56 protein-coding genes, 1 tRNA gene and 2 pseudogenes are annotated in these 54,234 nt (G+C 61.9%); 39 read left to right on the top strand and 20 right to left on the bottom strand.

The features are described from left to right. Positions 1-161 precede the first annotated feature (161 nt). Entirely contained in the window at positions 162-1,196 is a 1,035-nt protein-coding gene (locus AB7I51_RS08030; RefSeq protein WP_428403803.1) for a DNA adenine methylase, read from the top strand. Between the two features lie 487 nt (positions 1,197-1,683). On the opposite strand, the pseudogene AB7I51_RS08025 reads toward AB7I51_RS08030, so the two are convergent. Then, positions 1,684-2,141 (bottom strand): annotated as a pseudogene (locus tag AB7I51_RS08025) (transposase); the annotation flags it as partial. A 612-nt stretch (positions 2,142-2,753) separates the two neighbouring features. Between AB7I51_RS08025 and AB7I51_RS08020 the strand changes: the two are divergent. The 17 genes from AB7I51_RS08020 to AB7I51_RS07940 all read left to right on the top strand — a co-directional run bounded on the left by AB7I51_RS08020 (position 2,754) and on the right by AB7I51_RS07940 (position 17,378). Beyond that, the gene (locus tag AB7I51_RS08020; protein ID WP_428406175.1) at positions 2,754-4,160 is read left to right on the top strand and encodes a sigma-54-dependent transcriptional regulator; all 1,407 of its coding nucleotides are present in this window, start codon (positions 2,754-2,756) and stop codon (positions 4,158-4,160) included. After that, entirely contained in the window at positions 4,147-4,989 is an 843-nt protein-coding gene (locus AB7I51_RS08015; protein WP_428403801.1) for a GvpL/GvpF family gas vesicle protein, read from the top strand. The genes AB7I51_RS08020 and AB7I51_RS08015 overlap by 14 nt, the downstream gene beginning before the upstream one ends. 59 nt (positions 4,990-5,048) lie before the next feature. Further along, entirely contained in the window at positions 5,049-6,530 is a 1,482-nt protein-coding gene (locus AB7I51_RS08010; protein ID WP_428403800.1) for an ATP-binding protein, read from the top strand. 18 nt (positions 6,531-6,548) lie between these two features. After that, positions 6,549-6,947 (top strand): response regulator, encoded by a 399-nt coding sequence (locus tag AB7I51_RS08005; protein WP_428403799.1) that lies wholly within the window; start codon positions 6,549-6,551, stop codon positions 6,945-6,947. A 212-nt stretch (positions 6,948-7,159) separates the two neighbouring features. Further along, positions 7,160-7,378 carry a gas vesicle structural protein GvpA gene (gvpA, locus tag AB7I51_RS08000; protein ID WP_428403798.1) on the top strand — a complete coding sequence of 73 codons (219 nt, stop codon included), beginning with the start codon at positions 7,160-7,162 and terminating at the stop codon, positions 7,376-7,378. A 248-nt stretch (positions 7,379-7,626) separates the two neighbouring features. Then, positions 7,627-8,001 carry a hypothetical protein gene (locus AB7I51_RS07995; protein ID WP_428403797.1) on the top strand — a complete coding sequence of 125 codons (375 nt, stop codon included), beginning with the start codon at positions 7,627-7,629 and terminating at the stop codon, positions 7,999-8,001. Between the two features lie 74 nt (positions 8,002-8,075). Beyond that, positions 8,076-9,149, top strand: coding sequence for a gas vesicle protein GvpN (gene gvpN, locus AB7I51_RS07990; RefSeq protein ID WP_428403796.1), 1,074 nt, complete (start codon positions 8,076-8,078; stop codon positions 9,147-9,149). 699 nt (positions 9,150-9,848) lie between these two features. Then, on the top strand, positions 9,849-9,980 hold the full coding sequence (locus AB7I51_RS07985; RefSeq protein ID WP_428403795.1) for a hypothetical protein: 132 nt from the start codon (positions 9,849-9,851) through the stop codon (positions 9,978-9,980). Between the two features lie 140 nt (positions 9,981-10,120). Then, positions 10,121-10,858: a GvpL/GvpF family gas vesicle protein gene (locus AB7I51_RS07980; RefSeq protein ID WP_428403794.1), complete on the top strand. Its 738-nt coding sequence runs from the start codon at positions 10,121-10,123 to the stop codon at positions 10,856-10,858. Positions 10,859-11,068: 210 nt separating this feature from the next. Next, positions 11,069-11,296: a gas vesicle protein GvpG gene (locus AB7I51_RS07975; protein ID WP_428403793.1), complete on the top strand. Its 228-nt coding sequence runs from the start codon at positions 11,069-11,071 to the stop codon at positions 11,294-11,296. Beyond that, the gene (gene gvpJ, locus AB7I51_RS07970; RefSeq protein WP_428403792.1) at positions 11,283-11,894 is read left to right on the top strand and encodes a gas vesicle protein GvpJ; all 612 of its coding nucleotides are present in this window, start codon (positions 11,283-11,285) and stop codon (positions 11,892-11,894) included. Before AB7I51_RS07975 ends, gvpJ begins: the two co-directional genes overlap by 14 nt. 11 nt (positions 11,895-11,905) lie before the next feature. Then, entirely contained in the window at positions 11,906-12,253 is a 348-nt protein-coding gene (locus AB7I51_RS07965) for a gas vesicle protein (protein ID WP_428403791.1), read from the top strand. Next, the gene (locus AB7I51_RS07960; protein WP_428403790.1) at positions 12,246-12,776 is read left to right on the top strand and encodes an Hsp20/alpha crystallin family protein; all 531 of its coding nucleotides are present in this window, start codon (positions 12,246-12,248) and stop codon (positions 12,774-12,776) included. Before AB7I51_RS07965 ends, AB7I51_RS07960 begins: the two co-directional genes overlap by 8 nt. Positions 12,777-12,807: 31 nt before the next feature. Beyond that, positions 12,808-13,404, top strand: a complete 597-nt coding sequence (locus AB7I51_RS07955; RefSeq protein WP_428403789.1) for a hypothetical protein — start codon at positions 12,808-12,810, stop codon at positions 13,402-13,404. A 21-nt stretch (positions 13,405-13,425) separates the two neighbouring features. Further along, on the top strand, positions 13,426-15,621 hold the full coding sequence (locus AB7I51_RS07950) for a CDC48 family AAA ATPase (RefSeq protein WP_428403788.1): 2,196 nt from the start codon (positions 13,426-13,428) through the stop codon (positions 15,619-15,621). 336 nt (positions 15,622-15,957) lie between these two features. Beyond that, positions 15,958-16,905: a hypothetical protein gene (locus AB7I51_RS07945; RefSeq protein WP_428403787.1), complete on the top strand. Its 948-nt coding sequence runs from the start codon at positions 15,958-15,960 to the stop codon at positions 16,903-16,905. A 113-nt stretch (positions 16,906-17,018) separates the two neighbouring features. After that, positions 17,019-17,378, top strand: coding sequence for a Rieske (2Fe-2S) protein (locus AB7I51_RS07940; RefSeq protein WP_428403786.1), 360 nt, complete (start codon positions 17,019-17,021; stop codon positions 17,376-17,378). Between the two features lie 55 nt (positions 17,379-17,433). On the opposite strand, the gene AB7I51_RS07935 is transcribed toward AB7I51_RS07940, so the two are convergent. Further along, the gene (locus tag AB7I51_RS07935; protein ID WP_428403785.1) at positions 17,434-18,216 is read right to left on the bottom strand and encodes a hypothetical protein; all 783 of its coding nucleotides are present in this window, start codon (positions 18,214-18,216) and stop codon (positions 17,434-17,436) included. Between the two features lie 57 nt (positions 18,217-18,273). Then, positions 18,274-18,474 (bottom strand): DUF2905 domain-containing protein, encoded by a 201-nt coding sequence (locus tag AB7I51_RS07930; protein ID WP_428403784.1) that lies wholly within the window; start codon positions 18,472-18,474, stop codon positions 18,274-18,276. A 576-nt stretch (positions 18,475-19,050) separates the two neighbouring features. Between AB7I51_RS07930 and AB7I51_RS07925 the strand changes: the two genes are divergently transcribed. Further along, entirely contained in the window at positions 19,051-19,734 is a 684-nt protein-coding gene (locus tag AB7I51_RS07925) for an alpha/beta hydrolase (protein WP_428403783.1), read from the top strand. A gap of 27 nt (positions 19,735-19,761) precedes the next feature. On the opposite strand, the gene AB7I51_RS07920 is transcribed toward AB7I51_RS07925, so the two are convergent. Further along, positions 19,762-20,517: a class I SAM-dependent methyltransferase gene (locus tag AB7I51_RS07920; protein ID WP_428403782.1), complete on the bottom strand. Its 756-nt coding sequence runs from the start codon at positions 20,515-20,517 to the stop codon at positions 19,762-19,764. Positions 20,518-20,624: 107 nt separating this feature from the next. On the opposite strand from AB7I51_RS07920, the gene gloB reads away from it, so the two are divergent. From gloB to AB7I51_RS07905, 3 genes are all read left to right on the top strand, one after another. Beyond that, positions 20,625-21,401, top strand: a complete 777-nt coding sequence (gene gloB / locus AB7I51_RS07915; RefSeq protein WP_428403781.1) for a hydroxyacylglutathione hydrolase — start codon at positions 20,625-20,627, stop codon at positions 21,399-21,401. Continuing rightward, positions 21,398-21,853, top strand: a complete 456-nt coding sequence (locus AB7I51_RS07910) for a cupin domain-containing protein (RefSeq protein ID WP_428403780.1) — start codon at positions 21,398-21,400, stop codon at positions 21,851-21,853. The genes gloB and AB7I51_RS07910 overlap by 4 nt, the downstream gene beginning before the upstream one ends. Before the next feature lie 87 nt (positions 21,854-21,940). Next, positions 21,941-22,786 carry a DUF5765 domain-containing protein gene (locus tag AB7I51_RS07905; RefSeq protein WP_428403779.1) on the top strand — a complete coding sequence of 282 codons (846 nt, stop codon included), beginning with the start codon at positions 21,941-21,943 and terminating at the stop codon, positions 22,784-22,786. Here the strand turns inward: AB7I51_RS07905 and AB7I51_RS07900 are convergent, their stop codons facing one another. From AB7I51_RS07900 to AB7I51_RS07885, 4 genes are all read right to left on the bottom strand, one after another. Next, positions 22,787-23,785, bottom strand: a complete 999-nt coding sequence (locus AB7I51_RS07900; protein WP_428403778.1) for a biotin-dependent carboxyltransferase family protein — start codon at positions 23,783-23,785, stop codon at positions 22,787-22,789. Then, positions 23,782-24,519, bottom strand: coding sequence for a 5-oxoprolinase subunit B family protein (locus AB7I51_RS07895; protein WP_428403777.1), 738 nt, complete (start codon positions 24,517-24,519; stop codon positions 23,782-23,784). Before AB7I51_RS07895 ends, AB7I51_RS07900 begins: the two co-directional genes overlap by 4 nt. Before the next feature lie 5 nt (positions 24,520-24,524). Beyond that, the gene (locus tag AB7I51_RS07890) at positions 24,525-25,301 is read right to left on the bottom strand and encodes a LamB/YcsF family protein (RefSeq protein ID WP_428403776.1); all 777 of its coding nucleotides are present in this window, start codon (positions 25,299-25,301) and stop codon (positions 24,525-24,527) included. Positions 25,302-25,790: 489 nt separating this feature from the next. Further along, positions 25,791-28,034 (bottom strand): ATP-binding protein, encoded by a 2,244-nt coding sequence (locus tag AB7I51_RS07885; RefSeq protein WP_428403775.1) that lies wholly within the window; start codon positions 28,032-28,034, stop codon positions 25,791-25,793. 430 nt (positions 28,035-28,464) lie between these two features. Here AB7I51_RS07885 and AB7I51_RS07880 point away from each other — a divergent pair, with 430 nt between their 5' ends. Both AB7I51_RS07880 and AB7I51_RS07875 read left to right on the top strand, forming a co-directional pair. After that, a complete protein-coding gene (locus tag AB7I51_RS07880) occupies positions 28,465-28,821 on the top strand; it encodes a phasin family protein (RefSeq protein WP_428403774.1) in 357 nt (118 codons plus the stop codon). Between the two features lie 14 nt (positions 28,822-28,835). Continuing rightward, the gene (locus tag AB7I51_RS07875; protein ID WP_428403773.1) at positions 28,836-29,297 is read left to right on the top strand and encodes a phasin family protein; all 462 of its coding nucleotides are present in this window, start codon (positions 28,836-28,838) and stop codon (positions 29,295-29,297) included. A 57-nt stretch (positions 29,298-29,354) separates the two neighbouring features. Here AB7I51_RS07875 and AB7I51_RS07870 read toward each other — a convergent pair whose 3' ends face one another. From AB7I51_RS07870 to AB7I51_RS07855, 4 genes are read right to left on the bottom strand one after another with little or no spacing between them, the layout of a single operon-like run. Then, positions 29,355-30,197, bottom strand: coding sequence for a shikimate dehydrogenase (locus AB7I51_RS07870; RefSeq protein ID WP_428403772.1), 843 nt, complete (start codon positions 30,195-30,197; stop codon positions 29,355-29,357). 15 nt (positions 30,198-30,212) lie between these two features. Next, entirely contained in the window at positions 30,213-30,512 is a 300-nt protein-coding gene (locus AB7I51_RS07865; protein WP_428403771.1) for an acylphosphatase, read from the bottom strand. Continuing rightward, entirely contained in the window at positions 30,509-31,366 is an 858-nt protein-coding gene (panC, locus tag AB7I51_RS07860; protein WP_428403770.1) for a pantoate--beta-alanine ligase, read from the bottom strand. Before panC ends, AB7I51_RS07865 begins: the two co-directional genes overlap by 4 nt. Then, positions 31,363-31,815, bottom strand: a complete 453-nt coding sequence (locus tag AB7I51_RS07855; RefSeq protein ID WP_428403769.1) for a gamma-glutamylcyclotransferase family protein — start codon at positions 31,813-31,815, stop codon at positions 31,363-31,365. The genes panC and AB7I51_RS07855 overlap by 4 nt, the downstream gene beginning before the upstream one ends. A 46-nt stretch (positions 31,816-31,861) precedes the next feature. Here AB7I51_RS07855 and AB7I51_RS07850 point away from each other — a divergent pair. Beyond that, a tRNA-Ser gene (locus tag AB7I51_RS07850) sits at positions 31,862-31,951 on the top strand. A gap of 435 nt (positions 31,952-32,386) precedes the next feature. Here AB7I51_RS07850 and AB7I51_RS07845 read toward each other — a convergent pair. The 4 genes and pseudogenes from AB7I51_RS07845 to AB7I51_RS07830 form a co-directional block, all read right to left on the bottom strand. Further along, on the bottom strand, positions 32,387-32,605 hold the full coding sequence (locus AB7I51_RS07845; RefSeq protein WP_428403768.1) for a hypothetical protein: 219 nt from the start codon (positions 32,603-32,605) through the stop codon (positions 32,387-32,389). 307 nt (positions 32,606-32,912) lie between these two features. Next, positions 32,913-33,158 (bottom strand): annotated as a pseudogene (locus AB7I51_RS07840) (transposase); the annotation flags it as partial. A 1,017-nt stretch (positions 33,159-34,175) separates the two neighbouring features. After that, positions 34,176-34,397 carry a hypothetical protein gene (locus AB7I51_RS07835; RefSeq protein ID WP_428403767.1) on the bottom strand — a complete coding sequence of 74 codons (222 nt, stop codon included), beginning with the start codon at positions 34,395-34,397 and terminating at the stop codon, positions 34,176-34,178. A gap of 362 nt (positions 34,398-34,759) precedes the next feature. Further along, positions 34,760-35,050 (bottom strand): hypothetical protein, encoded by a 291-nt coding sequence (locus AB7I51_RS07830; RefSeq protein WP_428403766.1) that lies wholly within the window; start codon positions 35,048-35,050, stop codon positions 34,760-34,762. Positions 35,051-35,390: 340 nt separating this feature from the next. Here AB7I51_RS07830 and AB7I51_RS07825 point away from each other — a divergent pair, with 340 nt between their 5' ends. The 3 genes from AB7I51_RS07825 to AB7I51_RS07815 are packed head-to-tail and all read left to right on the top strand — an operon-like array spanning position 35,391 to position 38,388. Continuing rightward, positions 35,391-36,323, top strand: a complete 933-nt coding sequence (locus AB7I51_RS07825; protein ID WP_428403765.1) for a polyprenyl synthetase family protein — start codon at positions 35,391-35,393, stop codon at positions 36,321-36,323. A gap of 12 nt (positions 36,324-36,335) precedes the next feature. Further along, positions 36,336-37,052 carry a DUF1345 domain-containing protein gene (locus AB7I51_RS07820; protein ID WP_428403764.1) on the top strand — a complete coding sequence of 239 codons (717 nt, stop codon included), beginning with the start codon at positions 36,336-36,338 and terminating at the stop codon, positions 37,050-37,052. A 7-nt stretch (positions 37,053-37,059) separates the two neighbouring features. Continuing rightward, complete coding sequence (locus tag AB7I51_RS07815; protein WP_428403763.1) at positions 37,060-38,388, top strand: MFS transporter; 1,329 nt, start codon at positions 37,060-37,062, stop codon at positions 38,386-38,388. A gap of 40 nt (positions 38,389-38,428) precedes the next feature. On the opposite strand, the gene AB7I51_RS07810 is transcribed toward AB7I51_RS07815, so the two are convergent. Beyond that, positions 38,429-40,681, bottom strand: coding sequence for a transglycosylase SLT domain-containing protein (locus AB7I51_RS07810; protein WP_428403762.1), 2,253 nt, complete (start codon positions 40,679-40,681; stop codon positions 38,429-38,431). A 203-nt stretch (positions 40,682-40,884) separates the two neighbouring features. Between AB7I51_RS07810 and dapA the strand changes: the two genes are divergently transcribed. Genes dapA through AB7I51_RS07795 form a run of 3 tightly spaced genes read left to right on the top strand, consistent with a single transcriptional unit; the run spans position 40,885 to position 42,965 of the window. Next, on the top strand, positions 40,885-41,778 hold the full coding sequence (dapA, locus tag AB7I51_RS07805; protein ID WP_428406174.1) for a 4-hydroxy-tetrahydrodipicolinate synthase: 894 nt from the start codon (positions 40,885-40,887) through the stop codon (positions 41,776-41,778). 49 nt (positions 41,779-41,827) lie between these two features. Further along, positions 41,828-42,304 carry an SsrA-binding protein SmpB gene (gene smpB / locus AB7I51_RS07800; protein ID WP_428403760.1) on the top strand — a complete coding sequence of 159 codons (477 nt, stop codon included), beginning with the start codon at positions 41,828-41,830 and terminating at the stop codon, positions 42,302-42,304. Between the two features lie 7 nt (positions 42,305-42,311). Beyond that, positions 42,312-42,965 (top strand): pyridoxine/pyridoxamine 5'-phosphate oxidase, encoded by a 654-nt coding sequence (locus AB7I51_RS07795; protein WP_428403759.1) that lies wholly within the window; start codon positions 42,312-42,314, stop codon positions 42,963-42,965. A 13-nt stretch (positions 42,966-42,978) separates the two neighbouring features. Here the strand turns inward: AB7I51_RS07795 and AB7I51_RS07790 are convergent, their stop codons facing one another. Both AB7I51_RS07790 and AB7I51_RS07785 read right to left on the bottom strand, forming a co-directional pair. Further along, on the bottom strand, positions 42,979-43,740 hold the full coding sequence (locus tag AB7I51_RS07790; RefSeq protein WP_428403805.1) for a uracil-DNA glycosylase: 762 nt from the start codon (positions 43,738-43,740) through the stop codon (positions 42,979-42,981). Next, positions 43,682-44,290, bottom strand: a complete 609-nt coding sequence (locus tag AB7I51_RS07785; protein WP_428403758.1) for an NYN domain-containing protein — start codon at positions 44,288-44,290, stop codon at positions 43,682-43,684. Before AB7I51_RS07785 ends, AB7I51_RS07790 begins: the two co-directional genes overlap by 59 nt. Positions 44,291-44,680: 390 nt before the next feature. Here AB7I51_RS07785 and rpoZ point away from each other — a divergent pair, with 390 nt between their 5' ends. Both rpoZ and AB7I51_RS07775 read left to right on the top strand, forming a co-directional pair. After that, entirely contained in the window at positions 44,681-45,067 is a 387-nt protein-coding gene (gene rpoZ / locus AB7I51_RS07780) for a DNA-directed RNA polymerase subunit omega (RefSeq protein ID WP_428403757.1), read from the top strand. A 242-nt stretch (positions 45,068-45,309) separates the two neighbouring features. After that, the gene (locus tag AB7I51_RS07775) at positions 45,310-47,517 is read left to right on the top strand and encodes a RelA/SpoT family protein (protein WP_428403756.1); all 2,208 of its coding nucleotides are present in this window, start codon (positions 45,310-45,312) and stop codon (positions 47,515-47,517) included. 294 nt (positions 47,518-47,811) lie between these two features. Here AB7I51_RS07775 and AB7I51_RS07770 read toward each other — a convergent pair whose 3' ends face one another. Further along, positions 47,812-48,693, bottom strand: a complete 882-nt coding sequence (locus tag AB7I51_RS07770; RefSeq protein ID WP_428403755.1) for an AraC family transcriptional regulator — start codon at positions 48,691-48,693, stop codon at positions 47,812-47,814. A 900-nt stretch (positions 48,694-49,593) separates the two neighbouring features. Here AB7I51_RS07770 and AB7I51_RS07765 point away from each other — a divergent pair. The 6 genes from AB7I51_RS07765 (at position 49,594) to recO (ending at position 54,066) form a co-directional block, all read left to right on the top strand. Further along, positions 49,594-50,349 carry a pyridoxine 5'-phosphate synthase gene (locus AB7I51_RS07765; RefSeq protein ID WP_428403754.1) on the top strand — a complete coding sequence of 252 codons (756 nt, stop codon included), beginning with the start codon at positions 49,594-49,596 and terminating at the stop codon, positions 50,347-50,349. A 239-nt stretch (positions 50,350-50,588) separates the two neighbouring features. Then, a complete protein-coding gene (gene lepB, locus AB7I51_RS07760; RefSeq protein WP_428403804.1) occupies positions 50,589-51,359 on the top strand; it encodes a signal peptidase I in 771 nt (256 codons plus the stop codon). Positions 51,360-51,378: 19 nt separating this feature from the next. After that, on the top strand, positions 51,379-52,074 hold the full coding sequence (rnc, locus tag AB7I51_RS07755; protein WP_428403753.1) for a ribonuclease III: 696 nt from the start codon (positions 51,379-51,381) through the stop codon (positions 52,072-52,074). Further along, complete coding sequence (gene era / locus AB7I51_RS07750) at positions 52,071-52,997, top strand: GTPase Era (protein ID WP_428403752.1); 927 nt, start codon at positions 52,071-52,073, stop codon at positions 52,995-52,997. Before rnc ends, era begins: the two co-directional genes overlap by 4 nt. Positions 52,998-53,084: 87 nt before the next feature. Beyond that, a complete protein-coding gene (locus tag AB7I51_RS07745) occupies positions 53,085-53,312 on the top strand; it encodes a DUF1737 domain-containing protein (protein ID WP_428403751.1) in 228 nt (75 codons plus the stop codon). A 22-nt stretch (positions 53,313-53,334) separates the two neighbouring features. Further along, entirely contained in the window at positions 53,335-54,066 is a 732-nt protein-coding gene (gene recO, locus AB7I51_RS07740) for a DNA repair protein RecO (protein ID WP_428403750.1), read from the top strand. The last annotated feature ends 168 nt before the right edge of the window (positions 54,067-54,234 follow it).

Raw genomic sequence — 54,234 nt, 5'->3', positions numbered from 1 at the left:
AGAATGACGACGCGCCATCGGTCGGCCCCTCCGATTCAGCCGACCGCCTATGAATCACGCAAAACCAATCTTGGGAATCTGGAGGGTTATGTGAGGATCAATACCTCAATTGATGACAGGCCCTAGTGCGGGACTGAACTTTTTCACAACGGCGACGATCAATGGCGAGGAGGGCGTCGTCCCTTGCAAGCCCGTCGCAACAGCGCGTTTTTGAAATCGGCCGCCAGTGGAAAAGATCTGGCGGATTGAGACTGTGCGCAACCGCTTTTCGAAAAGATCTGGCCGTGAGCAACCGGACAAAAGCACCGCGCCGTTTGGTGTATTTTACGCCTCTTCGGTACCCCGGCGGCAAAGGAAAGCTCGCCGCCTACGTCAAGGAAATTATTCGCGCAAACAGGCTGTTCGACGGCAAGTACGTCGAACCTTATGCTGGAGGCGCGGCTATTGCGCTTGAGCTGCTCCTGCAAGAGTATGTGGCCTCAGTCCACATCAATGACCTGAGCCAACCAGTCTATTCATTTTGGAAGGCGGTTCTGAACGAAACGGAAGAACTTTGTCGTCTTGTCAAGAACACTCAGCTCACGGTGGCCTCATGGGATCGTCAAAAGAGGATATTCGCGAATCCCCACGAGCACAGCTATATCGAACTTGGCTTCGCAGCGTTCTTCCTGAATCGTACGAATCGCTCTGGAATCCTGAACGGAGGTATGATCGGCGGTCGCGATCAAAGCGGCCGGTGGAAAATCGACGCGCGCTATAACGCCGACGAATTGATTTTCCGAATTCAATCCATCGCGGAGATGCGCCGGCGCATTAAGCTCACACGAAGCGACGCCCTTGCGCTTTTGCGATTCGGCTTGCCCCGTTGGGACAGTAAGACTCTAATTTATCTTGACCCTCCCTACTTTAAGCAAGGCCGAGAGTTATATTACGACTTCTATCGGCCGAAGGATCACGCGGACCTTGCGACGTTTGTTCGCGACAATATGGATGATAGGGCCTGGATTGTGTCTTACGACGATGTCGATCCCATCTCCGACCTCTATTCCGGCCTTAGACATGTCGTTTACAACGTCCGCTACACCGCGCAGGAGAATCGTGTCGGCAAGGAAGTGATGTTCTTTTCTCCAAAGCTGGAGATCCCCGGCCTCGTTGGCCCCATCAAACAAGTTCGCAGTGTAACGGAGGCCGCTTAGCTATGCCCACAAAACGTCCGAAGCTAGATGCTGCAACAGAAGAGATCGCGAGGCGGCTACTCTCGACGCCGCCCAAACGTCATGGAGATATGAAGGCCGCGCGGCCGGCCCGAAATAAGCAACGCGCTCCCAATGACTGCGCCTCTTCCTCCAAACCGCGAACCGCCTAAGGAACTGGTTAGTCATAATTTTCTCCGGCTCATCGGCCGATAGGCGTGATGCTTCCTCGCGGGCCATTGACGATGAGCGTCGCGTCTTCTCCATCGTCCATGCGGAGCGCGCCCAACTGCGTGCGCTGGGCTCGTCGGCAATAGGAGCCGGCCCGCTCGCCTTCGTGCTCACAGGCGGCAAGGTCGCCGATTGCATTGCCGGCGCAGAGATTCCGGCTGCTGTTTGAAAGACTTCAGGCGCATCGCAATTTGTTGCGATCCATTCGCGCCGAATTCCTCGCCGTTATAGGCGTCGCAGAAACCGTCAACTACTGGCTACGAGTCCCGACGTAGGTTTCACCGGCTTCCACGGACTTGTTGCGGTCGCCCTCTCCCCGCAGGGGGGGAGCGTGTCGGAAGGCGCCATGGCTTCGCGGATGCGATGGTAAAGAAACCATGTAGACTTATAAGTCACCCCAAGCGCCCGCTGCAGCTGAAGCGCGCTCATGCTTCTATCGCTGGCGGCCATCAAATGCATGGCCAGCAGCCATTTCGACAAGGGAATTTTGCTGCGCTCCATCACCGTTCCAACCGTAACGGTGAATTGACCATTGCATGCCGCGCAATAATACAAGCCAGGACGATGCGCGCTACCCTTCCCTTTGACTATGCGCTCGCGATCCAAATTGCCGCAATGGGGACAAATGGGACCGTCGGGCCAGCGAATGCGTTCGAGAATTTCGCGAGCGGCCTTGTCATCGTGAAAAGCAGGGTTTTGAAGGGCGCGGCTGGACATCACAATCGTTAAGGGCCTGCCTCCGTTGTAAAGTATATAACCGCCGAAAGAATAGACGCCAGCCGTTGCGTCATTAACGACATGGACCCGGGGGGTGGAGAGTCAACCTGACAAGCCTGTCGCCCTAGCTCTATTGTCCTTGTTTTCCAGGGCGCGCCCCAATCTTCGAGGTCGCCAAGAACGCCAGTTTCGAACGCCATAACGAATTTGCATCTAGCATTGTGTCATTCTCTAGCCATTTTTCTGGCTTGGCCGGAGCAGTTCGGGTCCGTAAGCTGGGGCTGCCTGCGATCGGAGACGGGAAGAAACTCGAAGGGCGGATGCTCGCCAGCCGCGCAATGAGAAGTATCCGAATGCGATAGCGGTGCAACGGGGAAGCCTTACACAGCAATGGCGGCAGCGGCGAAGCGCTTTGCTGTATCGGTTGTTACGGGAAATTCTGCACTTTCACAAAACAGTCGTGAAAACGAAAGAAGATCGTGTCGCTGTATATAGTGTAGCTAGAGAAAAATATCACGGTGTCGGGTATTTCGCCGGAATATTCAGGCCATTACAAGTGGATGGCTTGAGTTTTCGTCAGAAGCGGTCCGCCTATACAGGGATTTTGCCACCATGTTTGCGCAAAATAGAAGCTTAGTCTTGCTCGTAGACGACGATCAGGACATGCTCTGGGCGATGCGAAATATTTTGGTGGGAGCGGGATTTGACATAGCAGAAGCGCAAGCTGGAGAGCCAGGCCTTGAATTAGCCGCGCGCCAGACGCCGGATGCAGTCGTGTTGGATATGCGCATGTCCGGCATCGGCGGCGAGGAGGTTCTTCACCGTCTTTTAAAACGCGACAGAGATCTGCCGGTCGTCATCGCCACTGCCTATGGCGACATCGCGGGCGCGATTAGCGCCATTAAGGGCGGGGCCTTTGAATACGTCACCAAGCCTTTCTGCAATGAGCGTTTGGTGGATGCGGTAAGGCGGGCGGTTTCGCGGCGGCGATCGCTCCGCGCTGCTCCTGCTGCGAATTTGCGCGCCGCCGTCACCGCAGTCATGGGGAAAAGCGCTGCTATTCAGAAGCTCGTCGACGAGATTGAAGCTGTCGTCTTCTCGGGATATTCGGTCGTCATCCAGGGTGAGACAGGCAGCGGCAAAGAAGTTGTGGCGCGTAGCATGCATCAGCATGGCCAACGTGCAGCGAAACCTTTTGTCGTTGTCGATTGCGGCGCCATCGCCGAATCCCTCGTTAGCAGCGAATTCTTTGGACATGAAAAGGGAGCGTTCACTGGCGCTGTCGGACGACAGCGTGGTTGGTTCGAGGCGGCGGCCAATCAAGGAACAATTTTCCTCGATGAGATCGGCAATCTGGTTCCGAGCGGGCAAACCGCGCTTTTGCGAACGCTCGAGGAGCGCGTAATTCATCGCGTCGGCAGCAGGGAACCAATCAAAATCGATGTGCGCGTCCTCGCCGCCACCAACGATGATCTCAAGTGGCGCGCCAAGTCAGGCGGCTTTCGCGAGGATCTATATTTCCGTTTAGCCGAATACGTGATCACGGTTCCCCCGTTGCGCTCGCGGCCAGAAGACATCGCCTTTCTGGCTGGGCGCTTTCTTGCTCAGGCGCGCGAGTGCTTGGGCCGGCCGCCATTGGACATTGCTCCAGATGCGCTCGATGTGCTGCGCGAATATCGTTGGCCCGGCAACGTAAGGGAATTGCGCAACGTCATACGACGCGTGGCTCTCGTTTCATCGGACATAATCACCGCCGCGCAAGTCGTAGATGGCATCGGCGGCGATATGACGCCGGCGAAGGAACCTGAACGGTTTGATCGCGCCGCGACCTCCTTACGCGACCAGATTCGCCGCCAAGTTGACGCCGTCGAGCGGGACGCGGTTTTCGACGCGCTCGATCGGGCAAAAGGCAACAAGGCCGAGGCGGCGCGCTTGCTTGGCGTCGACTACAAGACATACCGCATGAAATTGAAGAAACTCGAAGGGGGAGCGCGAATTTCCGCCGATGAACAAGTTTAGTTCCCTTCCGCCGCGCGCTGGCAAAGATTCCACTTCGCCGACATCCATGGACGAGGAGGCCATCAGTCTTTTCGCTTTCGTCGACCCCGCAGAAATCGCCAAGCAGCAATTGACCGATCATGCCAAGGAGCAGCATTTGGCGTTGCACTGCGTTGGATCGATCGCTGCGATTGTTGGCGCTGTCCCGCTCGCTGATTTTTGCGGCCTCGAAGCCGAACGCAATTTGGGCGACGTCGCTTGGCTTACGCCACGCGTGCGACGCCACGCCGAGCTTTTGGAATGGGCGATGCAGTCATCGCCTGTATTTCCGGTTCCCTTCGGCACGCTTTATACGAGCCTCGACAGCTTGACGGCGTTCATGAAGGCGCATGAGTCGACAATCGTGGGATTCCTTCAGGCCGCAACTAACAAACAAGAATGGGAACTGCGCGCAGCGGTCCGGTTGGATAGCCCCGAGATTTTGGATCAATTGGCGCGCAAGGCCTGGCCAGAATGGGGAGAGCTTCCGAAAGGCTCGCGGTACATGCGGCTTTGCCGGGATAAAAGGCCGCTGTTGGATTTTGGTTGCGCCGAAGCGGCGGTTATCGCCGATAACTTGGTCGGCAAACTCGAGCCGCTGACGTCGGGCGTTCGCAAACGTCACGCGGCAGGAACCGAATTCGTCGCTCGTTACGCTCTTCTTGTCGTAAAGACCAACGTCGCCGCTCTTCGCCAGAGCTTGAATGAGGCGGCCGGCGGCCAAGGGGCCGAGTTTGTCACCTTTTCCTTGTCGGGGCCTTTGCCGCCATTCAGTTTTCGCCCTGACCTCAACAAGCCTCCAGGTTCTTGAAATAGGGGAAGGTAATTGTTGATTTCCCATGCTCTCCACACGCGTGTGAACGATCCAAAATGGCGGCAATGTTTCTCAACACGCTCGATTACGAGAGTTTTTTTTATGCCGTCATGGGTACGATCCCTTCGTCGATATTGATCGTCGACGAGGGTCTGGTCGTGCTCACGGTCAACCGCAATTTCCTGGAAAAGTCCCGCGGGACTTTGAAGTTGACAGTTGGTCGACGGCTGCACGAAATTTTTCCGGCCGCATTCCAGGACACTGCGCTCGACCAGCAAGTCCGCGAAGTCATTACTTCGGGTCTGACGCTCCGTCGACGCCGCTTGACCTATCGCGCCCCGGGCGTCTCTCTGCGAACGTATTCCTACAGCGTCTGTCCCTTGCAACTGCATGGGGGATCCCGTGGCGCTATCCTCGTTATGGATGATGTGACGGATCTGCTACAGCTTGGGAAGGAAGTGCGCCGAATGCAGCTGCATCTCGCAAGCATCGTCGAAAGCGCGGGAGACCTCATCATTTCCACTGATCCGGGCGGCGCGATTATGACCTGGAATACGGCCGCCGAAAAATCCACTGGCTATACCGAATTTGAGGTTTGCGGCTCCAAGCTTGCGGATCATATTGAAGAGCCTCAAAAGCACGAGGTCGAGTCCTGCTTTCAAGGAATTACCGAGATCGATGATCGCGGTTCGGTTGAATGGCTGATGCGATGCAAAAACGGAGAAGCGATACCCGTCTCCTGGCGTTTGTCGCGGATGACCGATCATACTGGCGAGGTCATTGGCGTTGTTGTTGTTGGACGAAGCCTCGTCGAGCAGCGCGCCATGGAAGCTCAGATCCGACAAGGTGAAAAGCTCGCCGCGCTTGGCATGGTTATCGGCGGAATCGCGCATGAGATGCGCAATCCTCTCGGCGTAAGTTCGGCGGCCGCCCAGCTGATGAGGGACAGAATAACGTCGCCAGCTCTGCTCGAAGAGTGCATCGGGAAGGTTATCGGCGGCATTGATCGCGCCTCTTTGGTTGTTGAGAGTTTGCTGCGCTTCGCGCGCCCGCAGCCCATCACCGAAACAACCATGGTCAACGTCGTAAGCATGCTGAAGAACGCGCTTATGTTTGCTGCTGGCGAGGCTCCTCCCGGCACGCGCTATGGGTGGCGCCTGCCGTCCGAGACGGACGGCATATTTGCCGAGGGAGTTCAGAACCTTCTCGAACTCGTCTTTATCAACCTTATGCTCAACGCCTTCCAGGCAATGCCGAACGGCGGGGTCCTGACGATCGCCGTGCAACGTCACGGCGGGGAAGTTGTAATTGAACTTGGCGACACGGGACCAGGCATTCCCGAGGCTCACCTCACAAAAATTTTCGATCCATTTTTTACGACGCGTTATGACAGCCGGCGATCTGGACTCGGTCTTTGGGTGTCGCATTCAATTGTTCGGCAGCACGGCGGCGCCATCACCGTTCGCACCACTTTGGGCGTTGGAACAACTTTCATCGTACGAATTCCTGCTGCGAGGGACTCGGAGCAGGTTTCGTGAGTTTGGAGGCTTTCCGAATTGACCGAGTTTCAGAATCGCAGGCTGCCGGACATGGCCCTTGTCGTCGATGACGATCAGGACATGTGCTGGGTTCTTGAGACCGCCCTAGCCTGCGTCGGCTGCGCCGCAACGACAGTCAGCACCGCCCAAGACGCTCTCAATCTGATTGCCATCCGTCTTTTTCCGATAGCATTTGTCGATGCCCGTTTGCCCGATATGGACGGCCTGGGTTTAAGCGCAGAATTGCGCGACGCGCAGCCGGGCATGCGGATAATCATGATTTCGGGATATTTTCTGTCGGACGACAAAGAAATTTCGGACGCTATGCGCGCGTCCAAGATCGATGGATTTCTCGCCAAGCCTTTTCAAATCGAGTCGGTATTTGCGGCGGCGGCAAACGGTAAATGCCGCCCTTGAACCCGGGCGGACGCGCCCGTCTCCGATGGTCCGCTTACACCCGGCCGCCGCGCTTGGTTTCGTAAGTTCATGAAATTTAATAGAGAGATCCGCCCTTGCCACGAGACGCGCAACTGGCGCCGGCGTTGCAATTCTTATTTCGACCGAAGGGGCGTTCAGCCTGCTTCGGTATCTCCGCGAATTGGTCATAGCCATTATTCAGGAGGAACTTCATGGCACGCGTTCAAAAGTCTACCGACTCCTCGAGCCTTGGCGAGGTCGTCGATCGGATCCTCGACAAGGGAATCGTGATCGATGCATGGGTCAAAGTTTCGCTCGTCGGAATCGAACTCATCACCGTCGAAGCTCGCGTTGTGGTGGCCTCTGTCGAGACCTACTTGAAATACGCTGAAGCCGTCGGCCTTACGGCGTCTGCGGCCGCGCCTGCTTAAGTCAGTCCGTACTCGCCGGGTGAACGAATTCACGATGATTCGCTCACTCGGCGCTCGGCTTCGAAGGGAGATTGATCATGGCGAAAGTATCAGAAGGCATTGCGCGTGTGGCGTCGGGAATCGCAACGAGCCGGCGGCAGCGGGGAGAGCTCGCGACGCAGATCAAAAGCGCGACGAAATATCGCCGCAAGGAAATCCACTCGCTTCTTCAGAACTTGAAGGCGACTCGGGAAAGAACGGGCCGAGACATGATGGCCCAGCTGAGAAAGGCGACGATGACTCGGCGCAGCGAGGTTCGCTCGGTGCTGAACGGCTTAAGGTCGGCGCGCGGCAGGGAGAACCGCGCATACCATGACAAGGCCGAAGCATTCATGCGCGACCTGACAAATGGCGTTGCGGTCCTTCGCGCCAAATTCGCAAAGGACGACCGCGATCGCGCCGCCAATCTGCGCCAAATGTTCGCCGAACAAGCACAAGACCGGAGTGAGGCGGCAAACATCTGGCGCGGAAAAGTTAACCCACGCCATCCTAGCGGCGGAGCGAGCCGCAATAGCTCGGCATCGCCAGTTCGCGCCGCGCCGCCTGGCGAATCCAAGCATGAAGCCGCATCGTCGAAGTCGTAAGAGGCTTCTGGCCGCAATCCCCTTGGAGCGGTTGGGCGTCATGGATCGAGCGAGCGTTAAGGAAAGGGTTTGAAATGAGTGCTGTCGCATTTGCTGGTCGCGGACAATCTGCGGGCGATTTCTCGCACGGGGGCGGCTCGATCGCGCTCGGACCGAGCGACGCCTTTGTGAGCTCGCCGGCCGTTCAGGAAATTGCGGAACGGGCTCTGGCGTATCTTGAGGCCGGATATGCCATCCATTTCTCGGGGCCCCCAGGTACGGGGAAAACGACGCTGGCTTTTCACGTCGCCGCTCAACTGGGGAGCCCTACCATTCTCATCCACGGGGATCATGAGTTTGGCAGTTCCGACCTGATTGGCCGAGAGAGCGGTTACCGAAGGTCGCGAGTGGTCGATAATTACATCTCATCCGTCGTAAAGCTTGAGGAAGAAGGCCGCGCGCTCTGGATGGATAACCGCATAACCACCGCCTGCCGGCTTGGGCATTCCATCATTTATGACGAATTCAATCGAAGCAAGCCCGAGGCTAACAACCCATTTCTGAGCATCTTGTCTGAGGGCGTCCTGAATGTTCCCAGGCTGCACGGCCGCGGCGAGGGGTACATCAGAGTGCATCCAAACTTCCGCGCCATCTTTACCTCCAACCCAGCGGAATACGCAGGCGTCTATCGCGCCCAGGATGCGTTGCTCGATCGCATGATCACTCTTTATCTCGGCCATTACGACCGCGATACGGAGATCGCCATCGCGGCCAGCAAAGCGGGCATCGAACATGAACGCGCCGCCCGCGTGGTCGATTTCGTCAGGCTGTGCCGCCAAAAGGGCCCTGATCCGCATTACCCAACCTTGCGAGCCTCGATCGCGATTGCGCGCGTGCTGGCCGCGCGCGGCGGTGAAGCAAGTCTCCGCAATCCGGTTTTCCAGTGGGCCTGCAAGGACATCCTCGGCCGGGCGTCGCAAAGCGGTGCGAAGGAAGCAGAGTTATCATCTACGGCATCGACGATCTATTGCGCCGCTTCGAGTTCGGCGAACTTGAAGAAAGGGTGCAGACGCAGCCTGATCTGCGTTGTGGGAAATCAGCCGTCTCTCCAATTTGAAACAGGCGCTCAGCATGGCCACCCATCGACGACCTACCCGGGGTTTGAGTGATTTGCGGACTTTGACCGGACGCTCGGATAAGCGCATTCCCGCGCACAAGGCTTATCTGCGCATTAGCTTTCTCGAGCTTGAACGGGCTCGGCACTTGATGGAGATGCGCGCCGCTTGCGATCGCACCGACATCATGCGGGCGAGATTTCGCGAAATCGACGCTGAAATCGCGGATATTTTAGCGAAGCTGAGCGGCGCGGCGCCGCGGGCGCGGCCAGTCGAAGCGCCGCGTATGTCGCCTGTGGCGCATCGACAAACAAAAGAGCATTTTCGTATCGCCTACTGAAGCGCGGTTCGCGGTTCAGGCGGAAATCTAGGACGCCAAAGCGGCTGCGGAAACGAAATCGTCGCTTCGATTGGCTACAGTAATTTCTGTTCGCAATTGTGCCCGAAGGCGTGCAGCAGCCGATTCGCGAAAATGTGGGAGTAGAAATGTCGCCGAAGACCCAACAGGAAAGATCCGGTCAGCAGAGCCGGAGCGCGACGCCCAGTGACGCGCCGCCGCCAAAGAGGGAGCCTGCGCCATCCACGCCGGCTGTAAGCAAGCCAACCACGCCGGCGGTAAGCAAATTGTCGGCGGCTCGAGCCGCCGTGCGGGAGTTTCTCACTGCGGAACTTGGAGCGCACGAGGTTCGAATAACGAAGATTGCGCCTCTGGTTCATGGGAAGGGAGGATGGAGCGCGGAGGCGGAGATTCTCGTGCCGGACCTCGAGGTCAAGATGCTTGGCTTGCCGCTGACGCAGGAGATCTTCGAACGTGAGCGCTACAACATCGAACTCGACGTGGATTTCGCCGTGCATTCGTATGGGCCTGTCGAAGAAGAAGACTGAGCATTGCCCACCAGAGCGAAGAGTAATCGCACGTCCCTGTCTGTTACTTGTTCCGTAACCTGACTGAACCCTCAGATTGGCGGTTCGAGGGGTGGTCGCCTGGGGCGGTGAGACGCAGCGTCAGCGCGGGAGTTCCTTTCATGGGTCTTTATGTTTATGCAGTGGCGAGTTCCGATGCAGGCGAAGCGCCGCCGCTGCAAGGGATTCTCGATCGGCCCACTTTTCGGATTGACGCTGGTCCGGTAAGCGCATTCGTGAGCGAATGTCCGTTGAAGACGCTATGGGCCGAGCGCAAGCATCTCGCTGCGGCGCATCGTGTGCTGTCCACGCTCTCCGCGAAATTTGATCTTCTCCCGATGGCGTTTGGCACGATCACAAAATCGGAGAGCGACCTTCGACAATTTCTGGAAGGACGGCGCGATCTGTTGACCGAGCAGTTGCAACGCGTGTCCGGCGCAGTAGAAATGGCTGTGCGACTAAGCTTCGAGACAGACGATCCGCTCGCCTATCTGGTCGCCCGAACGCCTGAGCTGCAAGATGCCCGGAACCGCACGTTCTCCGGCCGCCGTCCCCCGTCTCATGAAGCGAAGATTCGACTCGGTCAGCTGGTGGACGAAACGCTTCGACGTTATCGCGAAACGCATGCCGCGCGGGTAATGTCGATGCTCGACGCTTCCTGCATCGAACTCATCTCCCTCCCTGTGAGAGGCGAGCGCGAAATCGCGAATATCGCGGCGCTGGTATTGCGGGCGAGCGTCGACGATTTTGAGGCGGCAGTGCACGCCTCGGCGAGGCAGCTCGACGAAGATGTCGCCTTTAACATTGGCGGTCCGTGGCCGCCGCACAATTTCGTACAGTTGGAGCCGCGCAAAGAGTAGGTCGGAGCATGCGTTGTTCCGTCTCGGAGAACAAAGCCATGTTCATCATCGACGATGTCGTGAAAATCGTGGCGAAAGGCGTCGCCGTTATCATCGACAAGATACTCGCTGTCAGATCATCCAGCAACGTGCGAAGGGCGCATATGGATAAGCCAACACGGACCCCTTCACCTCGAAGAGGACGAGACCATGTTTCTCATTGATGATCTATTGGCTGCGCCCGCGCGCGGTTTGCTGTTTGTGCTGCAAAAGATCGACGAGGTAGTGCAGCAGGAGATCGAGGCGGAGGAGCGCGCCATCATGACCGATCTGTCGGCGCTTCACCGCGCCCTCGAGGTCGGCGCAATCACGGAAGCGGAATTCGACCTGCGCGAGAAAAAACTGCTGACTCGGCTCGAGAGCTTGCGCGGGAAGGGAAAAGACGATGCCGGCGTCTGAGGTTCCGACAGCCGACAGGCCGCAGTTTATTCACGACCAATTGTCATTGGCTGACGCGCTCGATCGAATCTTGCACCGCGGCGTGACGGCGCAGGGCAACTTTACCATCGGGCTCGCGGATGTCGACCTGTTGTTCCTCGACGTGCGGCTGCTGTTGGGAGCAATCGACACAATCTGGCCAGAGGGCGCGCCCACGACGCCGCTTATTCGACCTCCCACGCCTTCGCAGTCTCCGGCGTCATCTCCATTTGCGGCGACGCCGAGCGCGCCACAAGAGCCGCGCGCGTCAGATTTGATTCGCATGGAGACGGAGGCGCGGCCGTCGTTAGCGTTGGACCATAATCCTCGCGGGTCCGGCTCGTCGACGGCGCAGGGCCTCATTCGGCTCGTGCTCACCCTCGTGAAGCTTCTTCACGACGTGCTCGAACGTCAGGCCGTGCGTCGGATGGAAGCCGGGCGCCTAACTGACGCTCAGATCGAGAATCTTGGAACGGCGCTTTTTGCACAAGCGGAAGAAATATCGCGCCTGCAGCTCCATTTCGGATTCTCGGACAAAGACATCTCATTAGAGCTTGGCGTCCCCGAAGGGGCGCTTTGAAAGGCGCCGTCATGCCCGCAATACAACAGCCTGTCACACATTCCATTCAGAGCACCAACCTCGCCGATCTGCTCGAACGCATTCTGGATAAAGGGGTGGTGGTCGCGGGCGACATATCGATCAAGCTCGTCGAAGTCGAGCTATTGACCATCCAATTGCGGCTCGTGGTCTGTTCCGTCGACAAGGCGCGCGAACTTGGTCTTGATTGGTGGAACCACGCCGGTGGCCGGCAGAGTCTGCCCATACCGGAGAGCGATCCCAAGCTTGGCGCGATGGAGCAGCGACTGGAGCGGCTTGAGGAAGCGCTCGGAGCTGTCGTGGCGGCGCCGAGGAAACGAAGGAGCGCGGCACATGACTAAGAGGGACTGGAGCGACAAAGAGAAAGAAGATGTCACGGGCGCCGCAGGATTGGCCAAGATCGCGCGAGGGCTTTCGGAACTGTTCAACACGCTGGCCGATTTCGACAAGCTTCCGCGCCGCGGCCGTCACGAAAAGGACGGCAGAGTGATGGAATATTCATTCGGCGTCCGCCCGCTTCGGGAAGCGGCCGGCGAGGAAGAAGAGGCCGCCGAAGAAGAGGCTCCGCGGCCCGAGGCGTCGCATCGACGCGCCGCGAAGCGAACGTCGATCGAGGTGCTCGAACCGGTCACGGATATGTTCGACGAGCCGAGCGAACTCGTCTTTCTTTTTGAACTGCCAGGTGTGGAACGTGAGGATATCCGCTGTATTCTCGACGGCGATATCCTTCTTCTCGAAGCAAAGACCGGCGACAGGCTTTATCGCAAGGAGATGCTCGTCGAAGAGAAGCTCGCTCCCGGCGCGCCTCAACTGAATTTGCGAAATGGCGTTCTTGAGGCGCGGCTAAGTAAGCAGCCCCGATGAACGGGCAGTTGGGAAAGGAGCGCGGCGCGACATGGCGCGATTGATTTATGTGCCAGTCCTTCATAGCACCGCGGAAATGGGCTCCGCTGCGTCTGCATACAAAGCGGCCTTCATCGCCCGTTACGGTGAAGCCCGGTGGGCATCGCGTACGGCCGAATTTGACGCCATTTGGGGCGCGGTCGCTGATGCGATTCAGGCGTTGGAGCTTAATTTCACCCACGTCAAATTGTATCAGGATAGCTTGCCTGTTTGTGGTCGCGAGAGCGAACTCGTTAGCAGCCTCGCGGCCGTGGGCAGCCAAAATCATCAGCTCCTGGAAAGCCTTATGCATCGCGGCGCTACTCTTGTTGGAACGGAGTCGCCGACGCTGCTTCTTGACGAATACAAGCTTATGCAATCGCAAGACCGGACTGATGCTAAAGCCGCCGCGCTTCTGGAGGCGCGCGATCGATTCATCGCCAAACAGATCGACTCGACGCTCGGCGATGGCGACGTGGGAATCCTGTTTATGGGCGCCCTGCACAAGGTCGCGCAATTTCTGCCCGAACGCATCAAAGCCGAATACCTCACGATCCAAACGAATAGCTCGCGATCGAAAACTGACGCCGGGGGCGTCGAGTGCAAATAAGAACTGTGGGCGCTGAGACCTATGGTTGAGGGAACAAAAGAAAACGATGAAGACTTGCGCCTCACCGTGATCGAGGCAAGGCGCGACGACGTGGGACGCGGCATCGCCCGGCTCGACCCAGAAACTTTGCGGGAGATCGGCGCGGGTCCCGGTGATGTGCTGGAAATCCAAGGCCGCGCGAAGACCGTCGCCAAGGCCATGCCGACGTTCAAGGAGCATAGGGGACAGCAGGTCATCCAGCTGGATGGCGTGGCCCGCACGAACGCGGGCGTGGCGCTTGGCCGCATGGCTGTACTTCGAAAGGTCGCTCACGCTGTCGCCCGTCGTGTGGTGGTGTCCCCATTGGGTGCCGGCGCGCTGCATAAGGATGAAATCGAGCACATGGCGCGCCGTCTCGATGGATTGGCCGTGAGAACCGGCGACCGCGTGCGAATAGCCTTGTTTGGAGGAAACCATCGGGATTTCCATGTGGGGCAGACGGAGCCAGACGGTCCCGTCATCATTCATCCCGATACGCTGCTCTCGCTTGAGCGCTCTCGCGCGGTTTCGTCTAATCAGCCGGCGCCGTCCGGGGCCGAGGACATCGTCACCTATGACGATCTTGGCGGAATGGAGCGTGAAGTCGCGAGAATTCGCGAAATGGTTGAGCTTCCGCTCACCCATCCAGAGATATTCGAGCGCCTTGGCATTACGCCGCCAAAAGGGGTTCTATTACACGGGCTTCCTGGCTGCGGTAAGACGCTTCTCGGGCGCGCAGTCGCGCATGAATCGCATGCCGCGTTTATCTATGTCAGCGGACCGGAGATCATTCAGAAGTTTTATGGCGAGAGCGAAGCCCGGCTGCGCAAAATTTTCGAGGATGCGCAGCGCAATGCGCCTTGCATCATCTTCTTTGATGAGATCGACTCGCTTGCGCCCAAGCGCGAGCGCGTTGAAGGCGAGGTGGAGAAACGCGTCGTCGCGCAGCTTCTCGCTCTCATGGACGGGCTGAAAAGTCGGGGCGATGTGATCGTTATGGCGGCGACAAACCGTCCAGACAGTCTTGATCCCGCCTTGCGCCGCCCAGGTCGATTCGATCGCGAGATCGCCATTGGCGTTCCTAATGAACATGCCCGCCGCGAAATTCTCGAAATTTACGCGCGCGGCATGCCGCTCGCGAGCGATGTTGATCTGTCCGCGCTGGCGGCGACGACGCATGGATTCACCGGAGCCGACCTGAGCGCGCTTTGCCGCGAAGCGGCGATGGCGGCGCTGCGCCGCCAGCTTCCCGAGCTGTCGCCTGAATCCGGGCCCATTCCTTTTGACGCCCTGATGGCTCTTGAGGTCAACATGGACGATTTCAAAGAGGCGCTAAGCGAGGTGGCGCCTTCGGCGCTGCGCGAGGTTGCGATTGAATCGCCCAACGTGCGCTGGGAAGACGTGGGCGGGCTCGAGCCGATCAAGGAGGCGTTGACCGAGGCCATCGTCTGGCCGCTGGCGCAGCCGCGTCTTTTCGAAGAGATGGGGCTGCAGCCGCCGCGCGGCATCCTCCTTTACGGCCCCCCTGGCAATGGCAAGACGCTTATTGCGAAGGCCTTGGCGTCTCAAAGCAACTTGAATTTCATTTCGGTCAAGGGGCCCGAACTTCTATCGAAATACGTTGGCGAATCTGAACATGGCGTGCGTGAGCTCTTTGCGCGGGCGCGCCATGCCGCGCCCTGTATCGTTTTCCTGGATGAGGTCGACGCCTTGGCTCCGAAACGCGGTTTCGACGGCCGCTCGCCAGTGACGGATCGCGTGGTCAGCCAGCTGCTCACCGAACTTGATGGCGTCGAAACGCTAAGGGACGTATGGGTTATCGCTGCAACGAACCGTCTAGACATGATCGACGAGGCCCTTCTCCGCCCCGGCCGGCTCGACTTTCACCTCGAAGTGACGCGACCAGACCGTAATGCGCGCGCCGCAATTTTGGCGGTGCATCTGCGTGGGAAACCCGTCGATGAAAGAGTCGATCGAGAGGCGCTCGCTGATTTAACGGAAGGCTTGTCAGCGGCGGAAGTGCGCTTCGTTTGCGATCGCGCCGCGACGAACGCAATCCGCCGTGTCCTTCCCGAGCCGGGCGCTGTCGCAAGCGACATCGGTCCGGTGCGCATCGAGCAGCGGGATTTCGACGAGGCGCTCGCCGCGCAAATTGGGGCGTCGAAAAACGCGGCCCCGTCTCACGCGGCGTTGTTTTAAATCCGTAGGGCCGCAAGCCTGCGCCGGTTCGACTCCGGCCGCCCGCGCCGCTTGTCGCGTAACGCAGTTTGCGTCTGGCGGCCATTTTCTTGGCCAACGCAGACCGGTTGCGCCTTGGCGCGCTGCGGCAGGCGATTTGCGCGCTTTTTTCGCGACAAGATTTCAGCGCAGGCGCGCCCCGCCGATTTTCATATTGCGCGCCGTGATGCATTCAGCGCCGGTGGATAGACAAGCGCCGCCGAAAGCCATTACCTTAAGCTTGACAGAGCTGCTCTTATCGTCGGGAGTCGATTTCAGCGCTTCCGAATTTTCAATTTTGATGAAGGAAGAGATGAAATGAAAAAGGACGTATCCCTGTTTTCACGATCGCTGCATCGGCTGGCCGCGGTCTTGGGGACGATGATCTGCTTTATGCCCTTCGGCTACGCGCAGAATTTCAACGCCCCAGTGAAGTTCGTCAACACGGTCGGCCAGCCCATATATGTCGGAATCTATGGCCCGACCGGCGCGAGTCTTCTGGCGGGAGCGACGTTCTCAGGCGGTTGTACAGTTGGCGGAAATGGGAGTTACTTAGTCGTTCCCAAAGACACGCTAGCTTGTCGGGGCTCGTTGAGCTGGCCTGCTGCGCAAAACAAAATTTGTGCTGACGTCGCGCCTGTGACCGGTTGCACGCCTGCTTCCCTACGGCCGATGACGATTATTGAAGTATCCGGCACAAGCACTGGCCTGGGCTACGATATTAGCGTGATCCCGAGGCGCGTGGACGCGAATGGCGTCGCCTGCAACGACGCTCAATGGCTCCCAAACTGTCCTTACTACGACAACTCAAACACACAGCCCGTAAGCGGCGTCACCTATAATGTGGCCCAGTTGAATCCCAATCAGGTGATTCCTGCGAACCAAAAGAATTTGATTTCATCGCCTCCTGGCTACTGCGCGAGCCAAGGCCCAGCGAACTACAATTTTGGAGTTAAAATCGCCTGCAGTGCGGGCCATGCCGCCTTCATCTGCGCAGGAACTCCCACATTGGGGAATGCAAAATATCCAAGCAATTGTGGTTACAGCACACTGGCGCCCACTCTCAATAACTGCAAAGGCAATCTGGGGACCGGCTGCTATCAGGCGTTTTTCAGCCCCATGAGCAACGGCGGCGCTAATCCGACAAAAACACAAACTGGCGGAGGGTTGTATTACTGTGGCTATCCCTCCGGCACGATTCAGCCATACGATCAGTGCGCGAGCCTTAGCGATCTGCTTACAATAATCTTCGCTTCGCCGAAATGAGGCGTGGGCGACCGCTGGATCTCAAATTTCAGCGCGAACGCGCCATCGCAGGGTTGTCCTTGGTCCGCAACTTGCTACCGCCGGTCAGGGGCTAATTTTGTGAAGGCGACGTGATGGCGTTCACGACAATCTGTAACACCGGCGCGGTGAGCGAAGGGGGCATGGGCCTCTTTCACGCCGGCAAAAAGAGCGTGCTGCTGGTCTGGCCGACGGGCGGCGAGCTCAAGGCCTATCGCGGGCGTTGTCCGCATGCCGACATGCCGTTGAGCGACGCCACTTTCAATGGGCAGACCGTCACCTGTCCGCACCATCAATGGGGGTTCGACAGCGCGAGCGGCAAATGCGTGACGCATCTCGTCCGCAATGCGCTCCACCCCTATGAAATACGCGTCGAGGGCGACGAGATACAGGTCGATGTCGGAGTGATCAAGCCGGCGCGCGCCGGCGCAAGCGCGCCGAGCAACCAGAGTTAAGTATCGAGCGCTCCTGCTCACGTCGACGCGCCACCCTTGAGTGCGCGCGGCGGCATCAGCCGTCCATGCTCTTCAGCACCGTTTCGATCGGCTCCGAACCGACCGTCAGTCCGCCGTTGAATGGATTGTCGAGCGCGGCGATGAGAAACACCACCGAGCCCATAAACAGCCCCACAGCGCTGCTGAGGATCAGATGGACGTGGATCTCCATGTCGAAGAGCCACATCAGGCCGATCAATATTGCGCCGCCGAGACAAACCACCCACCACAGCTCATTGGGAATGCCGTTCTCGCCCGCGGCGATGATATAGCGGCGATGTTCGACCAGCGTGTTCAATCGCGTGAACGTCTCCGTCTGAATCATCTCTTCGCTCTTGAGCTTCGGCTGAAAATTCATGATCAGCGCGAACAGCGCGTCCAAGCCCGGCGACGCCGAATGAGGATTCTGGACCACGTCGGGCGGCGGGTGGACGGCGTCGATCGCCTCATGCGCATAGGCGCGCAGCTTATCCTGCAGCTCGTCGCGAATCGGCGGCGGAAGCCCGCCGAAATCCTTATGCAACGTCGCGATCGCCGACGCCTCCTTGGAAACGATGTCCTGGACGGCGGAGAAATCCTGATACGCCTCGACCGCCAGCAAGCCCAGCAAAATGCCGTAGAGCGCGGCGAACGCCGCCAGCGTCAGTCCGATCATTTCATTGGCGTTGCGACGCCCATGTATCCATGAGTGGATGAGCCGCTGAAAAAGGAAAACGCCCAACCAGGTGAGAGCCAGGGCGCTCAGGCAAAACAGCGCTGCCATTTGCGCGACGGACAGATGCTTGAACAATTCCGGCAACGGCGCCTCCCTTTTTTGGCGGCATTAGGGGGCGGCTGCGTCAAATTGTCAAAGGCGTTAACGGCTGAACAGCCATAAAAGCAGACTGATGACGACGCTCAACACGAGCGACGTCGCGAGCGGAAAGTAGAATCGGAAATTGCCTCGTTCGACGACAATGTCGCCTGGCAGACGTCCAAGGCCAAATCGCTCGCCGACCGTCCACAAAACGCCGAGGCCGATCAGGACGAGCCCCGCGACGATGAGAAACCTGCCCATGGCGTACCTCTTTTCGGTTTCGACGCCGGCGTTCTAGACATTGGCGTCTCACGCTTTTTTAGCAATATCGCTGGCCGCGCCGCCGGCCGGCGGGCATGACGGCTTCTGGTGACATATTGTCGCGAAGCCGTCATTCTCAGAGCGATCCGCTTGACCGGCCGGCCTGTCGAACGCTAGCTGCCGGCGAAGGGTTCGATCAAATCCACTCGGTTCCGCCTGCGGTGAACCGACGCAATCGAACCAGCGGCGCATGGCGCGCCTCTTGCGGGAGTCTGTTGGAGACGCAGGCGGCGCGACGCTTCGCAAGCAACCGTCTCATTCGAATGTCGCTTCTGATGCGAACGCCGGCGCGCAGCGGTTGCGTGCGACTATGAGGTTTTTTGATGAGGCCTGATCACATTTATCTCGCCATGACCATGGTCAAGCACAGCACGCTTGCCGCCGCTTGCATCTACGCATTCAAGATCGTCTCGTTTTTCGTCAAAACGCTCTAATTTCGCGCGCCGTTGCGTCGGCGCCGCCCTTCGCGCATAAACCGTCCAACGCATTTGCGGTGCGACGGAAGGGCGCAGGTTCATGGCGGCTATTGATGGTCCGAGAGTACAGGCGCGTTCCGGCAAGCCCAAACAGCTTGTCGTTTTTCTTCATGGCTATGGCGCCGACGGCGCCGATCTCATCGAGATCGGCCGTCAATGGCGCGGCTTCCTCCCCGACGCCGACTTCGTCGCGCCGCATGCGCCGGAGCGATGCGCCGCGTCGCCGACCGGCCGGCAATGGTTTCCGCTCACCATGCGCGACCCAGAAGAGCGCTGGCGCGGCTGCGTGGCGGCGCGCCCGACGCTCGACGCTTTTCTCGACGCCGAACTCGCCAAGCGCGGATTTGACGATCGAGCGTTGGCGCTGGTCGGATTCAGCCAGGGCACGATGATGGCGCTGCATACCGGCCTGCGCCGCAAGCGCGCGCCGCGCGCGATTCTTGGCTATTCGGGCGTCTATGTGCTCGGGCCGTCGTTGGCCGGCGAAGAGTTGGCGGCCCACGAGAATCCGCCGGCGGTGCTCCTTGCTCATGGCGAAGAAGACGAAATGATCCCCGTCGAGGCGCTGCTCATGTCCGCCAATGCGCTGGCGGATTCGGGCGTGCCGACGCAGTGGCATCTTTCGGCGCGGCTCGGCCATGGCATCGACGAAACCGGACTGATCCACGGCGCGCTGTTTTTGGCCCAGTCGTTCGGCGTCGCGGTGGAATACCGCCGGCGGTGACGCTCAGCCCCGTCCGCCCTTCGGCGCTTATATCCCCTCAAGCCCGGCTTCCGCGCCGGCCGGCTCCATCGCCGGTTCGAGTTCGACCGGAAGCCGGCGCACGGCGCGGCGCGTAATTGGGCGGTAGAGCTGCTTCGTCGCCTCGACAATATGCACGCCGCCGCCCGGCAGAGAGAAGCGGCCGGCGATGCGCTCGAAGGCCGGCGCCGAGCGCAGCAGCGACGCGCGCTGGAACGGCGGCACGTAGAGCGCTTCGTCCCAGTAGAGCGGCAGGAATTGCGCCTCCTGCAGCAATTGCTGCAACTGGCCGCGCGAATAGGGATGTCCCTGTCCGAAGGGCGTGGTGTCGACCCGCGCCCAAAGTCCGGTGCGGCTCGGCGCGACGATCAGCACCCGGCCGCCTGCCGCTAGAATGCGCCAGACTTCTTCGAGCAGATCATGCGGATGCTCGTCGGTCTCGAGCGCATGCACGATCAGGATGCGATCGATGCTCGCGTCGGGCAGAGGGGTCATCGAGGGCTCGACCAGCGCCGTAGCGGAGCGCCCGTCGAGCGGCCAGTGAACGACGCCTTGCGTCGCCGGCATGAAGGCGAGCACGCGCTGCGCCTTCTCGCGAAACCCGTCTAGATAGGGCGTGGCGTAGCCAATGCCGAGCACGCGCAGACCGGCATGGTCCTGCCAGCGCGCGCGCACCAGCCGCGACACCAGGCGGCGCGCCACCCCTCCCAGCGCCGTGTCGTAAAAGGCGCGTAAATCGACGACGTCGAGCATGGCGACGATCATCGGCGCAATCGATCGGTGGCGCAAGGCGCGACCCCCGTTCCGGCGCGGCTGTCGGTTTTTTGGCGAGGTGCGCTATGATAGACGAACGCCGAAGGAGACGCCGCGCCATGGCATTGGAAGTCGCGCAGTTCATCTGCCTCAATGATAATTTCGGCCTGCTCGTCCATGAGCCGGAGCTCGGCGCGACCGCGAGCGTCGACGCGCCCGACGGCGAAGCGATCGCCAATGAGGCCGAGCGGCGCGGCTGGCCGCTGACGCATCTGCTGCTAACCCATCATCACGCCGATCATGTGCAGGGAACGCAGACGCTCAAGGCGCGCTTTGCGCATATGAAGGTCATTGGCGCCGCCAAGGACGCGTACCGCCTGCCGCCGCTCGACCGCGCAGTTTCGGAAGGCGACATTGTCGACGTCGGCGAAGCGCGCGCGCGCGTCATCGAAACGCCCGGCCACACGCTCGGACACATCGCCTATTACTTCGTCGAGGATGAGATTGTGTTTGTCGGCGACACGCTATTTTCGCTCGGTTGCGGCCGCGTTTTCGAAGGCACCATGGAGAGGATGCGTCTCACGCTCGAAACGCTTGCCGATCTACCTGGGGAAACGCTGGTCTATTGCGGCCATGAATATACCCAGGCCAACGCCAAATTCGCGCTTACCGTCGACCCCGATAATCCGGCGCTGCGCGCGCGGGCGCAAACGGTCGCCGATTTGCGTCAGCGCGGAACCTTCACCCTGCCGACGACGATCGCGCTCGAAAACGCCACCAATCCCTTCCTGCGGGTCGAAGATCCGAGCGTAACGGCCGCGATGGGCATGCCGGGCGCGGACGCTTCAGCCGTTTTCGCGGCGATGCGCGAGCGCAAGAACAATTTCGCCGCATGATGGGCGCGCTTTCGACTGAGGAGATTGTGCGGCTGCTCGATCTCGCGCCCCATCCCGAGGGCGGCTTCTATCGCCAGACATTTCGCGATTCCTTATCGGTCGGCGGCGGCCGCGCCGCCTCGACGGCGATCTATTATCTGCTTCCCGGCGGCGGCGTTTCTCACTGGCACCGCGTCGACGCAGCCGAAGTCTGGCACTATTACGCCGGGGCGCCGCTGGAGCTGAAGATCGCGAAGCAGGGCGCGCCAGTTGAAATCCTGCGGCTTGGCTTCGATCTCGCCGCCGGCGAGCGACCGCAAGGCGTGGTCCCCGCAGGCGTATGGCAGTCGGCGCAAAGCCTCGGCCAGGGCCCAAATGAATGGACGCTCGTCGGCTGCACGGTGGCGCCGGGCTTCGAATTCGCCGGTTTCGAACTGGCGCCGGCGGATTTCCTGCCCGACGGTCCAGCTTGAACGCAAAGGCGTTTGGCCCCTCGGGGCTTTGACCGGCCCGACGGATGGTGTATCGGGTCGCAGACAAGAAAAAGAGGAAATGCCTGGATGTGCTGGAGTGGAGAGGCGTCAACGGTGTTGGCGGCGACGGGGATCGCCGGCGCGGCCTATTCGGCGCTCAAGAAGGATCCTGAACCGCTCGCGCTGTGGGTTTGCCTTCTCTATTTCGCCAGCATGGAGTCGCTTCAGGCGGTCGCCTATTCCGTCTTGAACCAATGCGACTCGCCGCTAAACCAATTGATGACCATGTTTGGTTATCTCCACATAACTTTCCAGCCGTTCTTTATTAACGCGGTGGCGCTTTATTTCATGCCCAAGGACAGCGCCAGGATCATCGCGCCCTGGGCCTATTTCGGCTGTTTCGTCGCGGCCATCGCCATGCTGCTCCAGCTCTATCCTTTCGCCTGGGCGGGTCACTGCGCCCTGGGAAGGCCGCTGTGCGGCGACGTGCTCTGCACGGTGCGCGGCGAATGGCACATCGCCTGGCTGCTGCCGACCAACGGCATTGGCAATTTCATGGCCGATAACGCCTATCTCGGGCGCGGCTACATCGAATATCCGCTGATGGCCTTTTACATTCCGTCGCTTTACGGCAGCTGGCGCTTCATCCTGTTCTCCTGGGTCGCCGGTCCGTTCCTGGCGAGCCTTACCACCGGCAATATCAATGAATGGCCGGCGGTCTGGTGCCTGTTCTCGATCGGCCTGGTGCTCGCCATCATCAAGACGCCGCTACGTTATCACCTGCATGTCGGCGATCCGTGGTGGATGATGCTTTATAAGTGGTGGAAGCGGCGGAGAGCGGCGGCGAAGGTCGCTGCCGCCGCCGCTTCGGCGCCGGCGCGGACGGCGGAGCCCGTGACCCTCATCGCTGAGATTAAAGAGCCAGCGGAATAGTCAGTCTCGCGCATCGACGACGCCGCCGACGAGATTTTCGGCCAACAGCGACTCGGCGCTGAGTTCGGCGCGAAGCGGCTCGCGCGTTGCGCCGGCTTCAATCGCGGCGAAATAATCGCGGCGGGCGGCGACCGCCTCGTCCCAATTAACGGCGCGAAACGACAGATTTTCGCCAGGACGCAACTGCGCCAGCCGGCCCAGGTCTGCGCCAATAACGGTCGCGATTTTCGGATAACCGCCGGTCGGCTGGCGGTCGGCCAGGAGCGCGAGCGGCGCGCCGTCGCCGGGTATCTGGATCGCTCCCATCGCGACGCCGTCGGAGACGATATCATGTCCGCGCGCATGGCGGATCGTCGGCCCTTCCAGCCGATAGGCCATGCGATCGCTGCGCGCGCCGATGCGCCACCGCGCGTTCAGGAAGGCCTCGATCTGGCCTTGAGCGAAGTAATCCGCCTGTGGCCCAAGGAGCAGGCGGATCGGCGCATTGCTCGGAGCGAGCCAAGGCGCCGTCAGGGCCAGCGGCTCGAGAGGCGGCGCCGCCGTGTCCGCGAGCGGCAGCGCGTCGCCGGCGGCGAGCGGCTTAGGGCCGAGCCCTGAGCGGGCATGCGTCGCGCGCGAGCCGAGAACGGGCGCAACGTCGAGCCTTCCGCCGATGGCGACATAGCACCAGGCCCCCGAGGCGCCGGCGCGCAGCGTGAGCCGCGACTCTGGAGCAAGCGGCAGCATGCAGGCCGAAGGCATCGGCCGCCCGTCCAGCCGGATGTCGAAATCGCCCCCAGCGACCGCGACGCAAAGCGTTGCGCCTTCCGCCTGAAAAGCCGCCCCGCCAAACGAAACTTCAATCGCGCTGTCAGCGCCGGCCGTCCGCGTTGCGGCGAGATAAGCGCCAAAATCCATAGGCCCGGCTGGAGTCACGCCGTAACGCGACAGACCGAAGCGGCCCTCGTCTTGAATCGTGACGCCAGGTCCGGCGGCGTCGACAAGGAGCCGCGCGTTCATCGCAGCGCCTCCCGGCGCGCCACCGTCTCGCCCGCCGCGGCGCGCGCGTCGAGCGCCAGGAATGTCTCGGCGTCGATCGGCTCGAAACGCACCGCGTCGCCCGGCGCGGCGAGAAAAGGCGGATCGCGCCGTTGCGCGAACATGCGCTCGGGCGTTCGCCCGATGACATACCAGCCCGTCGGCATGGGATTAGCGGCAATGAGGGCGAGCGCGCCGCCAATGAGAACGGCCCCTTGCGGCGTGGGGCCGCGCGGGCTGGCGCGCCTGGGAATGGCGAGGGCTTGCGGCAATCCGCCGAGATAGCACCAGCCGGGCGCGAATCCATACATGTAGACGCGATAATCCGCGCCGGCGTGCGATTGCGCCAGCGACGGCGCGGCGCGCCCGAGCTGCGCGGCCGCCTCATCAATATCCTCTGCGAAGGCGGGGTCATAGCAGCAGGGAATCGTCCAGCGCGCGGCGGGATGTGAGAGTTTCGCCTCAATCTCAGTAGAGCCGAGTAGAGCTTCGATCGCCGCAATCAGCGCGTCTCGCGAAATTTCGAGCGGTTCGTAGCGTAGCAGCAGCGCGCGATAGGTCGGCGTCGTCTCGCGTAAGCCTCGCGGCGGCGCCGCGCGCAGACGTTCGTCAAGCGTTAACACGCGCGCATTGATCGCGGGATCGACGCTCTCGCCGAACTCGACCGACATCGCCGCCTCGCCGCAATTCAGAAAGCGCGGCGTTTTCTCCTCCATTGCGGTCAGGCTCCTGCGAAGGCGCGCAGCCCCCAGCCGTCACGCTCCAGCGATACGCGTAAACGCCGCGCCATTTCGACGGCAAGCGGCGTGTCGCCGTGAACGCAGATCGAATCGATCGGCGTCGGCAACAGCTTGCCGCTGATGGTCCTCAAACCGCCATTGGCGAGCATGTCGACCACGCGGGCGCAAGCGCGTTCAATATCCTCGATGACCGCGCCTTCTTGCGATCGCGGCTGAAGGCGCCCGTCGTCCAGATAGGCGCGGTCGGCGAAGATTTCATTGACGACGCGCAGCCCTGTGCGCGCGCCAGCGCGCGTCTGCTCGGAGAGCGCGATCGCGAGCAGCGCGAGCGACGGGTCGACGCCGCGAACCGCATGCGCGATCGCATTTGCGACATCGGCGTCACGCTCGGCGATATTGGCGAGCGCGCCATGCGCCTTGACATGAGTAATCCGATGTCCGCTCAATCCCGCGAGCGCCTGCGCCGCGCCGAGTTGATAGGCGACGGCGCGTTCGATCTCCCGCGCGTTCATCGGCAGTGCGCGCCGGCCAAACCCCGCAAGATCGGGAAAGGCGACATGCGCGCCCACGGCGACTCCCTTTTCCTTGGCGCGCGCGAAGGTCGTCGCCATGATGTCGGGGTCACCGGCGTGGAAGCCGCAGGCCACATTGGCGCTCGTGACGATGTCGAGCATGGCGTCGTCGTCGCCCATGCGCCAATGGCCGAAGCCCTCGCCGAGGTCGGCGTTAAGATCGATGGTGTAGGGGGCAGGGGCCATGAGGATGCAAGTCGCCTATCGCTGCGAACCGCGAGATTGGCGCAACCGCGCCATGCCGGCAATGCGCGGAGCGTGAAGCAGCCGGCGCGGCCCAGAGGGGAGCAAACGCGGACAAATAGAGCATAGCGGCGCTTGACAAAGAGTGTCCCCTTTGGTGAAGCTGTATCGCGGCGAAGCCGGAAAAAAGAGCCACTGGCTGGCGCAATGTGGGAGGAAAATATGCAGTATCTGATCCCGGGACTTATGCTCGCTATCGTCATCGGCGGCGCGATCGTCGCCATGCGGATGAAGTAAGTTTAAGAAATCACGACGTTTCACGTCTTGTACGGTCCGTTGGCGGGAGCGGTCCCGCGTAAGCGCGGGCGCTATTGCGCCAGCGGACTGAGCTGACCAGCTTCAGTTCCTTTATGCAATCTCTGCTCATCTCGCTCCAGCCGGGGCGACAATCATTCCAGCTTCGTCAGCGCCGTCGGCCTATTCGGCCGCGAATTACTGCGGCGCGAAGGCGATTTCGATCAGCGTTCCTTCGTTACGACTGCTCGTGACGCTGAAGGAGGCATGATTCGCCTCGATCAGAGCCTTGGTCAGCGGAAGTCCAAGCCCCGTGCCGCTCGTTTTGCGGGAAGTGTCCACCTGCCGAAATGGTTCGAGCGCAGTTGCGACATCCTCATCCGACATGCCGATCCCGGTGTCCTTGACGCGAATGACGACAGAACCGGCGTCAGTGAGCGCGCTTGATACGATCACCTGCCCGCCGGGCTCGTTAAACTTCACCGCATTTGACAGAAGATTGAGAAGGATCTGCTTCAAGGAACGCGGATCGGCCCGCAGCGGCGGCAGGCTTGGCGCGAGCGCGAGGCGCAGGACGACGCGCGCCTGATTAGCCTGCGCCTGCATGATCGACGCGCATTCCGAGATCACCGCATTGGCGTCCACCCGCGCGAAAGAAAGCTCCATCTTGCCCGCTTCGATCTTGGAGAGATCGAGAAGATCGTTGACGAGCGACAGGACATGGGCGCCCGAGACGTGCATGTCGTTCAAATATTCTTTGTAGCGGGGAGAGCCGATCGGCCCCAGACGCTCTTCCATCATCACTTCGGCGAAGCCGATGATGGCGTTGAGCGGCGTGCGAATCTCATGCGACACACGGGCGAGAAAATCGGTTTTCGCCGCATTGGCGGCTTCGGCGGCGAGCCGCGCCGCTTCAACTGCGCGCTCGTTTAAAGAGGCGCTGTCGTGCGACTCGATGGAAACGAGGATGAGCGGCTTTTCCTCGATTGGAAGGAGGCGCAGCGCGAGGTCAGACGGAGCGCCGCCGCCCGGCGGCGCCCGCAACAATGACAGTCGCGCGCTCCTCTCTTCAGCCAGGGCGAGCGACAGGCGCTGAGCCAGATTTTGCGCGTCGGCGGGGCTGAGAAGAGAGGCAAGGCTGCGGTTCCCGCCTTCGCGGACATCGGCCCCGAAACAGGCGGCGAACCGCGCATTCGTCCTCACGAGCATTCCCTCAGCGTTTATGATCGCAAGCGGCATAGGCGACAAATCGAAAGCCGCGCCAAGCAACGCGTTTCCCGATTTTTGCCGCGTGAGCTTCTCTTCGAGCGCCCGGGCCAGCGCCAGTGCGCTCTGCTCCGGACCCGGCAGGAAAAATTCGCGATAACGCAGCGGCGCGGTCGGCTGTTGCGGCTCCGGCGCCTTGGGCTCCGATTGTTGGGCGGCGGTCGCATCCGCTGCAGCGATGGCGCCTTCCTTGAGCGTCCGTGCGATTTCGTCAAAAGCCAGACGTTCGCTCGAACTGAGCGCCTCCAGCGAGCCCGAAGGGGCAGGCGCAGAAGCGGGCGGGTGCAGCGTCACGACATTGTCGGCCGACGGGTTGGCGGAGCGCCCTTCGGACCCCGAACCGAAAGTCGTCTCCGGCCGCGGCGCGGCGGCGCGCGCGCGGTCGATATGCAGGACGCCATAGCCCTGGTAGCCGAGAAACCGACCCGCGCGATCGGTCGACTGCAGGGCGCCGAGCGTCGTCGGCACATGTCCGCTGTCGTCTTCCAGCGGCCATTCGACCTCGACGCCGCTCCAGGCGCGCTGCGAGGCGACGGCGCGCGCGAATGCCGGATCGAGCGCAAGCGCCTTCGATGCGTCCTGCGCCGAGCGGCCGAGAATGTCGGCGGCGGCGTCGCCGACGACGTCCGCCAGCGCGTGGGTCACGTCGATGAAGCGGCCCTGCGCGTCGGTTTTCCACAAAAATCGCGGCGAACGCGCGCCATGGCGCGCCGCCAGCCGGCGACGAAGAGCCGCCGTCTCCTCGCTGGCCTCATCGGCGCGACGCTGATCTTCCGCGGGCGAGTCCGCGCGAAGGCCAAGCGCCGCGACGACGAAAAAGACGCCGCCGCCGGTCTCGAGACTGCGGCAAAGAAAGGTGATTGTTTTCGCCGCGCCGGCGAAGCGAAAGCGCAGTCGCTCAAGGCGCAGGCAGCGGTCGCTACGCGAGGCGCTGACCAGCTCGGCCAGTCGGCGCGCGCCCGGTTCGTCGTCGCGAAACAGGCGTTCGCCAAGCGCCTCTGCGTCGTCGCCAAACATGGCGCGCGCCGAATCGTTGAGAAAATCGATGCGCAAAGGATCGCTGCTGGCGACGACGATCGGCGCGCCGGAGGCTTCAAGAGCGGAAAAAACAGGATCGGCCGCGACGCCGGCTGCCGCCCGCGCGCCGTGTTCGACCTCCTCTCGCGAACCGACCATTTGCCCTATCGCCGTCGACCGACGGTCTCGCTCGCCGTGCGCCCGTCAGGGCGTCTCCCGGCGTGACGTCAGAACACGCTGCATTCGGACAAAATCGTCCAAACGCAGAAATATTCTTAAGATCATAAGCTTAGAGCGCGATTTTCGCAAAAGGCCGAGTTCTGCTTTTTCGTGAGCGCGCTCATGCAATGCAATCAAATTAATGACGGTCGCGCGCAAGGTCCATGACCGCCGTCAGCATTCCAATAGAATTCTAAATATCCGGAAGGCCCATTGCCTTGCTGCTGCGCCGCACAAAATTGTTGCATTGCAGCATAAAATAGTGCAGGATGCTCGAACTCGCCGGATCGCTGTCGGCCGACCGCAATGGGCGGATGATAGGATAGTTTGACGCGGCGATTGTTTCATTTTCACGGCACGGAGGTGCGCCATGGTCGAATCGATCTACCAAATTCCCACCGAGGTCCGCGATTTCGCGGAAAAGAGCGTCGAACAGGCGCGCAAGGCCTTTGAGGGGTTCGCTGGCGCCGCGCAGAAGGCGCTCGATTCTTCGGCGGACATGCCGTTCGGCCTGCCGGCCGCCAAGGACGTGAGCGCCAAGGCGCTGTCCTTCGCCGAAGCGAACGTCAACGCGGCTTTCGATCTGGCCCAAAAGCTCGTCCACGCCAAGGATCCGCAGGAAGTGTTCAAGCTTCAGTCGGAATTCGTGCAGGCGCAGCTCAAAGCGATCCAGGAACAGACTCAGGAGCTTGGCGCGACTTTTCAGCGCACGACGACGAAGTCCTAATGGGGAGAAGTTGAATGGCCAATCCGCAGAGCAGTTCCCCCAAGTCGAAACATTCCGAAACAAAACGTTCGGTTCCCAGCGTTACGGAGACCGAAGCCGCGCCGACCGCCAGCGAAGCAATCAGCGCCGAGCCGGCGCAGGTCGTCGTTGAAGCGCCGACGCCGACGGTCGAGAAGGCTCCGTCGACCGCCCTTGCGATTGCGGTCGAGATAAAGTCGGCGGAGACCGAGGCGTTCGATCCGACGGCGTGGTCGCAGAAGACCATCGACCTCTGGGCCGAGAACGCCACCGCGGTCCTCGACTTCGCCGAGCAGCTCGCCAACGCCAAATCGATCGACGAGGTGTCGAATCTTCATTCGCGTTTCGTGAACGAGCGATTCGACACGCTGCTGCGTCATTCGAACGAGTTGATCACGCTCGCGCAACGATTGTTCGGCCTCTCCCTCACGCCCCTCTACGGCACGCGCGCGGCGTAAGCGTCAGTCGAATAATGGGATGAATGGCGTCGCGGCGAGACTGCGACGCTCTTTCATTTACAGCGTCGCGACAATTGTCGCGCGCAGCGCCGGCGTCACTTCCGGCATGACGCCGGTCCAGTCGCGAAAAGCTGGGCGCGCCTGATGCAGCAGCATGCCGAGCCCGTCGACCGGCGTTGCGCCATGTCGGCGGGCGGCGGCCAATAAAGGCGTCTCCAGAGGCGCATAGACGATATCGGCGACAAGCGCCGATCTCGGCAATTCTGCTAGCGACAGATCGAGCGGCGGTTGGCCGACCATTCCCTGGCTTGTCGCATTGACGACAAGTCCCGCTCCGGCGAGTCCCGGTTCTCGCTCATCCCAGGCAAAGGCCGACACGCCCGGCCCAAAATCGGCGGCGAGAGTTTCGGCCCGCGCCAAAGTGCGATTGATGAGTCGAATCTCGCTCGCACCCGCTTCCAGCAGCCCATCGACGATCGCGCGCGCGCCGCCGCCGGCGCCGATGATAACGCAGGGCGCGCTTTCGGCGCGCCAGTTTGGCGCGGCCTCGCGCAGCGAGGCGACAAAGCCATAGCCGTCATAGTTGCGGCCGGTAAGTTCGCCCTTCTTTTCGACGACGACGCAATTGACGGCGCCAATTCGCGCCGCGGACTCGTCGACGCGATCGAGAAACTGTAGCGCCGTCTCCTTGTGCGGAATGGTGAGATTGCAGCCGGCGAAACCAAGCGCAGGCATGGCCCGTAGCGCCGCTTCGAGTCGGCCGGGCTCGACCGGCAACGGCGCGTAGCAGCCCTCGATCCCATAATGCGCGAACCAATAATTGTGGATTTTCGGCGAGCGCGAATGCGCAATCGGCCAGCCCATGACTCCGGCGAGGACAAAACGGCGGCTGTTCGTCACGTGATCGTCTCCGGATCAGGCGTCGGGCGCGACGGAAAAGCCGGCGCCGCAAAACTCGACGAGCGCGGTTTCATCCGCCGGCTCTTCGCGCAGCCCGTCGACTCGCGCCAGCCTCGGACCCCGCCGCGCCGCGATGATGAGCGCGTCAAGCGCCGTACGCGGCCCGGCGGCGACCGCCTCGACCGCGCCGTCGCGCCGGTTGCGCGCCCAGCCGGTGAGGTCGAGCGCAAGCGCCTCGCGGACCAGAAAGGCGCGATAGCCGACGCCCTGCACGCGGCCTTCGATGATGAGGCGGATGATCTTAAGATCGCTCATGATTGAACCGCGATATTGTCGATCAGCCGCGTCGCGCCGAGCTTCGCCGCCGCGAGCAGCCGAATCGGCCCCTCATCAAGAGCGGAGACCGGCGCCAGGGTCTCGGCGTGACGCGCTTCGAGATAGTCGACGTCAAAGCCGACTTCGGCAAGTCTCGCGCACCGGTCGCGCGTCGCGGCGTCGATATCCTCGCCGTTGAGGATGCGGCGCGCGGCTTCGCTCAGCGCGCCGTGAAGTTCTCTAGCGCGCGCGCGTTCCTCGCCCGCGAGATAAACATTGCGAGAGGACATGGCGAGACCGTCGGCTTCGCGCAGAGTCGGCGCGCCGAGAATTTCGGTCGCGATGTCGAGATCGCGCGCAAGGCGCTTGATCACCAAGAGTTGCTGATAATCTTTCTCGCCGAAGACGGCCACATCGGCCTGCGCCTGATTGAGCAGTTTGGTCACGACCGTCGCAACGCCGGAAAAATGCGTCGGCCGGAATCTGTCTTCAAGATCGGCCAACGCAGGCCCCTCCATAACGACCTTGGTCGAAAAGCCCGCCGGGTAGATTTCCTCGACCGGCGGCGCGAAGACGAGATCGGCGGCGACGCGCGAAAGCTTCTCGAGATCGGCGGCGAGCGTGCGCGGATAGCGCGAGAAATCCTCATTGAGGCCGAACTGCGCCGGATTGACGAAAATCGTCACAACGACGCGGTCGGCCACGCGCCGCGCCGCTTCGACGAGCGACAGATGGCCGGCGTGGAGCGCTCCCATCGTCGGCACGAGCCCGATGCGCTCGCCGGCGGCGCGGCGCGTGCTGACGTAGCGGCGAAGGTCGTCGATCGCGCCGACGACGGCGACTTTAGCAGTCATGTACGGCGCCCTGACTGGCGATCGGAGGTTAGACTTGAGAGATAGTCGATATAGGCGCCGGGCAGCGCTTGCGCGCGCGCCGCGGCGACGACCGCACCGAAATAGTCCCGCGACGCCGCGCCAAAATCGGCGCGCGCGCCGACATAGGTCAGCGCCCGGACCGAGCCGACAGGCTCGCGCAGAATCGGAAGATTTTTCTTGGCGTAGAGTCCGTGCGCCACGTCTTCATAGCGATCGAGCGCAGCGACGTCGCCGACCGCGACGTCCCACAATACGCCATGCACGCACATGCGGCGGTCCGGCGCGACGCTGACAAAGCCCGAAAGCATCAGGATCGTCCGATAGCCCGCAAGCCGCCCCCGCCCGACGAGCCGCGAGCGCGGACAGCGCGCCGCCATGGCGGCGGCGTCCATATTGGAGCCATAGGCGAAATAGAGCGGCACGCGCAAATCCCGGTCGCGAAGAAGGCGACGCGTGCTATATCACGTCCGGCGCGGAAGGGTGGCCGAGCGGTTTAAGGCACCGGTCTTGAAAACCGGCGTGGGGGCGACTCCACCGTGGGTTCGAATCCCACCCCTTCCGCCATTTCGCTTTCGTAATAAGGCGTTTTATTCTGGATCGACGCATTCGCACTCAAGCGTGATGCATTTTTGCTCCGGCGCGACGACGCAAAATCGCTCCGGCGTTGACCGGGCCGGATTAAAAAGTGATTTTGGTGCAACGCCAAGCTGCTTTACATTCCTACGTTTTGCGGCGTTAAGAAAGGAGCGCCTGACGCTGCAGGATCATGCGACGCTCAATTTCTTAAGAAAATGCTATCGCCGCCGTCTTCCCGGCGCTGCCTTCCGGGCTAAAGAGCCGCGCCCATCCATGGGCTTTGCCACATCCGCAGGCGTGGCAGGTCGCGACCGGCATGCTCGCCATTTGAACGAGCATCCGGCGCTCCGGAGCCGTCAGACGTTCAGTGACGGACGTGACGACGCCTGTTTGTGCAATTCCCGTTTTCGCGACGCGCGACGCCTACCAGCGGCGATACACGCGAACGCGCGGCCCGTAGACGCGATAGCGGGGGGCATAGACGACGGGACGACGCCTCACCACGACAGCGCCGCGCGGACCGACGCAGCCGGCGCGATATACGCCGCGTGCGCAAACGGCCGCGTTGGCGTCTTTCGGCTCCAAGGTCCATGCGGCGGCGAATGTCGCTAAACCAAGAAAAGCGAGGATGAGCGATTTCAATTGCGACTCCCTTTCGATTGACGTGGCGTTTGATCTTAGTCTCGATTCCCCTTCCACCCACGCGCCAAACTGTGGTCCATGTGGAAAAGTTCTATTCCGGGATTCGCTGGATTGACCCCGGTTCGAATGCCAACATCGGCATATTTGGAGCCTTTGGCGAGGCCGCGCGGTCACGGAGACCGCCGGAGCGCGAGTTTGCGGACCCAACGGCCGGGGTCGCCCTTGCGACAAGAGAAATCGCCGAATTGCTTGTCATCTGGACGCGCTTCTCCCGTGGTTTTGCTCGAACTCATGATACGCAAACGCTTTACGCCATGGACGCCAAGGGCGGCGGTAGAAGCTCCGCGATCATCCGCAAAATGTCGGAGAACAGGTCACGTGGAATCGCTAACTCCGCCATCTGGAATGCGACATAGCGGGCGCGAGCGACGACCCTCGCGCCGATCTTGATCAGCTTTTTGTTGAGCGTCGTCAGGGTCCAGTCTTTGATCGGCGCCGGCGTCGCCAGCGTGCGCAGGAAGTCGCTGAGGTTGTAGGCGAGCGCATGAAGCCTACGGCACGATCATTGCGGGGCGGGAGTCCGCAAATAGATGCGAGGCGGGCAGGGACACAATCATGCTGCGTATTGTTTCCACAGCGAAAGCCATTGCAGTGTCGGCAACGGTTCGGACCCTCGCCACAATGCCGGCGCGAATAGTCCGGCGGGTCATGGCGGCTCCGACGGCATTCATCGACGCCATAGAGCGCTTTGCGACGAAATATTAGGCGGACGCTTTCGATCGCAAACGCAAAGCCACGCCGCGCATGGATCCGGCGTCGGACCGCTGCGGCATTACAGCATAGCGGCATTTAATCAACTTTTAGCCTAATTGATCAACTCTCCTTCATTCGGTCTGCACCGGAGAGGAACTCTAATGAAAATCTTTGCTCGCGTCGCGCTTGCCGCGGCCACCGCCGTTTCCCTTGCCGGTTGCTACACACCTCAGGACCGAGCGCTTGGCGGCGCTGCTATTGGCGGTCTTGGCGGGGCGGGGATAGGAGCGCTGGCGTCTGGCGGCAGAGCGGGCGGAACTCTCGCCGGCGCCGCAATTGGCGCTGCAAGTGGCGCTGCGGTGGGCGCGTTGACGGCGCCAACCCCGGGAGCGCCTCCGCCGCCGCCCCCTCCGCCGGCATGCGCCCAGTGGGGTTATGACTACTACGGCAATAGCATGTGCGTGGCTTACTACTAAGGCCGAACAACCCGGCAAAACAAAAGCGCCCCGCCGATACATCCACGGTCGGGGCTTTTCTCTGTCAAGGCGCGTGAACTGCGCGTCTCCCGGCGCGCTGCGCGAATGCGCCAGTGCGGAAGGTGAAGTTGACGGCTCTGACGGCGGTTCGCGTCGCCGCTTTCGGACGGGCAATCGACATGCGTCGCCGTTTCCGGGCTGCGCCTGCGCCATCGATTGCGCCGGGCGTGGCTCAGCTCTGTTTTCGCTCCAGCGCCAGTAGCTGATTCGACTTGCGGCAAAGCTCGCCCCAGAGGGCGCGCTGGACTCGCCAAAGCCCACGCGCGGCTTCAGCGCGGCGCTTATGCGGAAAGAATCGCGCTCAAGCGGGAGAAGGCCTTCGAGCTGTAGTTGCCGTAGGGGAGGCTTTCGAAAAAGGCTTCCGTCGCCTGCGGATTCCGGCCCCAGGCGATCAGCAGGCCGGCGACGGCCAAAAGCAGAACGGAGAGCAACGCGGAAAAGAGGCCGGCGAGAACCCCAACCGCCAGAACGATTCCAATCTTGGTGACGTTGTTGATCGCCATCGCTGATTCTCCTGATCGCGCCTCGAACTGCACTCGTTTAGAGCAATATCGTTAATCAACAGTTATCGTCCGCCGCACCGCTTGACGCGCCGTCAACTTCCGCTTGCGCGGGCTTAAGTCTTCAGCCCGAGTAATAGCCGACGATCGCCGCGCCGATGAAAAAGCCGAGCGCCCCCAAAATCACCAGTTTCGTCAACCCTGCCGGCATATTCTCTCTCCGATCGGCGCCGCTGGCTTCAAACTAGTGATCCGGCTTCCAAGTTCAAGAAGCGTCCCGCGCGACGCGATACAGACGGCGATTGGCGCACGCGCAAAAAAACCGCAGGCGACAGGCCTGCGGTCTTAAAAATATTGGCGCGCGCTCAGTAGTTATAGAAGGCGACGCAGACGCGATTGCCATTATAGTCCCAACCCCATTTCGCGCAACGCCGCGGCGGAGCGGTCGCCGCGCCGACGACGGCACCCGACGCCGCGCCGATCGCCGCGCCTGCAAGCGTGCCGCCCGCGCGTCCTCCGGAGGCCAGCGCGCCAATGCCGGCGCCGCCAAGTCCGCCGATCACGGCGCCGCCTGCTGCGCGTTCGCCGGGAGAGTAGCACGCCGCGAGCGGCGCGGCCGCGATAAGGGCGGTCGTCAGCAGCAGTACTTTCTTCATGCATTTCTCCTTGCAAGGGCGACCCTGGATCGCTCCATTGAGGCGAGGCGGCGCCTGATGCTGAAATACGCGCCGCGAATTCTGTGTGACGCAGCGGCCCGCAGCCGCTTGGGTAAGCCGCGAGCCGCATCGGCGTCGCGCCGACCTTAATGAATGCCCGCCGCAATGGCTGTCGCAAAAATACAACATCGGGCGACGTTCGCGCGTTCGTGGCGCGCAAAAAGGCTAAAATTCGACCGGTTTTCGCCATAAGCGGCGCGCGGCGCTTTTGGGATCCCCTTGGGATCGAACCGCAAATTTGCTAGCAGCCATTGTCGCTTGTTTGAAGGAACGCCGCCCGATGGAAGAAGCCGCTCGCGCTGAGGAGTTTCGCCGCCGTCTCGCCGCCGCCGCCGAGGCGACCGAGGCGGCGCTCGATGCGTTGCTTGCGCCGCCGCCGCTGCCGGGCGAAATCGTTCGTCCTGCGCGGCTTCTCGAGGCGATGCGCTATTCGTCGCTTGGCGGCGGCAAGCGGCTGCGGCCCTTTCTCGTCATTGAGTCTGCGCGACTCTTTGGGGTCGTCGGCGATGCGGCGTTGCGAACCGCCTGCGCGCTCGAAATGATTCATTGTTACTCTCTCGCCCATGACGATCTGCCGGCGATGGACGATGACGATTTGCGCCGCGGCCGGCCGACGACTCATAAGGCCTTCGATGAAGCGACGGCGATCCTCGCAGGCGACGGACTTTTGACCTACGCTTTCGACGTCGTCGCCGATGCGAAGACGCATAAAGACGCCAGCGTGCGCGCCGCTCTCGTGCTGGCTCTGGCGCGCGCGGCGGGACTTGGCGGCATGGTCGGCGGACAGGCGCTCGATCTTGCCGCTGAAACCGCGGCGACGCCGCTCTCGCTCGAGGAAACCCTGCAAATGCAGGCGATGAAGACCGGCGCTCTGTTGCGCTTCGCGGTCGACGCCGGGGCGATCCTTGGCGCGGCGTCGGCGGCGCAGGCGCGGGCGCTGACGCGCTATGGCGAGGCGCTTGGCGCCGCCTTCCAAATCGCCGACGACATTCTCGACGCTGAAGGCGACAGCGCCGCGCTCGGCAAGCGCGCCGGCAAGGATGCCGAACGCGGCAAGGCGACTCTGGTTGGACTTCTCGGTCTCGACGCGGCGCGCGCAAGACGAGATTCGCTTGTCACAGAAGCGATGGCGGCGCTGCGCGATACGGAACTGGGCGAGGCGACCGACATTCTCGCCGAGGCCGCCCGTTTCGTTGCGGCGCGGCGTAACTGAGGGATCGCGCCATTGCGCCGACAGGGATTGTCCGACATTCCGCGGCGCGCCTCGGCGATCCTGGCGCCTTTCCGAATTGTCCGCGCGCGACCGCAGCTGTTTCTCAGTCTTACGCTCGGCTTTATCGTCGGATTATTTCTGCCGCAGGCGATGCAGCCGGTCGCGCGCGCGCTCGTCGCATGGAACGCCGTCGCTCTTTGCTATTTCACTCTTGTCTACATGCTCGTCGCCGCCGCCACGCATGATACGATCCGCGAGCGCGCCCAACGTCTCGACGAGGGCAGCTTCGTCATGCTGTTGCTGACGACGGCGATCGCTACCGCCTCCTTCGGCGCAGTGGTGATCGAGCTTGGTTCGGTGAAGTCAATGGAAGGCTGGGAAAAAGGCGCAGCCGTTTTGCTCACGATCGTCACGGTGCTGAATTCCTGGCTGTTCCTGCACCTGACCTTCGCCTTTCACTATGCGCATGAATTTTATTTCGAGGAAGAGCATGACTCGCAGGAGCCGCCGACAGCGAGAGGCGGATTGCATTTTCCCAACACCAGGATGCCGCAATATGTCGACTTTCTCTATTTTTCCTATGTGATCGGCGTCGCCTTTCAGACGGCCGACGTTGAAACCTGCTCTTCGCCGATGAGAAAGCTTGTCGCCACGCATGGCGTCGTGGCCTTTTTCTATAACACCACCATCCTCGCGCTTATGGTGAATATCGCCAGCCAATTGGTGTGACGAACAGATGCGCACCGCAGCCGACAGGATCGACTTCAAGAGCGAAACGGCGCGACTGCGCGCGATATTAATCGGCTCCGTCGGCAATCTCGTCGAATGGTACGATTTTTACGTCTACTCCGCGTTTTCGCTCTATTTCGCCGACTCGTTTTTTCCCGGCGACGACGCCGTCGTCCAAATGATGTCGGCCTCTGGCGTCTTCGCGCTCGGCTTCTTCATGCGGCCGATCGGCGCCTATATCTTCGGGCGCATTGGAGACGGTCGCGGGCGGCGTCTGGCGCTGATGCTCTCAGTGCTTCTGATGTGCGTTGGTTCGATGTTGATCGCTCTCGCGCCGACCTATGCGATGATCGGCATGGGCGCGCCGGCGATGCTGCTTTTTGCGCGCCTTTTACAGGGCTTAAGCCTCGGCGGCGAATATGGATCGAGCGCGACCTATCTCGCCGAAATGGCGCATCCCGAGCGGCGCGGTTTTTATTCGAGCTTTCAATATGTGACGATGATCGCCGGACAATTGCTGGCGCTTTGCGTGTTGCTCATTCTGCAGAATGCGGCGCTCGACGCTCAGGCGCTGCGCAATTGGGGCTGGCGGATCCCCTTCGCCTTCGGCGCGCTGCTTGCGATCGTGGCGTTGTTCATGCGCCGCGATCTTGTTGAGACGCCGGCCTTTAAGGCGTCTCGCCTCGAAGACAAGCGCGGTTCGCTTCGCGCGCTCCTTGCGCATAAGCGCGAGACGGCGACGGTTGTCGGATTGACGCTTGGCGGCACGATCGCCTTCTATGTCTACACGACCTATATGCAGAAGTTTCTCAAACTGTCGGCGGGCCTGAGCGACCGGCAGACGACATGGATCGCGGCCGGCTCGCTGCTCTTCGCGCTCTGCCTTCAGCCGCTTTACGGCGCTTTGTCGGATCGTATCGGCCGTCGCCCGATGCTCATCGCGTTCGGCGCGCTCGGCACGATTTTCACGGTTCCGCTGCTGAGCGCCATAAAGGACGCGCGCGACGCATGGACCGCCTTCGCGCTCATCTGCTGCGCCTGGCTGATTGTCGCGCTTTATACGTCGATCAACGCTGTCGTGAAGGCGGAGCTTTTTCCCGCCGCGATCCGCGTCACCGGCGTCGCATTGCCCTATGCGGCGACCGTTTCGGTCTTTGGCGGCTCGGCGGAATATGTGGCGCTTTGGTTCAAGGCGCATGGCCATGAGAGCTGGTTCTATTATTATGCGAGCGGCGCGATTTTCATTTCGCTTGCGGTCTATGCGACCATGCCGGACACGAAGAAGAATTCGCGCATCGCGCGGGAAGAAACCTCATGCGACGCAAATGTTGAATAGCGCCCGCATCGCTTGCCGCGCTTTTTAAAAAGCGGCGGGATCAGGGACCGGCGTGGGCGAGTTCGACCTGCGGCGGCCGCGTGGACTTATCCTCGAACTTCGCGCGATAGACGACGAAATTCTCCATCACCCGCTGCACGTAATTGCGCGTTTCGGTGATCGGAATCCGCTCGACCCAGTCGATCGGATCGACATGGGGTTTACGCGGATCGCCATAGGCGTCCATCCATTGTTTCACCCGTCCGCCGCCGGCGTTGTAGGCGGCGAAAGTGAGGAGATAGGCACCGCGATATTCGCCGAGCAGAATGCCGAGATGCGCCGCGCCGAGCTGGGCGTTGAAGGGCGGATCTTTGAGCATCCGCGAGATGTCGAAGCTTACCCCGCGCATAGAGGCGGTGTGCCGCGCCGTGGAGGCGATCATCTGCATCAGGCCCATCGCGCCGGCGGACGAAACCGCCTTCGGATCGAAGGCGCTTTCCTGGCGCGCGACGGCGAAGACGATCGAGCGCGACGCCGAGCCCGGAAGCGCATTGAAATCGGGAACGCCATAGCCGGGGAAGGCGACGTCGTCGAGCGCGATTCCTCGGTAGGAGGCGGCCTTGCCGTAAATGAGCGAGAGTTTGGCGTCGCCCTGGCGCGCGACGATCTCGCCAAGCGCCGCGACCTGAGCCTCGTCCTCCAATTTTCTTGCGCTTTCGAGCGCAAGGGGAAAGGCGACTTCCTTTTCGCCGAGCGCGAACAGCAATTCCGCTACCCGAACCGCCTCGTCTCGGTCGTCGCCGGATGCGGCGGCAGGGGACGGGCGGATCGGGTGGTCCTCGGCGCCCAGGCGCGCATTGGCGAGCTGTCCGTAGAAGGTCGTCGAATGCGTGGCCGCCCGGAGATAAAAATTGCGCGCCGCGGAGTCGTCATTTGTCGTGCGCGCCGCTTCGGCCGTGCGTCCCAGCCAGTAGAACGCCCGCGACTTCTGCAGCGGCGTCTCTGCGATTTCGGCGAGCGTCCTAAAATGCGCCTCGGCCTTGGTCGGATTGTTCAGAAATCGAAGGGCGATCCAGCCGGCGTTGAATTCGGCGTCGACCTTCCTGCTGGTTTTGACGGCTGCGTTTTGGGCGCAAAGGAGATAGGCCGTTTCCGGATCTCCTTGGTCGAGCAGCTTGCGCGCCACGATGCGCCGCTCCTCCCACCAGGCGTCGCCGTCAACGACGACCTCAATGTCTTGCGGCGCCTTGCGCAGCAGAGCGCCCGCTTCGGCGAATTTGTTGGCTTTGCGCAGCTTATGCACGCGTCCGTAGAGCAGCCCCGGATCGTTCCGCACGGATGGCGGCAAAGACGCCGCCGCCTTATCGGCGCCGGAAATGCGCGCGCGGGCGAGCAGCACAACGTCCTTGCCGGCGAGTTCGGCGCTGCGCAAAGCGAGCGAATTCTTCCCCGCATAGAGCAGACGATCGGCGCGGAACTTGTGATCGGCCAGCGTCAGAAGCTCGCCGAGCTCTTTGTTGAATATCGTGTCGAACCCCTGTCCGACGTCCTCGTTGCGCCAGGCGTCGCGCGCCAGAGCCGCCGCCGTTTCAAAATCGCCTTCGCGCGCGGTCGCTCGCGCCAGCGCGTATTTCCCATAGGCGGTCAGCGGCTCGGTTTCGGCGAACCAGGCCAGCACGGTCTTGTCGGGTTGATGCTCAGCGACGAGCGCCTGCTCGCCGCGACGGCGCAGCCAATCCGCGGCGGGCCAGTTCGGATGGGCCGCCAGGAATGCGGAGATGCGTTTGAATCCGGCTTCGCGCGCGTGAAGCCGCAGACCGACCCAGCGGGCCGCGGCGTCGGCGAGGGGAGCCTGCACGCGCGACGCGGCTTCGTCGCCATGAATGAAATCGCCGGCTTTATACGCCGCGACGGCCTGGATGAAGGCGTCCGCGTCCTCCCCGAGCAGCGACGCGGCGGTGTCTGCAGGCGTCTCGGCGCCGTCGAGCCAGCGCGCCGTCGGGGCGTTCGCCACGATCGCCGGCAGCGCGCCGTCCTCTTCCGCGCTGAACAGTGAATTCTCAACAGGATGCGCCGCCTCATCGTCAGCGTGGCGGCGCGCGACGAATTCGCGGACCGCCTCCTGCACGGAGCCGACCCGTGAGCGCCACGCGCCGAGGCTCAAGGGGATCGAGGGCGTCCTGCGCCAAGCGGTTCGTCGCGCCTCGCCGTCGCCGAGACGGTCAAAACCGGTAAAAGCAGGCGCAGCGATCGCGAGGGCCGCGATGCCGATCGTGAGTTTGAACCGAGTCGCGACGCGTCGAGGCAACATCATCACCGCGTTCCCTTACTGGCGTGAAAAAGCTGCACTCATTTGGTTTACGAAGCTTCAACCTCGCGCGCCGGCTGTGATTTCGTGCGCTCCCCTTCGACTGTCGCGCAGGGCTTTCCTCAACGCAGCTCAGCGGCTATGAAGGGCGCCTCAATCTTAGCGACGCAATTACGGCGGCTCTGGGGCGTAGGGAAGGCTTTGATTCAATGAGCGGAAAGCCGATTTTTCATGGGTCGATAACGGCCCTGGTCACGCCGTTTGCCCATGGAGAAGTCGACTATGACGCCCTGCGCGCGCTGATCGATTGGCAGATCGAAAACGGCACGCATGGCCTCGTGCCGGTCGGCACGACAGGCGAAAGCCCGACCCTCAGCCATGAGGAGCATGGGCGCGTCATCACCGAGACGATTCGCGCCGCGCGTGGCCGGGCGCCGGTCATCGCCGGGGCGGGGTCGAACAAAACGCGCGAGGCGATCGCCATCGCCGGCCATGCGGAGCGCGCCGGCGCCGACGCGCTGCTGATCGTCACGCCTTACTACAACAAGCCCAACCAGGAAGGGCTGTATTTGCATTTCAAGGCGATCAACGACGCGGTCTCGATCCCGATCATCATCTACAATATTCCGCCGCGCTCGGTGATCGACATGAGCGTAGAGACGATGAAGCGCTGCGCCGATTTGAAAAACGTCGTCGGCGTGAAGGACGCGACGGGAAATATCGGCCGCATTTCGCTCCAGCGCCAGGCGATGGGGCCGGAGTTCATCCAGCTTTCGGGCGACGATCTCACCGCGCTGGCCTGCATGGCGGCGGGCGCGCATGGCTGTATCTCGGTCGTCGCCAATATCGCGCCGCGGCTTTGCGCAGACCTGCAGAACGCCTGTCTTGCCGGCGACTTCGCCAAGGCGCTGGAAATCCAGGACAGGCTGACGCCGCTGCATGTCGCGACTTTTCTTGAGGCCGGCGTCACAGGCGCCAAATATGGCCTGTCGCTTCTTGGAAAGGTCGAGGAAGAGGTGCGCCTTCCTCTCGTGCCTTGCACGCAAGCCACCAAGGACCGCATTCGCGCGGCGATGGTTCACGCCGGCGTGCTCGCGGCTTAAAGTTTCAGATTCGCGTTTCGCCTTCGTCGGAACACTTCGAGGAGAGTCAGTGGCCGCAAAGCCGGAGCCGAATTTCAAGGTCGTCGCCGACAATCGCAAGGCGCGCTACAATTACGAAATCGGCGAAACATTCGAAGCCGGACTGGCGTTGACGGGCACCGAAGTGAAGTCGCTGCGCACCGGCAAGGCGACGATCGCGGAGAGTTACGCCCATGTCGATCGGCAGGGCGAAGCGTGGCTGGTCAACGCCAACATCCCCGAATATCTCGCCGGCAACCGGTTCAACCATCCGCCGAAACGGCCGCGCAAGCTGTTGCTCAAATCGCGCGAACTCGCCAAGCTGTCGCAGGCCGTCGAGCGCGAAGGCATGACGATCGTGCCGCTCAAACTCTATTTCAACGCCAGGGGACGCGCGAAGCTGCAGCTTGCGCTGGCAAGAGGCAAGAAGCTGCACGATAAACGCGAAGTCGAGAAGAAGCGCGACTGGAGCCGCGAAAAAGGCAGGCTATTGCGCGCGCGGGGGTGAACAGGCCGTGGCCGAATTACGTCAAATTCTCCGCGATCTGAAAGTTCTGCAAGGCCCTTTTCTTCCGTTCGACCCGACCAACGCTCCTGCCGATCCGCTCGACGTCTTTCTCGACTGGCTGAGCGTGGCCATCGCGCACGATGTTCCGGAACCCCATGCGACGACCTTGGCGACGGCCGGCGCCGACGGTCGTCCCGATGCGCGCATTCTCTTGCTGAAGAATGTGGATGGCGCGGGCTTCCATTTCGCTATCAGCGCCGTGAGCCACAAGGGCCGCCAGCTCGAACAGCGCCCGAGCGCGGCGCTTACATTCTATTGGCAGCCTCTCGCGCGGCAGGTCCGCGTCCGCGGCGAGGTTGTCTATCTCGGAGCCGAAGCGAGCGCCGCGGATTTTCGCGCTCGCCCTGACGGCTCGAGGGCCGCCGGCATGCTGGGCCGTCAGAGCGAGACGCTCGAATGCGCGGCGGAGCTCAATGAGGCTTATGCGAGAGCCCTGGTCGACGTCGCGCAAAATCCAGAAGCCGTGTCGCCGCATTGGCGTCTCTATGCGGTGCGGCCGGATGAGGTCGAGTTCTGGCAGGGCGCTTCCTCGCGGCGGCACACGCGCTTGCGCTATACGCGCCGAGGCGACGACTTTCGGAGGGACATTCTCTGGCCGTGAAAAATACAGGCTGTCATCGGCGATCGTCCGGGCCCAGTCTCTCGTTCGACGACGGGCGGTCCAGAAGTTCCCGCGCCCGCGCGAAGATCGCGCAAAACATCTCCGGCGTCAGCGTGCCAGTGTTGGCGTTGAGCCGTGAGCAATGATAGCTGTCGATCAAAAATAGATCCCGCTTCAGCTCGTTTGACGAAAGGCGATGCTCGGCCCCATGCGCAAAGGGGTGATCGCGCAGCTTGATCGACAGGGCGCGCAGCACGCTCTCGTGAGCGACGCGCCCGAGCGCGACGATCCCTCGAAGCTCGGACATTCTCTCGATCGTCGCGAGGAAGAAGCGTCGGCATGCGGCAATTTCCGTCGGCAGCGGCCGATTGCCCGGCGGCACGCAGCGAACGACATTGGCGACGAGGCAGTCGATCAGTTCGACCCCGTCGTCGGGCCGCGCGTCATAGACGCCTTTGCAAAAGCCGAACTGTGCAAGAGTGGCAAAAAGCATCCGTCCGGCGTCGTCTCCGGTGAAGGCGCGGCCGGTGCGATTGGCCCCGCGCAGGCCCGGAGCCAGGCCAGCGATCAGCAGCCGCGCCGAGCGCGGCCCGAAATCAACGACAGGAGCATTTTGCCACGCCGGCTCGCGCGCTCTCAGCTCGCGTCTAAGCGCGACAAGCCGCGGACAGAGCGGACAATCGGCGATGGGCCCGCCCGCAGAGGGGCGGGTCGGCTCATTCGCCTTCGTCTTCGGCGTGCGCCGCCTGCGGGGCCGTACGCGGGCGCTCCTGATAGCGCTGCATGCGTTCGGCGCGTTCGCCCGGATCGCGGCCGATCTTGCCGACAAGATGGATGAGGTCGATGAATTCGTCGGCTTGGCGACGCAATTCATCAGCGATCATCGGCGGCTGGGTGGTGATCGTCGAGATCACCGACACGCGAACCCCGCGCCGCTGCACGGCTTCGACCAGCGAACGGAAGTCGCCATCGCCCGAGAACAGGACCATGTGGTCGAGATGCTCGGCCATCTCCATGGCGTCGACCGCAAGCTCAATGTCCATATTGCCCTTGACCTTGCGGCGGCCGAGCGAATCGACGAATTCCTTCGTCGGCTTGGTGACGACCGCATAGCCGTTGTAGTCCAGCCAGTCGATCAGCGGCCGGATAGAGGAATACTCCTGATCCTCGATTAACGCCGTGTAATAAAAGGCGCGGATCAGACGGCCCTTGCCCTGAAATTCGCGGAGCAAGCGCTTATAATCAATATCGAATCCCAGCGATTTCGCGGTCGCGTACAGGTTCGCGCCGTCAATGAATAACGCAATTCGTTCGATATCTGCCATATTCGTCTCGCGGTCGGGTTGGTGTGTTCATATGGCGGGCTCCGCATTATGCCGTCGACCCGCAGCTCAGCGTTTAGCTCAATCGTCTCAATGGCCAGCCTCAAAACCATCCCCGGCAATTGCGCAGATTTTGCTGCATCCGCCGGGCTGTTCAGCAACCATCTTGAAAAAGCGCTGCGCGCGTCTCTTTCAAATACATCGCCTTTCGATGTCACAGCGTCAAGAGCAACTGCGTCTTTTTACGGGCGGAGCGCCGGGGAAATTCTGGAAAGAATCCGAAAAACAGCGTCAAAACGCATGGATGACGCGTCTAGGCTTAAGAGATTATTGCCTAATTTTCATAATTGGCGTATCAGCGCTACTCCCCAACAGAATGGAGCTTGACGGCAGATGGCGCGCGTTACTGTCGAAGATTGCATCGACAAGATCGAAAACCGCTTCGACCTCGTTCTTCTCGCGGCGCATCGGGCGCGGAACATTTCGTCGGGTCAGCCAATCCTGGTCGATCGCGATCGCGATAAAAATCCGGTTGTCGCCCTTCGCGAAATCGCCGAGGAGGCGCTCGCGCCGGAAGATCTTTCCGAGGATTTTATCCACTCGCTGCAGCGTCACGTCGAAGTCGACGAACCGGAAGCCGAGACGGCGCCGGCATTGACGCCGGCGGTCGGCGTCGACCTCGAGGGCGAGGCGCAGTTCGACAGGATGACCGAAGAAGACCTTCTGCGCGGACTTGAAGGTCTCGTGCCCCCGGCCGAGGTCGAAGACGAAGCTGAGTAGATTCCGACGACTGCTAGACGACAGCCGGGCGGCCGGTTCGCCCGGCAAGTCCGGCCAATCCTTACAAAAGTCCGGCCAAGCCTTGTAAGCGCGCATTGTCGCCGTTGGTCATGGCGGCTCGCCTGCGCTATCCTCGGCGCTCTATGCCTGCCGCTCCGGCGCAGCTCGCCTCGCCCTCTGCATGAATTTGCGCACGGTCCGGCGGGCGGGCCGGCGCGCAACCTGTCTTTGGCGTCACGCGCATGATGCGTCAGTACGAGCTTGTCGAACGCGTGCGGAAGTACAACCCGCGCGTCGACGAGGATTTGTTGAACCGGGCCTATGTTTACGCCATGAAGGCGCATGGCGCGCAGACCCGCGCCTCCGGCGACCCTTACTTTTCGCATCCGCTTGAAGTCGCCGCGATCCTGACGGATCTGAAACTCGACGATGCGACGATCGTCGCGGCCGTGCTGCATGACACGCTCGAAGACACCGACGCGACGCGTGAAGAGATCGACCGGCTGTTCGGAGAACAGATCGGCAAACTCGTCGAGGGCTTGACCAAGATCGAGAAGCTCGATCTCGTCACCAAACAGGCGCGCCAGGGCGAGAATTTCCGCAAATTGCTGCTTGCCGTCGCCGAAGACGTGCGCGTGCTCCTCGTCAAGCTCGCCGACCGGCTGCACAATATGCGCACGCTGCATTTCGTGCCTCAGGACAAGCGCGCGCGCATCGCTCAGGAAACGCTCGATATTTATGCGCCGCTCGCCGGCCGCATGGGCATGCAGCGACTGCGCGAGGAATTGGAAGGGCTCGCCTTCCGCCATCTGATGCCGGAAGCGCATCAGACCATCGAACAGCGCCTGCATGATCTGCGCACCAAGAACGGCCGCATCATCAGGCGCATTGAAGATGAGCTCACCAGGGAGTTTGTGGCGCGCGGCATCACCGCGGCGGTCACCGGGCGCCAGAAGACGCCCTATTCGGTGTGGCGCAAGATGGAGCGCAAATCGATTTCCTTCGAGCAGCTCTCCGACATATTCGGCTTTCGGATCATCGTCGGAAGCGTTGAGGACTGTTATCGCGCGCTCGGCGTCGTGCATACGAAATGGCCAAATGTCCCCGGCCGCTTCAAGGATTATATTTCTACGCCGAAACAAAACGACTATCGCTCGATCCACACTACTGTGATCGGCCCCGGCCATCAGCGCGTCGAACTTCAGATCCGCACCGCCGAAATGCATGAGATCGCGCGCTTCGGCATCGCCGCCCACGCGCTTTATAAGGATGCGATCGGCGCGCAGGGCAGAGAGGAACTCGCCAAGGAAAGCCGCGCCTTCCGCTGGCTGCAGGAAACCCTCGATCTCCTCGCCCATGGCGACAATCCTGAGGAATTCCTGGAGCACACGCGACTCGAACTGTTTCAGGATCAGGTATTCTGCTTCACGCCCAAGGGCGGCTTGATCGCGCTGCCGCGCGGCGCGACGCCGATCGATTTCGCCTATGCGGTGCATACCAAGCTCGGCGATTCAGCCGTCGGCGCGAAAATCAACGGGCGCGTCGCGCCGGTGCTGTCGCAGCTCAAAAACGGCGACGAGGTCGAGATCATCCGCGCCGAAGGGCATGTGCCGCCGGCGGCCTGGGAGGCGGCGGTTGCGACCGGCAAGGCGCGCGCCGCGATCAGACGCGCGACGCGCGACGCCGTGCGTCAGCAATATGCCGGGCTCGGCCGCCAGATCGTCGAGCGCGCCTTTGAGCGCGCCGGCCGAGTTTGGAGCGAGGACAAGCTGAAAGCGGCGCTGACGCGGCTGGCGCGTCCCTCGGTCGAGGACGCGCTCGCCGCCGTCGGCCGGGGCGAAATCTATTCGGGCGACGTGGTCAAGGCGGTCTATCCGGATTTCAGCGAGGAGCGCAAAGCCGCGCCGACGCCGATCGCGCCGGGCGAGCCGGGATGGTTCGGGGTCAAGGCCAACGCCAATGTGGTGTTCAAGGCGCCTGGCGCGAAAGACGGCGGCGCCGCGATCCCCATCCGCGGTTTGCGCGGCGACGCGCCGGTGCGCTTCGCGCCCGAGGGCGGCGCAGTGCCGGGCGACCGCATCGTCGGCATTTTCACGCCGGGCGAAGGCATCACCATCTATCCGATTCAGTCGCCCTCGCTCACCGCTTTTGATGATCAGCCCGAACGCTGGCTCGACGTGCGCTGGGATATTGAGGCGGGCTCCTCGGCGCTGTTTCCCGCGCGCCTTGTGGTGACGGCGATCAACGAGCCCGGCTCGCTCGGCGCGCTGGCGACGCTGATCGGCGAGACCGGCGCCAATATCGACAACATCAGCTTCGATGCGCAGTCGCCGGACTTCCGCGAAATGACCTTCGATCTCGAAGTCGCGGATCTGAAACATCTGAACGGGATCGTCACGCGCCTGCGATCGAGCCCGCTGGTGAGCAAGGTAGAAAGGGTGATTGGGTGAAGGGACCAGCGAACGTGCGTGGAGGCAGGTTCGATAATGCAAGGTTATGCGATGAATCGCGCTCAGTTCATTCCTCACCCCGCTCGAGGCGATCCGCGTCTATCTCAATCCCCGTCTCGTCGAGAATAACGCCACGCATGATGGCGGCTCCTTTTTCAGTTGCCATCCGACGTGAGATGCGGCTCTCATCATTCGTCACATCATAGAGTTTCACTTTGTAAACTATGATTTTTTTATGTTGCCCTCAATCGCTTCCGCACTTTTTCAATTGGAATCCAGCGGTCGCGTCAAACCCTACTTCAGCGGCAAATATATCTCGGTCAGATGGCGGTGTTCCGGCGTGTCGTGATCGAGGTTCAGATAGTGGAAATAGACGGGGAAATCCCTCAGTTCCTCTCCTGACTCCGGCAGCCAGTCGCGATAGAGCGCATACACGGTCTCGTCGATCCGGTCGCGCGAGCCGGCGTGGATCGTCATGGCGCAGCGCCCGCCGGGGATCGTCTTGGTCACGACGCCCTGTTCATTGGCGGCGACGGGCGCTGGCGCCGAGCCGCAAATGTCGAAACGAAACTCCTCCGGCGGCGTCGTATTCGGATCGTTGTAGGGCACGCCATAGGTCGCGCATGTGCTGACCGGCGACAGTCCTGACGACTTTCGCCAGGCGATGAAGCGCTGCACCGAGTCGTTGAGCAGCGCCGGCGAACCGCGATGTTCGAGCGCCGCGACCAATATCGGTTCGACATCGATGATCTTCACGTCCATGTCATTCATCCTTTCGCTAGGTGGGCGGCTGATGCGCGTTCGCGCGCTCCACGACGCCCAGTCCGGGGTCTTGCGGAAGGCGCTGGGCGTCTGGCCGAAGGCGGCCTTGAAGGCGCGGGAGAAGGACTCGGGATTTTCGAACCCCGAATCGAAAGCGACGTCGATGATCGGCGCGGTCGGATTGAAGGCGAGTCGGTAGGCGGCTCGCTTCAGCCTCATGAATTGAATGTAGCGCGCGACGCTGATCCCGCAGTGCTGGGAAAATTGCCGATGGAAGTGGAATTTCGAAAAATTCGCGACATCGCTCAGCGCGTCGACAGTCAGGTCTTCGTCAAGATGCTTGTCGATATAATCCAGCACGCGGTTGATGCGTCGCGCATAGTCGGCTCCCTTTGGTCTTGTCCTGTGCTCCATTGTTTGATCGTATCAAGCGTGGGAAGCGACTTCTTGACCGAAATTGCTCTTTGAGCCGCGACGCTGGCCGCGCGTCCATGACAAACCCTATGCGACGCGCGCAGGCTGGTAGGTGTTAAGCGATTTTTGTCTTGTATAAAAAAGGCGAGCGCAGCAGCTGCGCTCGCCTTTTCCTCCCCAGACTTGGCCCAGACTTGGCGTCTGTCTTCAGTCAAATCCGGAATCCGCTTACGTGGTCGTATCGACGCTCATTTGCTCAGCGCGAATTTTTCGATGGCGTCCACGCGGTTTTCGGGCGCGCGCGTAAGACGCCGCGCTACGACCGCAAGGAAACCAACGACGGCGCTAAGGAACAATATGGTCTTAATGAACGCGGGAGCGGAACGAACGCTTCTCATATTGCCTCCCTCCTTCGTCTCTGGGCGCCGACCCAACGCCAGCGATGTCAACCCAGGTGCGAAATGACCGGGGCAAGGAAAATCGCGGTGAAGATCACGGCTATGCCGCCAACGACCCAGACCAGTCCCTTCACACGACCGCTCGCGCTGCTGCTGAGGTTTTTCATTTCACGTCGATCCTTTTTTGCGGCGTCGTCATCGACGGCGCTTTACATCTTTTAACGACGTAAATTAAATCGTGTAACGATACAACCGGCGTATTGTCGCAGGCTGAAGGGCTGTGTCGATTAGAGACCGGAAAGAGCGCCGTAGACGTTTACCTGCCTCGACCACATCAACGACGTCGTGACGATTGAAGATGAGGTGCCTGTCACAAGAATGTTGCGCTTAAACTGGCGCGTTGATTCCACAGATTTTATTGTGCCGAAGATTGGCGCAAAAAGCGCTTTCGCCAGATATGCGCGCGATGACAAACAGTCCGCCCGCGCGCTATAGGAGCGCGATGAGCTCGCCGCCCCTTCGCCTCGGCGTCAACGTCGATCATGTCGCGACTGTCCGCAACGCGCGCGGCGGCCCGCGGCCCGACCCCGTGCGCGCCGCGCTGCTCGCGATCGACGCCGGCGCCGACGGAATCACCGCCCATCTGCGCGAGGATCGCCGCCACATCCACGACGACGACATGGCGCGCCTCAAGGCGGCGATCTCGAAGCCCTTGAATTTCGAGATGGCGGCGACCGAGCAGATGCTCGACATCGCGCTGGCGACGGCGCCGCACGCCGTCTGCCTCGTGCCGGAAAAGCGCACCGAGCGCACCACCGAGGGCGGCCTCGACGTCGTCGGACAGCATGACTATCTGCTGCCCTATGTCGATCAGCTCACGCGGGAGGGCGTGCGCGTCTCGCTGTTTATTGAGCCGTCGACGGAGGCGCTCGACGCCGCGGTCTCGATCAAGGCGCCGGTCGTCGAGCTCCATACCGGGGCCTGGTGTCACGCCGTCGAGGTCGGCGATCTGCGGCGGGCCGAGGCGGAATTCGCCCGGATCGCGGAAGCCGCCGCCTATGGCGCTGGGCGGGGCCTTGAAATCCACGCCGGGCATGGCCTCGACTATGAAACGGCGCGCCGCGTCTCGGCGCTGCCCCAGGTCGTCGAACTCAACATCGGCCATTTCCTGATCGGCGAGGCGATATTCGTCGGGCTTGCCGAGGCGATCTCCCGCATGCGTCAGGCGATGGAGCAGGGCAGGGCGCAAGCGCGTTGAGGCCGAACGCGGAGGCGTCAGACGCCCTACGGGCGTTAGTCTTAATCCCGGACAGTTCGCCGAGCGCCGGCATAAGGCGGCTAAGCTTGGGCGCAGTCATCCGTTTGACGCCGAGCCGCCGCCACTCTGCGCCGGCGCAGGTTCTCATGGAAGCTGTAGCGTGGTAAGCCGGGCGGCCGGGGCGGGCCGACGCCGCCCGAACGCATGAGGAGTAAGTCGGCTTGAGCAGGAACGTTCCGGTGGCGCGAAAACGCGAAGAGGGCGGATTTCTCGAGACCGTAAAGGTCATCGTCGAAGCGTTGGCGATCGCGCTCGTCATCCGCACGCTGCTCTTTCAACCATTCAATATTCCGTCGGGCTCGATGATTCCGACCCTGCTCATCGGCGACTATGTGTTCGTGTCGAAATATTCCTACGGCTATTCGAATTATTCGATGCCGTTCGGCCCCGACTTTTTTTCGGGCCGCATTCTGGCGTCGCCGCCGAACCGGGGCGACGTCGTCGTCTTCAAGCTGCCGCGGGACAATGAGACCGACTATATCAAGCGCGTCATCGGCCTGCCCGGCGACCGCGTCCAGGTCATCGACGGCCGCCTCTATATCAATGGCGTGATCGTGCCGCGCGAGCCGATCCAAAAGGCGGTGACGGAGGGACGCGACGGCCGCGAGGTTCCGGTCACCACCTACAAGGAGACGCTGCCCGGAAACGGCGATCATCCGGCGGTCGAACATACGATCATCGAGATCGAGGGCGACCATGGCTACAAGGACAATACCGAACTCTTCGTCGTGCCGTCCGATCACTATTTCATGATGGGCGACAATCGCGACAATTCGACCGATTCTCGGTTCGCGCCGGACGAAGGCGGCGTCGGCTATGTGCCCTTCGTCAATCTCGTCGGCCGCGCCGAGATCATCTTCTTCTCGGTCAGGAAGGACGAGTCGGCGCTCGCCTTCTGGCGCTGGCCGTGGTCGGTGCGTTGGGACCGGCTGTTCCGACCTGTTGATTAACGAGACGTGCGGGCATGACATGACGCGCGGCCGCGACGAGGCGCTTGCTGCGCTCGAAGCGCGCATCGGACACAAATTCGCCGATCCGGCGCTGCTTGCCCGGGCGTTGACTCATGTCAGCGCCTCGGCAGCCCGGCGCGACTCATACGAACGTCTGGAATTTCTTGGCGACCGGGTGCTCGGCCTCGCCGTCGCGCACATGGTCTATGACGCCTTTCCCAACGAGACCGAGGGCGAGCTGTCCCGCCGTCTCGCCGCGCTGGTGCGCAAGGAGACCTGCGCCGAGGTGGCGGAGGAATGGGGCGTTGGCCCGGCGATGCGGCTCGGGGAGGGCGAGGCGCAGACTGGCGGGCGCGGCAAGCGCGCCTTGCTCGGCGACATTTGCGAAGCGATCATCGGCGCCGCCTTTCTTGACGGCGGCGCGGCGGCGGCCGAGCACATCGTCCGCAAGGCCTTCGGCGAGCGCATGGAGGCGAGCGGCCAGGACTTGCGCGACCCCAAGACGACTCTGCAGGAATGGGCGCAGGCGCGCGGTCTCGCGACGCCCCGCTATCAGCTCGTCGGTCGCAGCGGGCCGGACCATGCGCCCTTCTTCGAAGTCGCCGTGAACATCAAGGGATTCGAACAGACGCCGGGCTCGGGCCCCTCCAAGCGCGCCGCCGAACAGGCCGCCGCGGCCGCCTTTCTGGCGCGGGAAGCGGAAGATCGGAGATGAGCGAAACGGCGCAGCCCGCCGAGGAAGAAACGCGCTGCGGCTTTGCGGCGCTCGTCGGCGCGCCCAACGCCGGCAAGTCGACGCTGCTCAATCAGCTCGTCGGCGCCAAGGTCTCGATCGTTTCGCGAAAGGCGCAGACGACGCGGGCGCTGGTTCGCGGCATCGCCATCGAAGGCGCGGCGCAGATCATTCTTGTCGACACGCCCGGCATCTTCGCGCCCAAGCGCCGGCTCGATCGCGCCATGGTGGCGAGCGCGCTCGCCGGCGCCGCCGACGCCGACGTGATTGCGCTCCTTGTCGATTCCCGCAAGGGCCTCGACGAGGAAGTCGAAGCGATAGTGACTCAGCTTCAGCAGACCAAAGCGCCGAAGCTTCTCATCTTGAACAAGATCGACCTCATCCCCCGCGAGAGGCTGCTGGCGCTGGCGCAGGCGCTCAACGCGCGGCAGAAATTCGATGAAACCTTCATGATTTCGGCCTTGAACGGCGACGGCGTCGTCGATCTGCGCAAGGCGCTGGCGCGGCGCATGAAGCCTTCGCCCTGGCTCTATCCAGAGGATCAGCTTTCCGACGCGCCGCTGCGGCTGCTCGCCGCCGAGATCACCCGCGAGAAAATCTACGAGCGGCTGCACGACGAACTGCCCTATCAGTCGACGGTCGAGACCGAGACCTGGACCAATCAGAAAGACGGGTCGGCGCGCATCGAACAGACGATCTACGTCGCGCGCGACAGCCAGAAGAAAATCGTCATCGGCGAGGGCGGGCGCACCATCAAGGCGATCGGCCAGGCGGCGCGCAAGGAGATCGCCGAAGCGGCTGAGCAGAAGGTGCATCTCTTTCTGTTCGTAAAGGTGCGCGAGAATTGGGCGGAGGACCCGGAGCGTTATCGTGAAATGCGGCTGGAGTTTCCCAAGGGCGAGTAGTATTCCAAACGGCAAGCGTAGCCGTTTGTCGATTCTCTCGCTTATGCTCATCAATCCGCCGACCGCGTCGGAGCCAGGGCGCGCGACATGACCCAAGCCTCGAAACGTTTCACCGCCTATCGCTATCTCACCGGGCCGGACGACGCGGCCTTCTGCCATCGCGTCACCGAGGCCTTAAGTCGGGGCTGGACGCTCTATGGTTCGCCGGCCTTGACCTATGATGCCGAGAAGAAGCGCGTCATCTGCGGTCAGGCGTTGACCAAGGAGGTCGAGGACGCGGAATATAGCGCCGATCTGACGCTCGGAGATTTATAGCGAGGCGGGTAGAGGCGACGATATGGAATGGCGCGACGACGCTCTCATCATCGGCGCGCGCCGGCATGGCGAAACATCCGTCATTCTGGAGTTGATGACCCGCGCGCATGGCCGGCATCTCGGTCTGGTGCGCGGCGGCCGCTCGCGCCGGCTTCGTCCGGTTCTGCAGCCCGGCAATCTTGTCGCCGCGGAGTGGCGCGCCCGTCTTGAAGACCATCTCGGCGCCTTGACGGTCGAGCCGCTCGCCGCCCGCGCCGCCCATTTCCTCGATCGCGCCGCAGCGCTCAACGGCGTCGCGTCGCTCTGCGCGCTCCTGCGTCTGCTGCCGGAGCGCGACCCTCATGAAGAATTGTTCGAAATGGCGGCCGCCGTCGCGGCGCGGCTTGGCGACATCGGCGAGTTCGACGTCGCGGCGTTGATGATGGCGCGGTTCGAACTGGCGCTGCTCGGCGCGCTCGGCTTCGGACTCGATCTTCACGCCTGCGCGCTGACCGGCGCGCGGGACGATCTCGCTTATGTGTCGCCGAAATCGGGTCGTGCGGTGAGTCGCGCCGCCGGCGCGCCATGGCGCGACAGGCTGCTGCCCTATCCCGATTTTCTTCGTCATGAGAGCGATGCGGCGGCGCCGGGCGATCTTGTCGCCGCCTTTCGATTGACCGGATATTTCCTCACGCGCGACGTGCTGAACCCGCGCGGCGCGGCGTTGCCGGCGGCGCGCGATCTTTATATCGCCGCGCTTTCGCGCGCGGCGTGAAAAGCGGTGGAAGGGCTAGCGCGCTTTCCGATCAGACGGAATCGTCATCCGTGAAGAACTCGCAAGGCGTTGACGTGACGAAGTTTTGAGACCTGCGGAAGTAATCGTTTCCGCAGGTTTTCGCTGCGCGGGATGCTGTTTGCTTGCAAATTGATCCGGCGCCGCTGT

Origin of the sequence: Methylocystis sp., from assembly GCF_050246715.1 — a bacterium.
Classification (GTDB): domain Bacteria; phylum Pseudomonadota; class Alphaproteobacteria; order Rhizobiales; family Beijerinckiaceae; genus Methylocystis.
The sequence above is the reverse complement of the archived record's forward strand: the minus strand, read 5'-3'. Positions and strand labels throughout refer to the sequence as shown.

Excerpts from the sequence above, each read along its gene's own strand:
- AB7I51_RS08030 (WP_428403803.1), top strand. The coding sequence starts at position 162 with ATGGCGAGGAGGGCGTCGTCCCTTGCAAGCCCGTCGCAACAGCGCGTT.
- AB7I51_RS08020 (WP_428406175.1), top strand. The coding sequence starts at position 2,754 with ATGTTTGCGCAAAATAGAAGCTTAGTCTTGCTCGTAGACGACGATCAG.
- AB7I51_RS08015 (WP_428403801.1), top strand. The coding sequence starts at position 4,147 with ATGAACAAGTTTAGTTCCCTTCCGCCGCGCGCTGGCAAAGATTCCACT.
- AB7I51_RS08010 (WP_428403800.1), top strand. The coding sequence starts at position 5,049 with ATGGCGGCAATGTTTCTCAACACGCTCGATTACGAGAGTTTTTTTTAT.
- gvpA (WP_428403798.1), top strand. The coding sequence starts at position 7,160 with ATGGCACGCGTTCAAAAGTCTACCGACTCCTCGAGCCTTGGCGAGGTC.
- AB7I51_RS07995 (WP_428403797.1), top strand. The coding sequence starts at position 7,627 with ATGATGGCCCAGCTGAGAAAGGCGACGATGACTCGGCGCAGCGAGGTT.
- gvpN (WP_428403796.1), top strand. The coding sequence starts at position 8,076 with ATGAGTGCTGTCGCATTTGCTGGTCGCGGACAATCTGCGGGCGATTTC.
- AB7I51_RS07980 (WP_428403794.1), top strand. The coding sequence starts at position 10,121 with ATGGGTCTTTATGTTTATGCAGTGGCGAGTTCCGATGCAGGCGAAGCG.
- gvpJ (WP_428403792.1), top strand. The coding sequence starts at position 11,283 with ATGCCGGCGTCTGAGGTTCCGACAGCCGACAGGCCGCAGTTTATTCAC.
- AB7I51_RS07965 (WP_428403791.1), top strand. The coding sequence starts at position 11,906 with ATGCCCGCAATACAACAGCCTGTCACACATTCCATTCAGAGCACCAAC.
- AB7I51_RS07960 (WP_428403790.1), top strand. The coding sequence starts at position 12,246 with ATGACTAAGAGGGACTGGAGCGACAAAGAGAAAGAAGATGTCACGGGC.
- AB7I51_RS07955 (WP_428403789.1), top strand. The coding sequence starts at position 12,808 with ATGGCGCGATTGATTTATGTGCCAGTCCTTCATAGCACCGCGGAAATG.
- AB7I51_RS07950 (WP_428403788.1), top strand. The coding sequence starts at position 13,426 with ATGGTTGAGGGAACAAAAGAAAACGATGAAGACTTGCGCCTCACCGTG.
- AB7I51_RS07945 (WP_428403787.1), top strand. The coding sequence starts at position 15,958 with ATGAAAAAGGACGTATCCCTGTTTTCACGATCGCTGCATCGGCTGGCC.
- AB7I51_RS07940 (WP_428403786.1), top strand. The coding sequence starts at position 17,019 with ATGGCGTTCACGACAATCTGTAACACCGGCGCGGTGAGCGAAGGGGGC.
- AB7I51_RS07930 (WP_428403784.1), bottom strand. The coding sequence starts at position 18,474 with ATGGGCAGGTTTCTCATCGTCGCGGGGCTCGTCCTGATCGGCCTCGGC.
- AB7I51_RS07925 (WP_428403783.1), top strand. The coding sequence starts at position 19,051 with ATGGCGGCTATTGATGGTCCGAGAGTACAGGCGCGTTCCGGCAAGCCC.
- AB7I51_RS07920 (WP_428403782.1), bottom strand. The coding sequence starts at position 20,517 with ATGATCGTCGCCATGCTCGACGTCGTCGATTTACGCGCCTTTTACGAC.
- gloB (WP_428403781.1), top strand. The coding sequence starts at position 20,625 with ATGGCATTGGAAGTCGCGCAGTTCATCTGCCTCAATGATAATTTCGGC.
- AB7I51_RS07910 (WP_428403780.1), top strand. The coding sequence starts at position 21,398 with ATGATGGGCGCGCTTTCGACTGAGGAGATTGTGCGGCTGCTCGATCTC.
- AB7I51_RS07905 (WP_428403779.1), top strand. The coding sequence starts at position 21,941 with ATGTGCTGGAGTGGAGAGGCGTCAACGGTGTTGGCGGCGACGGGGATC.
- AB7I51_RS07900 (WP_428403778.1), bottom strand. The coding sequence starts at position 23,785 with ATGAACGCGCGGCTCCTTGTCGACGCCGCCGGACCTGGCGTCACGATT.
- AB7I51_RS07895 (WP_428403777.1), bottom strand. The coding sequence starts at position 24,519 with ATGGAGGAGAAAACGCCGCGCTTTCTGAATTGCGGCGAGGCGGCGATG.
- AB7I51_RS07890 (WP_428403776.1), bottom strand. The coding sequence starts at position 25,301 with ATGGCCCCTGCCCCCTACACCATCGATCTTAACGCCGACCTCGGCGAG.
- AB7I51_RS07885 (WP_428403775.1), bottom strand. The coding sequence starts at position 28,034 with ATGGTCGGTTCGCGAGAGGAGGTCGAACACGGCGCGCGGGCGGCAGCC.
- AB7I51_RS07880 (WP_428403774.1), top strand. The coding sequence starts at position 28,465 with ATGGTCGAATCGATCTACCAAATTCCCACCGAGGTCCGCGATTTCGCG.
- AB7I51_RS07875 (WP_428403773.1), top strand. The coding sequence starts at position 28,836 with ATGGCCAATCCGCAGAGCAGTTCCCCCAAGTCGAAACATTCCGAAACA.
- AB7I51_RS07865 (WP_428403771.1), bottom strand. The coding sequence starts at position 30,512 with ATGAGCGATCTTAAGATCATCCGCCTCATCATCGAAGGCCGCGTGCAG.
- panC (WP_428403770.1), bottom strand. The coding sequence starts at position 31,366 with ATGACTGCTAAAGTCGCCGTCGTCGGCGCGATCGACGACCTTCGCCGC.
- AB7I51_RS07835 (WP_428403767.1), bottom strand. The coding sequence starts at position 34,397 with ATGGCGATCAACAACGTCACCAAGATTGGAATCGTTCTGGCGGTTGGG.
- AB7I51_RS07830 (WP_428403766.1), bottom strand. The coding sequence starts at position 35,050 with ATGAAGAAAGTACTGCTGCTGACGACCGCCCTTATCGCGGCCGCGCCG.
- AB7I51_RS07825 (WP_428403765.1), top strand. The coding sequence starts at position 35,391 with ATGGAAGAAGCCGCTCGCGCTGAGGAGTTTCGCCGCCGTCTCGCCGCC.
- AB7I51_RS07815 (WP_428403763.1), top strand. The coding sequence starts at position 37,060 with ATGCGCACCGCAGCCGACAGGATCGACTTCAAGAGCGAAACGGCGCGA.
- AB7I51_RS07810 (WP_428403762.1), bottom strand. The coding sequence starts at position 40,681 with ATGATGTTGCCTCGACGCGTCGCGACTCGGTTCAAACTCACGATCGGC.
- dapA (WP_428406174.1), top strand. The coding sequence starts at position 40,885 with ATGAGCGGAAAGCCGATTTTTCATGGGTCGATAACGGCCCTGGTCACG.
- AB7I51_RS07785 (WP_428403758.1), bottom strand. The coding sequence starts at position 44,290 with ATGGCAGATATCGAACGAATTGCGTTATTCATTGACGGCGCGAACCTG.
- rpoZ (WP_428403757.1), top strand. The coding sequence starts at position 44,681 with ATGGCGCGCGTTACTGTCGAAGATTGCATCGACAAGATCGAAAACCGC.
- AB7I51_RS07775 (WP_428403756.1), top strand. The coding sequence starts at position 45,310 with ATGATGCGTCAGTACGAGCTTGTCGAACGCGTGCGGAAGTACAACCCG.
- AB7I51_RS07770 (WP_428403755.1), bottom strand. The coding sequence starts at position 48,693 with ATGGAGCACAGGACAAGACCAAAGGGAGCCGACTATGCGCGACGCATC.
- AB7I51_RS07765 (WP_428403754.1), top strand. The coding sequence starts at position 49,594 with ATGAGCTCGCCGCCCCTTCGCCTCGGCGTCAACGTCGATCATGTCGCG.
- rnc (WP_428403753.1), top strand. The coding sequence starts at position 51,379 with ATGACGCGCGGCCGCGACGAGGCGCTTGCTGCGCTCGAAGCGCGCATC.
- era (WP_428403752.1), top strand. The coding sequence starts at position 52,071 with ATGAGCGAAACGGCGCAGCCCGCCGAGGAAGAAACGCGCTGCGGCTTT.
- AB7I51_RS07745 (WP_428403751.1), top strand. The coding sequence starts at position 53,085 with ATGACCCAAGCCTCGAAACGTTTCACCGCCTATCGCTATCTCACCGGG.
- recO (WP_428403750.1), top strand. The coding sequence starts at position 53,335 with ATGGAATGGCGCGACGACGCTCTCATCATCGGCGCGCGCCGGCATGGC.